General features: G+C 68.3%; 41 protein-coding genes and 1 pseudogene (1 of these 42 running past the window's edge). 18 read left to right on the forward strand and 24 right to left on the reverse strand.

Going from position 1 to position 41,980, the window contains the following annotated elements:
- Positions 1-147, reverse strand: the start of a protein-coding gene (locus tag MMG85_RS04785; protein WP_241044988.1) for a class I SAM-dependent methyltransferase. The gene continues 1,038 nt to the left of window position 1, outside the view; 147 of the gene's 1,185 nt are visible here — the first part of the coding sequence; the start codon lies at positions 145-147; the stop codon falls past the left edge of the window.
- Between the two features lie 119 nt (positions 148-266).
- Here MMG85_RS04785 and MMG85_RS04790 point away from each other — a divergent pair, with 119 nt between their 5' ends.
- Both MMG85_RS04790 and MMG85_RS04795 read left to right on the forward strand, forming a co-directional pair.
- Positions 267-1,100: a 20S proteasome subunit A/B gene (locus MMG85_RS04790; RefSeq protein WP_241045024.1), complete on the forward strand. Its 834-nt coding sequence runs from the start codon at positions 267-269 to the stop codon at positions 1,098-1,100.
- 23 nt (positions 1,101-1,123) lie between these two features.
- The gene (locus MMG85_RS04795) at positions 1,124-1,300 is read left to right on the forward strand and encodes a hypothetical protein (protein ID WP_241044989.1); all 177 of its coding nucleotides are present in this window, start codon (positions 1,124-1,126) and stop codon (positions 1,298-1,300) included.
- 6 nt (positions 1,301-1,306) lie between these two features.
- Here MMG85_RS04795 and MMG85_RS04800 read toward each other — a convergent pair whose 3' ends face one another.
- Together MMG85_RS04800 and MMG85_RS04805 are read right to left on the reverse strand one after the other, a co-directional pair.
- Positions 1,307-2,248, reverse strand: a complete 942-nt coding sequence (locus MMG85_RS04800; protein ID WP_241044990.1) for an alpha-E domain-containing protein — start codon at positions 2,246-2,248, stop codon at positions 1,307-1,309.
- Positions 2,248-3,705 (reverse strand): circularly permuted type 2 ATP-grasp protein, encoded by a 1,458-nt coding sequence (locus MMG85_RS04805; protein ID WP_241044991.1) that lies wholly within the window; start codon positions 3,703-3,705, stop codon positions 2,248-2,250. Before MMG85_RS04805 ends, MMG85_RS04800 begins: the two co-directional genes overlap by 1 nt.
- A gap of 182 nt (positions 3,706-3,887) precedes the next feature.
- Between MMG85_RS04805 and MMG85_RS04810 the strand changes: the two genes are divergently transcribed.
- The gene (locus MMG85_RS04810) at positions 3,888-4,628 is read left to right on the forward strand and encodes a pteridine reductase (RefSeq protein ID WP_241044992.1); all 741 of its coding nucleotides are present in this window, start codon (positions 3,888-3,890) and stop codon (positions 4,626-4,628) included.
- 127 nt (positions 4,629-4,755) lie between these two features.
- Here the strand turns inward: MMG85_RS04810 and MMG85_RS04815 are convergent, their stop codons facing one another.
- The 6 genes from MMG85_RS04815 to tsaD all read right to left on the reverse strand — a co-directional run bounded on the left by MMG85_RS04815 (position 4,756) and on the right by tsaD (position 8,552).
- Positions 4,756-4,929 (reverse strand): hypothetical protein, encoded by a 174-nt coding sequence (locus MMG85_RS04815; protein WP_241044993.1) that lies wholly within the window; start codon positions 4,927-4,929, stop codon positions 4,756-4,758.
- Positions 4,930-4,986: 57 nt separating this feature from the next.
- Positions 4,987-5,160 carry a hypothetical protein gene (locus MMG85_RS04820; protein WP_241045027.1) on the reverse strand — a complete coding sequence of 58 codons (174 nt, stop codon included), beginning with the start codon at positions 5,158-5,160 and terminating at the stop codon, positions 4,987-4,989.
- 57 nt (positions 5,161-5,217) lie between these two features.
- Complete coding sequence (gene folK / locus MMG85_RS04825) at positions 5,218-5,703, reverse strand: 2-amino-4-hydroxy-6-hydroxymethyldihydropteridine diphosphokinase (protein WP_241044994.1); 486 nt, start codon at positions 5,701-5,703, stop codon at positions 5,218-5,220.
- A gap of 4 nt (positions 5,704-5,707) precedes the next feature.
- On the reverse strand, positions 5,708-6,067 hold the full coding sequence (gene folB / locus MMG85_RS04830; RefSeq protein WP_055938113.1) for a dihydroneopterin aldolase: 360 nt from the start codon (positions 6,065-6,067) through the stop codon (positions 5,708-5,710).
- Positions 6,068-6,119: 52 nt separating this feature from the next.
- On the reverse strand, positions 6,120-7,385 hold the full coding sequence (locus tag MMG85_RS04835; RefSeq protein WP_241044995.1) for a mechanosensitive ion channel family protein: 1,266 nt from the start codon (positions 7,383-7,385) through the stop codon (positions 6,120-6,122).
- Positions 7,386-7,514: 129 nt separating this feature from the next.
- Positions 7,515-8,552: a tRNA (adenosine(37)-N6)-threonylcarbamoyltransferase complex transferase subunit TsaD gene (gene tsaD, locus MMG85_RS04840; RefSeq protein ID WP_241044996.1), complete on the reverse strand. Its 1,038-nt coding sequence runs from the start codon at positions 8,550-8,552 to the stop codon at positions 7,515-7,517.
- Positions 8,553-8,687: 135 nt separating this feature from the next.
- On the opposite strand from tsaD, the gene rpsU reads away from it, so the two are divergent.
- From rpsU to MMG85_RS04860, 4 genes are all read left to right on the forward strand, one after another.
- Positions 8,688-8,903, forward strand: a complete 216-nt coding sequence (rpsU, locus tag MMG85_RS04845; protein WP_002808376.1) for a 30S ribosomal protein S21 — start codon at positions 8,688-8,690, stop codon at positions 8,901-8,903.
- A 138-nt stretch (positions 8,904-9,041) separates the two neighbouring features.
- Positions 9,042-9,488, forward strand: coding sequence for a GatB/YqeY domain-containing protein (locus MMG85_RS04850; RefSeq protein WP_241044997.1), 447 nt, complete (start codon positions 9,042-9,044; stop codon positions 9,486-9,488).
- Between the two features lie 161 nt (positions 9,489-9,649).
- Positions 9,650-10,144, forward strand: coding sequence for a GNAT family N-acetyltransferase (locus tag MMG85_RS04855; protein WP_241044998.1), 495 nt, complete (start codon positions 9,650-9,652; stop codon positions 10,142-10,144).
- A gap of 58 nt (positions 10,145-10,202) precedes the next feature.
- Positions 10,203-11,084: a YihY/virulence factor BrkB family protein gene (locus MMG85_RS04860; protein ID WP_241044999.1), complete on the forward strand. Its 882-nt coding sequence runs from the start codon at positions 10,203-10,205 to the stop codon at positions 11,082-11,084.
- Between the two features lie 60 nt (positions 11,085-11,144).
- On the opposite strand, the gene dld is transcribed toward MMG85_RS04860, so the two are convergent.
- Complete coding sequence (dld, locus tag MMG85_RS04865; protein ID WP_241045000.1) at positions 11,145-12,833, reverse strand: D-lactate dehydrogenase; 1,689 nt, start codon at positions 12,831-12,833, stop codon at positions 11,145-11,147.
- A 178-nt stretch (positions 12,834-13,011) separates the two neighbouring features.
- Here dld and MMG85_RS04870 point away from each other — a divergent pair, with 178 nt between their 5' ends.
- The 3 genes from MMG85_RS04870 to MMG85_RS04880 all read left to right on the forward strand — a co-directional run bounded on the left by MMG85_RS04870 (position 13,012) and on the right by MMG85_RS04880 (position 16,685).
- Positions 13,012-14,286: an aspartyl protease family protein gene (locus MMG85_RS04870; protein WP_241045001.1), complete on the forward strand. Its 1,275-nt coding sequence runs from the start codon at positions 13,012-13,014 to the stop codon at positions 14,284-14,286.
- A 154-nt stretch (positions 14,287-14,440) separates the two neighbouring features.
- Positions 14,441-16,174 carry a DNA primase gene (gene dnaG, locus MMG85_RS04875; RefSeq protein WP_241045002.1) on the forward strand — a complete coding sequence of 578 codons (1,734 nt, stop codon included), beginning with the start codon at positions 14,441-14,443 and terminating at the stop codon, positions 16,172-16,174.
- A 10-nt stretch (positions 16,175-16,184) separates the two neighbouring features.
- Positions 16,185-16,685, forward strand: coding sequence for a sulfur transferase domain-containing protein (locus MMG85_RS04880; RefSeq protein WP_241045003.1), 501 nt, complete (start codon positions 16,185-16,187; stop codon positions 16,683-16,685).
- 147 nt (positions 16,686-16,832) lie between these two features.
- Here the strand turns inward: MMG85_RS04880 and cyoE are convergent, their stop codons facing one another.
- The 4 genes from cyoE to MMG85_RS04900 all read right to left on the reverse strand — a co-directional run bounded on the left by cyoE (position 16,833) and on the right by MMG85_RS04900 (position 20,461).
- Positions 16,833-17,771, reverse strand: a complete 939-nt coding sequence (gene cyoE / locus MMG85_RS04885; RefSeq protein WP_241045004.1) for a heme o synthase — start codon at positions 17,769-17,771, stop codon at positions 16,833-16,835.
- Positions 17,771-18,916, reverse strand: a complete 1,146-nt coding sequence (locus MMG85_RS04890; protein WP_241045025.1) for a COX15/CtaA family protein — start codon at positions 18,914-18,916, stop codon at positions 17,771-17,773. The genes cyoE and MMG85_RS04890 overlap by 1 nt, the downstream gene beginning before the upstream one ends.
- Positions 18,917-18,941: 25 nt before the next feature.
- Positions 18,942-19,514, reverse strand: coding sequence for a hypothetical protein (locus MMG85_RS04895; protein WP_241045005.1), 573 nt, complete (start codon positions 19,512-19,514; stop codon positions 18,942-18,944).
- Between the two features lie 224 nt (positions 19,515-19,738).
- Positions 19,739-20,461 (reverse strand): SURF1 family protein, encoded by a 723-nt coding sequence (locus MMG85_RS04900; RefSeq protein ID WP_241045006.1) that lies wholly within the window; start codon positions 20,459-20,461, stop codon positions 19,739-19,741.
- A 101-nt stretch (positions 20,462-20,562) separates the two neighbouring features.
- Here MMG85_RS04900 and MMG85_RS04905 point away from each other — a divergent pair, with 101 nt between their 5' ends.
- Complete coding sequence (locus tag MMG85_RS04905; RefSeq protein WP_241045007.1) at positions 20,563-20,784, forward strand: twin transmembrane helix small protein; 222 nt, start codon at positions 20,563-20,565, stop codon at positions 20,782-20,784.
- Positions 20,785-20,916: 132 nt separating this feature from the next.
- Here MMG85_RS04905 and MMG85_RS04910 read toward each other — a convergent pair whose 3' ends face one another.
- From MMG85_RS04910 to MMG85_RS04930, 6 genes are read right to left on the reverse strand one after another with little or no spacing between them, the layout of a single operon-like run.
- Positions 20,917-21,795 carry a cytochrome c oxidase subunit 3 gene (locus MMG85_RS04910; RefSeq protein ID WP_241045008.1) on the reverse strand — a complete coding sequence of 293 codons (879 nt, stop codon included), beginning with the start codon at positions 21,793-21,795 and terminating at the stop codon, positions 20,917-20,919.
- Positions 21,796-21,823: 28 nt separating this feature from the next.
- On the reverse strand, positions 21,824-22,402 hold the full coding sequence (locus tag MMG85_RS04915; protein WP_241045009.1) for a cytochrome c oxidase assembly protein: 579 nt from the start codon (positions 22,400-22,402) through the stop codon (positions 21,824-21,826).
- Positions 22,399-22,533: a hypothetical protein gene (locus tag MMG85_RS18430; RefSeq protein WP_268793362.1), complete on the reverse strand. Its 135-nt coding sequence runs from the start codon at positions 22,531-22,533 to the stop codon at positions 22,399-22,401. The genes MMG85_RS04915 and MMG85_RS18430 overlap by 4 nt, the downstream gene beginning before the upstream one ends.
- A 19-nt stretch (positions 22,534-22,552) precedes the next feature.
- Positions 22,553-24,184 carry a cytochrome c oxidase subunit I gene (ctaD, locus tag MMG85_RS04920; RefSeq protein ID WP_241045010.1) on the reverse strand — a complete coding sequence of 544 codons (1,632 nt, stop codon included), beginning with the start codon at positions 24,182-24,184 and terminating at the stop codon, positions 22,553-22,555.
- Between the two features lie 35 nt (positions 24,185-24,219).
- Complete coding sequence (coxB, locus tag MMG85_RS04925) at positions 24,220-25,164, reverse strand: cytochrome c oxidase subunit II (RefSeq protein ID WP_241045011.1); 945 nt, start codon at positions 25,162-25,164, stop codon at positions 24,220-24,222.
- 18 nt (positions 25,165-25,182) lie between these two features.
- Positions 25,183-25,659, reverse strand: coding sequence for a DUF2244 domain-containing protein (locus MMG85_RS04930; protein ID WP_055941066.1), 477 nt, complete (start codon positions 25,657-25,659; stop codon positions 25,183-25,185).
- Between the two features lie 263 nt (positions 25,660-25,922).
- Between MMG85_RS04930 and putA the strand changes: the two genes are divergently transcribed.
- The 3 genes from putA (at position 25,923) to MMG85_RS04945 (ending at position 31,611) form a co-directional block, all read left to right on the forward strand.
- Entirely contained in the window at positions 25,923-29,237 is a 3,315-nt protein-coding gene (gene putA / locus MMG85_RS04935) for a bifunctional proline dehydrogenase/L-glutamate gamma-semialdehyde dehydrogenase PutA (protein WP_241045012.1), read from the forward strand.
- A gap of 245 nt (positions 29,238-29,482) precedes the next feature.
- Positions 29,483-30,643: a GGDEF domain-containing protein gene (locus tag MMG85_RS04940; protein ID WP_241045013.1), complete on the forward strand. Its 1,161-nt coding sequence runs from the start codon at positions 29,483-29,485 to the stop codon at positions 30,641-30,643.
- A gap of 14 nt (positions 30,644-30,657) precedes the next feature.
- Positions 30,658-31,611 carry an SMP-30/gluconolactonase/LRE family protein gene (locus MMG85_RS04945; RefSeq protein ID WP_241045014.1) on the forward strand — a complete coding sequence of 318 codons (954 nt, stop codon included), beginning with the start codon at positions 30,658-30,660 and terminating at the stop codon, positions 31,609-31,611.
- Between the two features lie 364 nt (positions 31,612-31,975).
- On the opposite strand, the gene MMG85_RS04950 is transcribed toward MMG85_RS04945, so the two are convergent.
- Positions 31,976-33,343 (reverse strand): outer membrane protein transport protein, encoded by a 1,368-nt coding sequence (locus MMG85_RS04950; RefSeq protein WP_241045015.1) that lies wholly within the window; start codon positions 33,341-33,343, stop codon positions 31,976-31,978.
- Between the two features lie 223 nt (positions 33,344-33,566).
- On the opposite strand from MMG85_RS04950, the gene MMG85_RS04955 reads away from it, so the two are divergent.
- Both MMG85_RS04955 and MMG85_RS04960 read left to right on the forward strand, forming a co-directional pair.
- Positions 33,567-34,259 (forward strand): rhomboid family intramembrane serine protease, encoded by a 693-nt coding sequence (locus tag MMG85_RS04955; RefSeq protein ID WP_055938172.1) that lies wholly within the window; start codon positions 33,567-33,569, stop codon positions 34,257-34,259.
- A gap of 95 nt (positions 34,260-34,354) precedes the next feature.
- The gene (locus MMG85_RS04960; protein ID WP_055938175.1) at positions 34,355-34,675 is read left to right on the forward strand and encodes a DUF1820 family protein; all 321 of its coding nucleotides are present in this window, start codon (positions 34,355-34,357) and stop codon (positions 34,673-34,675) included.
- 93 nt (positions 34,676-34,768) lie between these two features.
- Here the strand turns inward: MMG85_RS04960 and MMG85_RS04965 are convergent.
- From MMG85_RS04965 to gpmI, 3 genes and pseudogenes are all read right to left on the reverse strand, one after another.
- Positions 34,769-36,112: pseudogene (locus MMG85_RS04965) on the reverse strand (S41 family peptidase); the annotation flags it as partial.
- Between the two features lie 119 nt (positions 36,113-36,231).
- On the reverse strand, positions 36,232-37,461 hold the full coding sequence (locus MMG85_RS04970; RefSeq protein WP_345778837.1) for a peptidoglycan DD-metalloendopeptidase family protein: 1,230 nt from the start codon (positions 37,459-37,461) through the stop codon (positions 36,232-36,234).
- Between the two features lie 29 nt (positions 37,462-37,490).
- Positions 37,491-39,026 (reverse strand): 2,3-bisphosphoglycerate-independent phosphoglycerate mutase, encoded by a 1,536-nt coding sequence (gene gpmI, locus MMG85_RS04975; protein ID WP_241045018.1) that lies wholly within the window; start codon positions 39,024-39,026, stop codon positions 37,491-37,493.
- 159 nt (positions 39,027-39,185) lie between these two features.
- Between gpmI and MMG85_RS04980 the strand changes: the two genes are divergently transcribed.
- Positions 39,186-39,842 (forward strand): hypothetical protein, encoded by a 657-nt coding sequence (locus tag MMG85_RS04980; RefSeq protein ID WP_241045026.1) that lies wholly within the window; start codon positions 39,186-39,188, stop codon positions 39,840-39,842.
- A gap of 116 nt (positions 39,843-39,958) precedes the next feature.
- Positions 39,959-41,662: a M28 family metallopeptidase gene (locus MMG85_RS04985; RefSeq protein WP_241045019.1), complete on the forward strand. Its 1,704-nt coding sequence runs from the start codon at positions 39,959-39,961 to the stop codon at positions 41,660-41,662.
- Positions 41,663-41,980 lie beyond the last annotated feature (318 nt).

Consider the following 41,980-nt stretch of genomic DNA (forward strand, 5'->3'; position numbering starts at 1 on the left):
CAACCCGGGCGCATACAGGCTGCGCTCCATGAACCGCGAGAACGGCAGGCTGCCGCCTTCGGCGGCGATCTCCGCGCGGATCGCGGCCGCGAGGTCGGCGCTGTGGGCGAGCGCGGCGGCGTCGGGAAGGGGGAGATCGGCCTGCATGGCGCACCAGAAGCGGGATAACGCGTCATTGTACGTGTCGTTTCACACTGCGACGCCGGCCCTAGCCAACCCCGGGGGCCACGCATAGAATCGTGATGCACAGCAGCAACGGACACGCCATGACCTATTGCGTCGGCATCGAAGTCAACGAAGGCCTGGTCTTCGCCGCGGATACCCGCACCAGCGCCTCGTTCGACGACGTGCGCGTGTACCGCAAGATGCACGTGTTCGAGTGGCCCGGCGAGCGCGTGTTCGTCATCATGTCGGCCGGCAACCTGGCCACCACCCAGCTCACGCTGGCCAAGCTGCAGCGCGACGTGGACGATCCGAATGCGTCGCGCAGCCTGCGCACGTTCTCGCACCTGTACGAAGTGGCCGAATACGTCGGCGAGATGCTCGTCGCCAGCCAGGCGCGCGTGGTCGACGACGCGCAGCAGAGCGGCGTCAACGTGCAGTCCACGCTGATCCTGGGCGGGCAGATCGCCGGCGAGCGTCCGGGCCTGTACATGGTCTATCCGCTCGGCAACTGCATCGCCACCTCGCCGGAAACGCCTTACCTGCAGATCGGCGAGTCCAAGTACGGCAAGCCGATCCTCGACCGCATCATCCGTCCGGAAACCTCGCTGGAAGACGCGGCGCGCTGCGCGCTGGTGTCGCTCGATTCCACCATCCGCTCCAACCTGTCCGTCGGCATGCCGGTGGACATGGCGCTGCTGCGCAATGGCGACCTGAAGATCAGCCAGAAGATGCGGATGGAGGCGGATACGCCGCTGTACGCCGAGATCCACGACACCTGGTCGCGCAAGCTGGAAGCCGCCGTGCACAGCCTGCCGCGTTTCCCGTGGGAACCGGCGCAGGAACCCGAAGCACGCCCTGCGGGTCTGCCGGCGATGCCGCCGCGGCGCGTGCCGACGCGACAGGACCCGGGCGATGCCCAGGGCCAGCAGCAGTAGCCGGCGATGACGTCGCCCGCCCGATGAAAGCGTGGGCCGTGGCGCTGCTGGTGTTCTGCCTCGGCGCCGGCGTCACCGGCCTCTGTGTGGCCCTGTGGGTCGCTCCGGCCTGGCGGATCCTGGCGGGTGCGGCCGGCATCCTGATCGCCAGCAAACTTGCCGCCGTCTCCGCGGCCGCCTGGCGCGAACGCGGGAGCTGAGCCCGCTCAGCCGTGGAAGTAGCCTTCCGCGATCGCCGTATGCAGCGAACCCAGGTGCGTCTGGATCTCGTCCATGAACTGCGCGGGATTGCGCGCCGCCAGCACCGCGGGGTCGGCGTTGCGGGTCATGCCGATCACGCGGTTGAGATGGCGGTCCACGCCCGGGCGCGGCGGCATCGTCGGCAGCACGCTCTGCGCGCGGGTCAGGCAGAAGTGCACGCTGCGCGGGAACTCGTTGTTCTGCAGCAGGAAGCGCAGCGCCAGTTCCGCGGTCACGCGCTGGCGCACGTGGCGGCGGAACATCTGGTAGCCGGCGACGGAGCGCAGCACGCTCATCCACTGCATGTTCTGGAACGCTTCGCGGTCGTCCTCGTTGCGCGGCGTGACCAGGCCGGACGCACCCGCATCCATGATGCGCGTGGTCATGTCCGCCTGTTCCAGCGCCGTGCCCAGGCGCAGGAACTGGTAGCCGATGTCGCGGCTGACGTTGGCGCTGAGCAGCCCGGACACCTTCAGGCAGCCGTCGATGATGCGGTGGAGGAACTCGATGCGGTAGCGGCGGCTGAGGCTGCGTTCGCCGTGCGCGCCGATATACAGGTGCAGGTCGTTGATCGCTTCCCACACGTCCTGCGGCAACGTGTCGCGGATGGCGCGCAGGATCTCGCGCGCCGAATCCACCGAGGTCCGCAGCGACGAGGGATTGCGCTCGTCCAGCAGCAGGAAGCGGATCATCTCGACGTCGCCCACGGTGTCGCCGGTGTCCGGATGGCACTGCTCGAAGCATTCGCCGGCACCCACCGTGTCGATCATCGGCCGCCAGGCGAAGCGCACCGAGCGCGGCATGTCGAGCTGCAGCTGGCTGCCCACGCCGACCAGGCGCGCGGTGTTCTCCGCGCGGCGCACGTAGCGGCTGAACCAGTACAGGTTGTCGGCGACACGCGACAGCATCAGGCGTCCTCCCCTTCATGGTCGGACAGGTCCACGACCCAGGTGTCCTTGGCGCCGCCGCCCTGCGAGGAATTCACCACCAGCGAGCCCTTCACCATCGCCACCCGGGTCAGGCCGCCGGTGGTGACGTAGGTGTCCTGGCGCGACAGCACGAACGGCCGCAGGTCGATGTGGCGCGGCGATGGTCCCTGCTTGGTGACGATGGGCGCGGTGGACAGCGCCAGCGTGGGTTGCGCCATGTAGTTGCGCGGGTTCGCCTCGATCAGCGCCTTGAACCTGTCGCGCTGGCGCTTGGTCGAGCGCGGGCCGATCAGCATGCCGTAGCCGCCGGACTCGTTGGCCGGCTTGACCACCAGCTTCTCGATATTGTCCAGCACGTACCGGCGCTCCTTCGCGTTGTGGCACAGGTAGCTCGGCACGTTGGGCAGGATCGGCTCCTCGTCCAGGTAGTACTTGATCATCTTCGGCACGTAGGCGAACACCACCTTGTCGTCGGCCACGCCCGCGCCGGGGGCATTGGCCAGCGCCACCTTGCCGGCGCGCCAGCTGCGGATCAGGCCCGGCGCGCCGAGCACCGAATCCGGCAGGAACACTTCGGGATCGATGAAGAGGTCGTCGACGCGGCGGTAGATCACGTCCACGCGCTTGGGTCCGTACACCGTGCGCATGTAGGTGCAGTCGTCGTCGGCGACGAACAGGTCGCTGCCTTCGACCAGTTCGATGCCCATCGCCTGCGCCAGATACGCATGCTCGAAGTAGGCGCTGTTGAACACGCCCGGCGTCAGCAGCGCGATCACCGGCGTGTCGCCCGGACGCGGCGACAGCGCGGCGAGCGTGTCGTAGAGCTGGCTGGGGTATTCGTCCACCGGCAGGATCGAGCTGGTCTCGAACAGCTCCGGGAACACGCGCTTGGCCACCATGCGGTTTTCCAGCATGTAGCTGACGCCGGAGGGGATGCGCAGGTTGTCCTCCAGCGCGTACAGCGTGCCGTCGCCGTCGCGCACCAGGTCCGAGCCGCAGATGTGCGCCCACACGCCCAGCGGCGGGGTGATGCCGACGCATTGCGCGCGGAAGTTCACCGAATCCTTCAGCAGCATCGCCGGGAACACCTTGTCCTTGACGATCTGCTGCTTGCCGTAGATGTCGCCGATGAACAGGTTGAGCGCACGCATGCGCTGCTTCAGGCCGGCTTCGGTGCGCTGCCATTCGCTGAGCGGGATGATGCGCGGGATCAGGTCGAACGGCAGCGTGCGGTCGACGTTGCGGCCGTCGGAATACACCGTGAAGGTGATGCCCTGCACGCGCGCCACCACGTCGGCGGCGAGCTGGCGTTCGGCGAGTTCGCGGCCGGACAGTCCGGCCAGGTATTCGACCAGCCGCCGTGCGGCCGGACGCGGCCGGCCATCGGCCTGGATCAGTTCGTCAAAGGTCGTGGTGCGGTACTTCGCCCAGTCCATTCGCCATCCTGCTGTCCCCGGCCGGCACATCCGGCGCGGGGTAATGCGTTGCAACATGCATGGTCGATGCGCACGCCGTCAAGCATCGGCGCGACACGACGTTCGCCTCACATTTTTACCGGCCGCATGCGCCATTTCGGTGCAAAGCGTGGACAATGCGGACTCGTATCCCGGAGCCCGCCATGTCCACGCCGCGTCGTGTCGTTCTGATCACCGGCGCCGCACGCCGCATCGGCGCGGCGATCGCGCGTCGCCTGCATGCAGACGGCTACGACCTCGCGCTGCACTACCGTGGTTCGTCCGCCGACATGCGTGTGCTGGCCGGCGAACTGGACGCGGTGCGTCGCGACAGCACGCTGATGCTGCAGGCCGACCTGGCGGTGTTCGACCGGCTGCCGGAACTGGTGGCGAAGACCGTCGGGCATTTCGGCCGCCTGGATGCGCTGGTCAACAATGCCTCCGCGTTCTATCCCACGCCTGCCGGCACCACCACGCCGGCGCAGTGGGAAGAACTGTTCGCGGTCAATGCGCGCGCCCCTTTCTTCCTGGCGCAGGCGGCGTCACCGCACCTGCGCGCCGCCCGTGGCGCCATCGTCAACATTGCCGACATCTATGCCGAGAAGCCGCGCGCGGACCTGGCGGTCTACGCCGCATCCAAGGACGCACTGCTCGCGGTCTCGCGCGGACTAGCGGTGTCGCTGGCACCGGACGTGCGGGTGAACGCGGTGTCGCCCGGCGCCATCCTGTGGCCGGATGGCGGGATCGATCCCGAGGTGCAGTCGCGCCTGCTGGCGCAGACCCCGCTGGGCCGCGTCGGCGAACCCGCCGACATCGCCGGTACCGTGGCCTGGCTGCTCGGCGACACCGCCGACTATGTCACCGGGCAAGTGATCCACGTGGACGGCGGCCGGCACATCACGTAAAGCCCCACGTAGCGTGCGCCATGCGCACGACCGCAAGATTGCCGACTCATGCGCACTGCCCGTCGCGCCGGATCGCGATCAAGCGGTCGCGCCGGCGATGATCATGAGGTCGTGCGCGCAGCGCACGCTACGGGAACGGCACCGCCTGCGGTGGGGTGGCGTGGTCCGGGTGCTCGCCCCACAGCGCCGCCAGCGTGCGTCCGCTGCGCGGCTCGATCGCGTCCGGCGCGATGTCCACCAGCAGGGTAGCCAGCTCTACGTAGCGTGCGCCATGCGCACGACCGCAGTACCGCCTGGCCATGCGATGGGTGGTACGGCGCGATGATTCGGGTCCCGGAGGTCGTGCGCGCAGCGCACGCTACGGGAACGGTATCGCCTGCGGTGGGGTGGCGTGGTCCGGGTGCTCGCGCCACAGCGCCGCCAGCGTGCGTCCACTGCGCGGCTCGATCGCGTCCGGCGCGATGTCCACCAGCAGGGTAGCCGGCTCCACGTAGCGTGCGCCATGCGCACGACCGCCATGCCGCCTGGCCATGCGGTGGGTGGTGCGGCGCGATGATTCGGGTCCCGGAGGTCGTGCGCGCAGCGCACGCTACGGGAACGGTATCGCCTGCGGTGGCGTGGCGTGGTCGGGATGCTCGCGCCACAGCGCCGCCAGCGTGCGTCCGCTGCGCGGTTCGATCGCGTCCGGCGCGATGTCCACCAGCGGCAGCAGCACGAAGGCGTGCTTCAGCTCGTCGCGCGGCAGGCGCAGATTGCCGGGCCCTTCCATCACAAGGTCGTCGTACAGCACGATGTCGATGTCGAGGGTGCGGTCGGAGAAGCGCGGCCCGCTGCGGTCGCGGCCATGCGCGTCTTCCAGCGCATGCAGCCAGTCGTTCAACGCGAACGGGTCCAGGTCGCTGTCGATCACCGCGGCCGCATTGAGGAAATCGGTGCCGTCGAAGCCGACCGAGCGCGTGCGGTAGACCGGCGACAGGCGCACGTCGTCGAAGCGTTCGCGCAGCGCCGCGACCGCGGCACGCAGGTGCCGTTCGGGCTCGACGTTGCTGCCCAGGCTGAGATAGGCCGTTCCCATGGCGTCAGGCCGGGCGCACGCCGCGTTCGATCAGCACGCCGACATTGCGCGCGCCGGTCACCGCGCCGGGCTTGCTCAGCTTCAGCCGCACCCAGGCCACGCCGAACTCCTCGCGGATGATCGCCGCGCACTGTTCGGCCAGCGTCTCGACCAGGCCGAAGTTCGACGCTTCGACGAACGAGATCAGCCGCTTCGATACCGCCTTGTAGTCCAGCGTCAGCGCGATGTCGTCGCTCGCTGCCGGCACGCGGTTGTCGAACGCCATCTCCACGTCCAGCGCCACGGTCTGGCGGATCCCGCGCTCCCAGTCGTAGATGCCGATGACGGTCTCGATGCGCAGGTCTTCGATGAAAACGATATCCATGGGGAGCTCTGAATCCGGGTGCGGGAATGGTACGCGCAATCGATGTACAGACTCAGCCCGTGGCGGCCGCGACCCTGGTTGCCGCCTGTCCCTGCAACTGGCGCACGTCGGCACCGCCCGGCTGCTGGAACACCTGCAGCCCGAACTCCGGCAGGATCGCCAGCAGGTGGTCGAAGATGTCGGACTGGATGGCTTCGTACGGCCCCCATTCCACGGTGCGGGTGAAGCAGTAGATCTCCAGCGGCAGCCCGGTCGGTCCCGGGGGCAACTGGCGCACCAGCAGCGTCATCCCGTCGTGGATGTCGGCGTGCGCGCGCAGGTAGGCCTCGACGTAGGCACGGAAGGTCCCGAGGTTGGTGGTGCGGCGCTGGTTGACCGGCTCGCGGCCGTGGTCGGCCAGGCGGGCGTTCCAGGCATCCAGTTCGCCGTCCTTGCGTTGCAGGTAGTCGCCGAGCAGGCGGAACCGGCGCAGCCGCGCCTGCTCGTCGCCGCCCAGGAAGCGCACGCTGTTCTGGTCCAGGTGCAGCGCGCGCTTGATGCGCCGGCCGCCGGATTCGCTCATGCCGCGCCAGTTCTTGAAGGAATCGCTGATCAGCTTCTTGGTGGGGATGGTGGTGATGGTCTTGTCCCAGTTCTGCACCTTCACCGTGTGCAGCGCGATGTCGATGACATCGCCGTCGGCGTTCTGGCTGGGCATCTCGATCCAGTCGCCCACCCGCACCATGTCGTTGGAGCTGATGGTCACGCTGGCCACCAGCGACAGCAGCGTGTCCTGGAACACCAGGATCAGCACCGCCATCATCGCGCCCAGGCCGGACAGCAGGATCACCGGCGACCGGTCGATCAGCGCGGCGACCATCAGCACCGCCGCGACGACGAACACGATGATCTTCAGCAGCTGCAGATAGCCCTTGATCGGCTTGTCGGCCGCATCGGGACGCCGCTGGTAGACCTCGTTGGCCAGGTCCAGCGCCGCAGCGATGGCCAGCGCCACCGTGAGGATGATGAAGGCGAAGCAGACGTTGCGGACCACCGTCACCAGCAGCGCCGGCAGCTCCGGCACCAGGGCGACGCCGGCGGCCAGCACCACCGCGGGCACCACGTTGGCCAGCCGCGGGATCACCCGCAGGCGGACCTGCTGGTCGCCCTGGCCGAGCGGCAGCGTCGCCAGCAGCCGGCGCAGGCCACGCAGCAGCACGCGCTGGGTGATCCAGTTCGCCAGCCACGCCAGCACGACCAGCGCGCAGGCGACGACGACGGTATAGGCCCACGGATACGGCGCGAGGCTCGCGCGCAGGGCGTCCAGGTGTTCGGTCATTCCGTTACCCCTTGAGGTGGTTCACGCGCGCCCTGGCCTCTGCATTGCACAGAAGGGCGCGTCGGTTGGCGGAGCGGAGAGCCTAGCCGCACCGCCTTGAACCTGAACGGAATTTGCCGGCCGCGGCTGTCAGTCGACCGTGGCGACGGCCGGCAGGGTGGCCATGTCCCAGCGCGGGGTGACCTTCACTTCGGCCGTCTCGTGCTGGCCGGCCTGCAGGCGCAGCGCGCCGGCGAAGGCGATCATGGCGCCGTTGTCGGTGCACAGCGACGGACGCGGGAAACAGGCGCGGCCACCGCGCTTGGCCGCCATCGCCTGCAGCCTGGCGCGCAGCCGCTTGTTGGCGCCCACGCCGCCGGCGATGACGATGACGTCGCTGCCGGCGGCGTCCAGCGCGCGTTCGCACTTGATGGCCAGCGTGTCGACCACCGCATCCTCGAAGCCGCGTGCGATGTCGGCGCGGGTCTGTCCGGACTGGTCGCTGTCGCGCCAGGCCAGCAGCACCTGCGTCTTCAGGCCGGAGAAACTGAAATCCAGCCCCGGGCGATCGGTCATCGGCCGGGCGAACCGGAACCGGCCGGGCGTGCCCTGTTCCGCCAGCGCGGCCAGCTGCGGACCGCCGGGATACGGCAGCCCCATCATCTTGGCGGTCTTGTCGAAGGCTTCGCCGGCGGCATCGTCCAGGGTCTCGCCAAGCAGTCGGTAGCGGCCGATCGCGTCCACGGCGACCAGTTGGGTGTGCCCGCCGGAGACCAGCAGGGCGACGAACGGCGCCTCGGGCGGATCGTCCTCCATCAGCGGCGCCAGCAGATGGCCTTCCATGTGGTGGACGGCCACGGCGGGCACGTCCAGCGCCCAGGCCAGCGAGCGCGCCACCCCGGCGCCCACCAGCAGCGCCCCCACCAGGCCCGGGCCGGCGGTGTAGGCCACGCCGTCCAGGTCATCGGTGGTCAGCTCCGCCTCGGCCAGGGTCTGGCGGATCAGCGGCAGCAGCTTGCGCACGTGGTCGCGGCTGGCCAGTTCGGGCACCACGCCACCGTACTCGGCGTGCAGGGCGATCTGGCTGTAGACCGCATGGGCGCGCAGTCCGGCCGCACCCGCGATACCGGTGTCGTAGACGGCCACGCCGGTTTCGTCGCAGCTGGTTTCGATGCCGAGGACTTTCATGACGGGGATCTGGGGTTCCTGGAGGGCGGGGACAAGCCGGGGACCCGCCGGGGGTGGGTTGCAGCGCCGGAGACTGCCGCTATAATACGCGGCTCACCCGGTCTGCCCGGGCCGTTTACTTCACCGAGATTACGTATGCCCAGCGTCAAAGTCCGCGAAAACGAGCCGTTTGAGTTTGCGCTGCGTCGCTTCAAGCGCACCTGCGAAAAGGCCGGCGTCCTGGCCGAAACCCGCAAGCGCGAGTTCTACGAGAAGCCGACCCAGGAGCGCAAGCGCAAGGCCGCTGCTGCGGTGAAGCGTCAGCTGCGTCGCAGCTCGCGCGACGTCACCAAGCGCCAGCGCCTGTACTGAGCCGCGTCGCTTCGCAAGAAGCCGGCACGCGCGAGCGTCGCCGGCTTTTTGTTTTGGCGCGGGATTCGGGATTCGCGACAGCGCCCGCCCTCCTGCGACCGAATCCCGAATCCCGAATCACCTGTCCCGAGAACCGCCATGTCCCTGAAACAGCAGCTCACCGATGACATGAAGGCCGCCATGAAGGCCGGCGAGAAGGACCGCCTGGCGGTCATCCGCCTGATCAACGCCGCCATCAAGCAGCGCGAAGTCGATGAGCGCATCGAGCTGGACGACGCGGCCGTGCTGGCCGTGCTGGAGAAGATGGTCAAGCAGCGCAAGGACTCGGTGACCCAGTTCGAGGCCGCCAACCGCGAGGACCTGGCCGCCATCGAGCGCGCCGAGCTGGCGGTGATCGACACCTACCTGCCGGCCAAGCTGGGCGAAGCCGAGATCCTGGCCGCCATCGACGCAGCGATTGCCGAAACCGGCGCCACCGGTCCGGCCGACATGGGCAAGCTGATGGGCGTGCTGAAGCCGCGCCTCGCCGGCCAGGCCGACATGGGCCAGGTGTCCGCGCTGATCAAGAAGAAGCTCGCGGGCTGAGTAGGACTCGCGTGTTCGTGCGCGGGGCGCACGCTACGCACCGGAGCGAGGCGTCCCCGTAGAGCCGGGCTTGCCCGGCTTTGCAGGTCACTCACTCCTCATGGCCGGTCGATAGCAGCGGAGCAAGCTCCGCTCCAAGTGCCCCGCCGTACAATCGCGGCATGAACCGTCCTGAGATCACCCTGCGAGCCGCGACGCCTGCGGATATCCCGCAGATCCTTGATTTCATCGCCGGGCTGGCCGAGTACGAAAAACTGGCCCACGAAGCCGTCGCCACGCCTGCCCTGCTGGAACAGCATCTGTTCGGTCCGCGCCCCGCCGCCGAGGTCGTCATTGCCGACGTCGATGGCACGCCCGCCGGCTTCGCACTGTTCTTCACCTCGTTCTCGACCTTCCTCGGCCAGCCGGGCCTGTACCTCGAAGACCTGTTCGTGCTGCCGCAGCATCGCGGCCTCGGTCTCGGCAAGCGGCTGATGGTGCATCTCGCGCAGCTGGCGGTGTCGCGTGGTCATGGCCGCTTCGAGTGGTCGGTGCTGGACTGGAACGAACCCGCGATCCGCTTCTATCGCCGTCTCGGCGCCGTCGGCCTGGACGAATGGACCGTGCAGCGCGTCACCGGCGATGCGTTGCAGGCGCTGGCCCGCGGCGACGCGTGAACATCACGACCACGTTGCCATAACGAACCGCTGACGCCGCACGCGGCAGGCTCGACGCATGCAACGTCCAAGCCGCTTCCAGCTCCTGCGCGCCCGCGCACGCATCGCCGGCGACCGCGTCAACCGCAGCCTGCCCGCTGCCCTGGTACGACGCTTCGTCGAAACCGACCTGATGACCCAGGCGGCATCGCTGTCGTTCTATGCGCTGCTGTCGCTGGCGCCACTGCTGATCCTGCTGCTGTGGCTGACCGCTTCGCTGTATCCGCCGGCGCAGCAGTCTTTGCTGGACCAGATCCAGCAACTCGCCGGCCCCAGTGCCGGCACCGTGGCCGAAACGGTGATCCGCAACGCCAGCGATCGGCCGGATGTAGGATCGCTGGCCGGATGGTGGAGCACCGCGCTGCTGTTCATCGGCGCCACCGTCGTGTTCGCCCAGTTGCAGGGCGCGCTCAACCTGATCTTCCGCACCGATGCACAGCGACTCAACGGCCTGGCCGCATGGTTGAAGAAGCGCGTGTTCTCGCTCGGCGTGGTGCTGGCCATCGGCTTCCTGCTGGTGGTCTCGATGGTCGCCACCACCGCGCTGCAGGTGGTGTTCGCGCGACTGCCCTCGCTGCTGCCGGCGCTGGGCTATGCCACCACGCTGCTGCTGTACGCCCTGGCGTTCGCGTTCTTCTACCACTACCTGCCGGACCGGCGGGTGGCGTGGAAGCAGGCGTTCCTGGGCGGCGCGATCACCGCACTGCTGTTCGCCGCCGGCCGCTACCTGATCGGCCTTTACTTGTCCGAAGCCGCACCCGGCAGTGCGTATGGCTCGATGGGCGCACTGGTCCTGCTGCTGGTGTGGATCTATTACGCCAGCGTGGTGTTCTTCGTCGGTGCGCTGATCACCGCGGTGATCGATGAGCGCGGGGTTCGAGGAGTGAGCGGAGAGGAGTGAGGAGTGAGGAGTGAGGAGTGAGGAAAAGCGGGCCTTCGCTCACTCCTCACTCCTCTCCCCTCACTCCTTCCAATCCGCCCGCTTGCTGGTCTGGCCGATCCCCGGATTGAACGTATTGGTCGGATCCAGTGCACGATAGAACGCGGCCAGCGCCGGCTTGGCACGATACAGATGGCCGACGTTGTGCTCGGCCGGATACTCGGCGCCACGGGCATCGAGCAGGTCCCACAGGCGATGCTCCACCGCCAGCGGATCTTCGCCCTTCTTCACGATGTAGTCCTGGTGGAACACATGGCAGAAGAAGTGGCCGTAGTAGAGCCGCGCGACCATCGTGGCGGCCACGTCGGCCGGCAGCTGTTCCACCCAGGCACGATCATCGCGCCGCAGCGCCACGTCCAGCGCGACGATGTCCTCCACCTCGCCGGCGTGCACGGCGCGGTAGCGGACCGCCGCCCCGGCCACGGCGAATCGCAGCAGGAAGGCCTTGCGGCCTTCGTCGTCATCGCAGGCGAAGAAGTCGCCCTCGCGGCCGCCGAAATAGGTGTCGAGGAAGGCGCGCGTGGCCTCCGCATCGACGGCCGACATCTTCAACAGCAGATGGTGCTCGTAGCGGTCGCGATACGCGCGCAGCCGCGGCGGCAGGTGGTCCGGCAGCATCGCGGTCAGCGATTGCAGCATGCGGTCGGCCAGTCCGGGCAGGCCGAACCGTTCGCACCAGCCGTCCAGGCGGCTCTTCAACGCGAACGCCGCGGGCACCCTGCCGGTGCCGAAGCGGTCGATCAGCAGGAAGGTATCCTTGCCGTAGCGGTCGCCGATGTCGAAGGCGTCGCGATGCAGGTACTCGCCCGCGATCGGCAGGCGCTCGAACGCGGTCAGCAGATGGCGGCGCACGGCAGTGAGATCGTCCGGATCGTTGCTGCCGATATAGAAGACCGACGACGCCTCCTTCTCGAACGTATCCAGGCGCACTGCGAACACCGCCAACCGGCCCGCGCAGCCCGAGGCTTCGTGCAGGCGCGAGGGATCGGCGTTGTAGCGGGCCGGCGTGGGCGCATCGACGTGACGCACGTGTTCGGCGTAGTAGGGATCCGATGCCGCCTGCGCCGGATCGTGAACGATGGCGTCCGCGCCGTAGTCGCCGACCTGCAGCCGCGACAGGATTTCTTCCGGGGTATCGCCCAGCGCGATGTCGAGATGGTTCACCAGCCGCAGCACGCCGTCTTCGTCCAGCTGCGCGTACAGCGACAACTCGGTATACGCAGGCCCGCGCCGCACCAGCGCACCGCCGGAGTTGTTGCACACGCCCCCCAGCACGGACGCGCCGATACACGATGAGCCGATGACCGAATGCGGCTCGCGGCCCAGCGGCGCCAATCGCTGTTCCAGCACGTCCAAGGTCGCCCCCGGCAAGCAGACGACCTGGCGCCCGCCGTCGAGCACGTGCACGCCGGTCAGCCGCCGCGTGCTGATTAGCACGATGCCGCGGTCGTAGCCGTCGCCGTCCGGCGTGGAACCGCCGGTCAGGCCGGTGTTGGCCGCCTGCATCAGCACGATCCGCCCCGCCGCCACCGTGGCCTGCAGCACCCGCCACAGCTCCAGCAACGTGCCCGGGCACACGACCGCAAACACCGGTCCGTCGCCGAACCGGTAGCCCTTGCGATAGCGGCGCGTGGCGCGGTCGCCGGTCAGCACATGCGCGCGGCCCACGGCGTCGCGCAGCTGCGCCAGCAGCTTGGCATCAGGCGTCATGTCGGTTTCAGGATTCTGGTCTCGCACGTGGCTCATCATCGACCAGCCCCTTGCGCGGTACAACATGTCGGGTCACGCTCTTGTGCGGGCAATGCCCACGCGGTCGGTGGCCGACACCGGGACGGAGCCGACCCATCATCTTGCTTTGGGACGCGGTAATCACAGGGAGGTCGGGACCATGATCAAGCAAGTGCTCGTAGCCGCATGGCTGTCCACGTCTTTTCCCTCGTTCGCGCAGGGCCCGCACGAAGGTGCCCGAGACGTCACCGGGCCGTTGAACATTGGTAATGATCGTGCGATCGCGGAGATGCGGCAGCAGGGGCGCCTTGGCACCGAGGTCGTGAAGTTCGTCGACGCGTCCTCGCGACCGGACCGCGCGGCAATGGAGGACGCGTTGGTCGCGTGCCGCGCATCCGGCGAAACGGCCCGTGATGCGAACGACGCCATTGCATGCGCACTCCAGCTCGCGGGACTCAACGCCGCCAAGGGCGACGCGCCGTCATGGGCGAACGCCTGGCATTGGCTCCGCACGTCCGGCGTTCACCTGCTGACCAACGGTACCGGCAAGGGATCTTTGGGCAAGGGGTTCGACGAGATCGATTTCGCGTCCATCAAAGCCAGCGCGCCGACGTCCCGATTCCGGTTCGCGTCACCTGCTGGCCGATTGGATCTGCTGCCCGCCGAGCTGCATGACGCCACGCCGCAGGTCATGGTCACGATCGGCGGAAAGCAGGTGCGTGCCCTCGTCGATACTGGCGCCAGCGCTACGCTGATTGTGCCTCGTACGATGGTGTCGGACTTTTCCATGAAGCAGATCGCCAAGGGCCTCACCGTCCTTCAGCACGCCCTACCCTCGATTGATCGCAGCAACGAGACGAAGGGCTGGGATGGTTACGCACTGGCCGATTTCACGATCGGCAACCTGATCGGCAAGGATGTGCTTGTGCTCGTCACCGATCGTCCGCTCGCACGCGTGGTGATCGGCAACGAGCTGCTGTCCTTGTTCGGTGAAGTGACCTTTGGTGACGGATTCCTTGAGCTGAAGCAGCCGGGACATGCACCGCTCCGTTGCACTGCCGACGTACCCCTCCGGTTCCTGCCGGGCAACCAGTTCCACGGGAAATTCACGATACCGGCAACCATCAACGGACAGAGCGCACGACTCGCCCTGGATACGGGCGCCGGTCCAACGCTGACAGTCGTTGGCCATGCGGCGCGTCAGTTCGCTGACAATCCGCGCCGTGCTTTCAGCGCAACGGTCGGTGGCATGCCCGCACGCGTCGAGGTCGGCAGTGCGTCGGTCTCGCTCACGAGCGGCTCGTTCTCGGCCCGGTCCATACAGGCCAGCGTTGTCCAGGGGGAACGCACCAATGTGGACGCCATCTTGGGAGCGCCGCTCCTGATCCAGCGCCGCGCGTCCATCAACTTCGAAAGCGGATACGCCTGCCTGTAATCCACTGTTGCGGTCGCAGTACCCGGGCACCCCGCCGGCGGGACTGCAGCAACCGACAGCACTGGACCGGGCTGCCATCGCAGCGGACCACTCCTGCAGGCAAAGCCTGGCACCAACGGCGCGCATGGCGTCCGCATGGCATCCTATGCGTTCCATGGCCCGCATCCCCGACGCCTTCATCGACGAACTGCTCGCCCGGACGGACATCGTCGAGGTGGTGGGCGGGCGCGTGCCGCTGAAGCGGCAGGGCAAGGAATATTCGGCCTGCTGTCCGTTCCACGACGAGCGCTCGCCGTCGTTCACGGTGTCGCCGACCAAACAGTTCTACCACTGCTTCGGCTGCGGCGCGCACGGCACGGCGCTGTCGTTCCTGATGAACTACGACCGCCTCGAGTTCCTCGACGCGGTGGAAGAGCTGGCGCGGCGCACCGGCATGGAGGTGCCGCGCGAGACACAGCAGCGCAACGAGAACAACGATACCCGCGACCTGTTCAACGCACTGGAAGCGGCGGCCCGTTTCTTCCAGCGCAACCTGGACGGCAGCGACAAGGCGAAGGCCTATCTGGATGGGCGCGGCGTGGACGCGGCGATCCGCACGCAGTTCATGATCGGCTACGCGCCGGACGGCTATTCCGCGCTGAAGGATGCCTTGGGCACCGACGAGCGGCGGATGAAGCTGCTGGACCGCGCCGGCCTGTTCTCGAAGAACGATCGCGGCCACGTCTACGACAAGTTCCGCGACCGGGTGATGTTCCCCATCCACGACCGTCGCGGCCGGGTGATCGCCTTCGGCGGCCGCGTGCTGCAGAAGGACGACGGCCCGAAGTACCTCAACTCGCCCGAGACCGCGCTGTTCCACAAGGGCCGCGAGCTGTACGGCCTGTGGCAGGTGAAGCAGGCCAACCAGAAGATCGCGCGGCTGGTGGTGGTGGAGGGCTACATGGACGTGGTCTCGCTGTTCCAGTTCGGCGTGAAGGAAGCCGTCGCCACGCTGGGCACGGCGACCACGCCGGAACACGCCGAACTGCTGTTCCGCAATGCGCCGGATGTGTACTTCTGTTTCGATGGCGATGCCGCCGGCCAGCGCGCGGCGTGGCGTGCGCTGGAGTCGGTGCTGCCGCGCATGAAGGACGGGCGGCAGGCGTTCTTCCTGTTCCTGCCCGATGGCGAGGACCCTGACACCATCGTGCGACAGGAGGGCGCGGAAGGATTCGATGCGCGCCTGCAACAGGCGACGCCGCTGTCGCAGTTCTTCTTCGACGAACTGGCCAAGGACATCAAGCTGTCCACACTCGACGGCAAGGCGCGACTGGCCGAGCGCGCGCGCCCACTGCTGGCGCAGATCCCGGATGGTGCGTTCGGCGACCTGATGCGCCAGCGCCTGACCGAGATCACCGGCGTTGGCGCCAGCAATGCCAACGCCACGCCGACTGCGCCAACGCCGGCGCGGCGTGCGGCGCCGTCGCAGGCAGGGCAGAAGCCCAGCCTCGTCCGCAGCCTCATCGTGCGGCTGCTGCACAAACCGGCATTGGCCTTGTCCATCGAGTCCACGCACGGCTTTTCCGCATTGCGGCTGGCCGGCATGGACCTGCTGCTGGAACTGATCACGCTGGTGCATGCGCGCCCCGACATCACCACTGGCGTGCTGCTGGAGCACTTCGCCGAGCGCGAGGAAGCCACCGCGCTGCAGAAGCTGGCGATGCAGGCCCTTCCCGGCGATGAGGACAGCTGGCGCATGGAGGTGCTGGACGCCGCCGTGCAGCTGGAGAAGCAGATGTTGCAACAACGTCTCGACGAACTGCAGGCCAAGCAGCGCAGCATGGGCCTGGACGAAACCGACAAGTACGAACTGCGCACCCTGCTGCAGGCCCGTATCGGCCGCCACTGAGGAGTCCGTGATGACACGTTTCGCGCTTCTGTTTTCCACGTTGCTGGCCGGCGGCCTTTCGCTCGCGGCGCACGCCACCGACTTCATCCGACCCAAGGCCGGCCTGCACACCGGCGGCCAGCCGTCGCAGGAAGACCTCGCGCGACTGGAATCAGAAGGCGTTCGTACCGTGATTGATTTGCGCGGCGCGCAGGAAGACCGGGGCTACGACGCAGCCGCCGAAGCACGCCGCCTCGGCATGGCCTACGTGGCGCTGCCGATCACCGGCAAGGACGACATCACCCCGGCCAACGCCAGGGCGCTGCAGGATCTGCTGAAAGCGCAGCAGGGCGACGTGCTGCTGCACTGCGCCTCGGGCAATCGCGTCGGCGCGCTGCTCGCGCTGGGCGCGGCGCTGGACGGCACCTCGCAGGAAGATGCGCTGACGCTGGGTCGCGCGGCGGGACTGACGTCGCTGGAGCCGGTGGTGGTGGAGCGGTTGGCCGAATCCGGCGCGGCACAGCCACTGTAGGAGCGACGTCAGTCGCGACCGCACGAACGACGCCACGTTTGAATGTCGTACGCGCTGGGGCGCGCAGCGACTGGTGTCGCGCGAGCCGAATACGGAGAACGCTGAGGGGATGCGGTCGCGACTGACGTCGCTCCTACAACAGCAGCGTCATCCTGCCGGCACGAACTCGATGCCAGCCGCAGCAGCCGCCGGTCGCAGCAGCGGCATCACCCAGTGGTCGACCAGCAGGAACGCGAACAGCGCCATCAGGTAGACGATGGAGTAGTTGAACACGCGCATCGGGAAGAACTCGTCCGGCGGATCCAGCAGGCGCCATGCGTACCAGAGGAACACCGCGCCGAGCACCAGCGCGCCGCCCAGGTAGAAGAAGCCGCTCATGCCGAACACCACCGGCAGCACGGTCACTTCGACCAGCAGCACGGTGTAGAACAGGATCTGCCAGCGCGTGTAGGTCACGCCATGCGTCACCGGCAGCATCGGCACCAGCGCGCGGGCGTAGTCTTCGCGGCGGAAGATCGCCAGCGCCCAGAAGTGCGGCGGCGTCCACACGAAGATGATCAGCACCAGCAGCAGCGCGTGCGGCCAGTCCCACTCGCCGGTCATGCCGGTCATCGTGGCCCAGCCCAGCAGCGGCGGCGCCGCGCCGGCGATGCCGCCGATGACGATGTTCTGCGGCGTGGCGCGCTTGAGGAATACGGTGTAGATCACCGCATAGCCGATCAGCGAGGCGAAGGTCAGGATGGCGGTGATCGTGTTGACCCACATCACCAGCACCGTCATCGACAGCGCCGCCAGTACCAGCGCGAACGCCAGCGCCTGCCAGGGCTTGAGCTGGCCCTGCACCAGCGGACGCCACGACGTGCGCGCCATCTTGGCGTCGATGCGTGCGTCGAGCAGCTGGTTGATCGCGGCGGCACTGGACGCCGCCAGCCAGATGCCGAGGAAGCCGAGCGCACCGCGCAGCAACTCGGCGCCATCGGGCAGGCCGTCGATGGCGAGGAACATGCCGACGATCGCGGTGAACACGATCAGCGCCACCACCCGCGGCTTGGTCAGGTCCCAGTACTGGCGGAACGTCGAGGCCATCAATCGGGCCTGCGCAGGCGCGCGGTCAGCGACACCAGCGTGAACAGCAGCAGCACGGCGCCGCCGTTGTGCGCCACCGCCACCGGCAGCGGCAGGTTGAGCTTGACGTTGAGGATGCCCAGCGTGACCTGCGCGACGATCAGCATGACCAGCGTCAGCGACCAGCTGCGCATGCCCGGCGTGCGGAACAGGCGCAGCGCCAGCGCCAGCACGTACAGCGCCACCACCACCGCCATGATGCGATGGCTCAGCTGGATCGCGATGCGGGCCGCGCCATCGAGCACGCCACCTTCGTAGTCCACGCCGATCCCGCGCCACAGCACGAAGCCCTCGCGGAAGTCCGCCGGCGGCGCCCACTGGCCCACGCACTTCGGGAAATCCAGGCCGCATGCCAGCGCCGCGTAGTTCGCGCTGACCCAGCCGCCCAGCGCGATCTGGATGCCGAGCAGCACCAGCCCGCTCACCAGCCAGCGCCGCAGCACGGTGGCGTCAGCCAGCGTGATGGGCCGGTCGGTCGCGCGCCACGCCATCCACACCAGCAGCGAGAACGTGGTCAGACCGCCGAGCAGGTGGCCCATCACCACGATCGGCTTCAGCAACCAGGTCACCGTCCACATGCCCAGCAGCGCCTGGAAGATGATCACCGCCAGCGTCAGCGCGCCCGCGCGCGCCAGGTCGATGTTCGTCCAGCGCAGCGCGGCGAACAGCAGGATCGCTTCGCCGATGATCGCCAGCACCGACGCCTGCACGTGCTCGCCGTGCATGTACAGCGGAATCGCCGCGCCAACCAGACCGGCGGCGACGAGGATCTGCGCGATGCCCCAGCGGCGGCGACGCGCGGCCAGTAGTGCCAGCACCAGCACCAGCACGCCGAGCGCGGCGGCGATGTGGCGGTGCACCTGTTCGCGCCACGCCTTGTGCGTCTCGAACGGACGGATCTCACTGGCGACGTGGGACGCGGCCTCATCCATCGCCTTCGGCCACGCGGCGCGACCGTAGCAGGTCGGCCAGTCGGGGCAGCTGAGGCCGGCGTCGGACAGGCGCACGAACGCGCCGAACACCACGACGCACAGCGTCAGTGCGACCGCCAGCCAGGCGATGCGGTGGAAATGCCGGTAAATGACAGGACGCGCTACGGAGTTCATCATCGTCTGCAGGTCGGGCAAGGGCTCAGATGAGCTTGATAAGCTTGGACACATCGGTGCGCAGGCCACCGGGGTCGAAGCCCGGGGCGTAGCGGAGGATGATGAAGCCGTGGGGATCGATCACGTAGACCGGTGTGCCCGCCGCGTCGTCCACCTGCGGCAGGCGTGCGCGCAGCGGATCGTCGGCACGCACCTGGCGCAGCGCCGCGTGGCGTGGCGCGTCGGCCGGGTAGTCGCCGATCCAGAGGATGTCGACTTCGTCGGCGTTGTGGCCGAACAGCTGCCAGACCTTGTCCAAGTCCTGCGCGAGTGCGGTGCAGGCCTGCGCGCATCCCGGCGACGGCGCGGCGACGATGCGCCAGCGGCGATCGGCCGGCGTCCAGTCGTAACGGCCGCCCTCGGCGAGCGACAGCGAGAGGTCGCGTGCGTCCACCGGCGGTTGCAGCATCACGCCATGGTTCTTGTGCGTGGCCGGCTGCCAGCCCGAGAAACGCAGGATGCCGGCGCCGAACACGGTGCCGAAGAACAGCGCGAACAGGCCGACGAGCATCCACCGCCCGCGACGCCGCTGGGCGGGATCGAATGGTTTGGGGTCCATTCGCGCATTTTCTCACGCCCGGACGATCATTGCCGCTATGGCGACCCGACCGGACTCCCACCGGCGGGCATGACGGTGGGGTTTCGTTCGTGGTGAGCCTGTCGAACCACGCATTTCGATGGCAAGGCAAGGTCATCGTGACAGGTCGATCCAGCGCAAAGCGCGTGGTTCGACAGGCTCACCACGAACGGAGTTACGGGACTTAGTGCCTGTCCCGTGGCCGCTCAGCGCCCCTTCCGCGTACCCCGCCGACTGCGCCAGGTCAGCAGCAGCGCGGTGACCAGCACCGCCGCGGCCAGTCCGAACCACTGCACGGCGTAGCCGATGTGGCGCTCCGGCGGCAGCGTGTTGGGCAGGATGTCCAGGTCGCGGGCATGGCCCAGCGGCAGGTCGGGGTCGAGCTTCAGCACGCGCGGGGCCAGGGCCGGCACGCCGAGCGCCTGTGCGATCGCCTCACGCTGCAGCGCGATCACCAGCAGGCTGCCATCCGCCTGCGCGGCCGGCGGCGCCTGCGCGATGCCCTCGGACGGCGGCGGCACCAGCAGCCCCGCCACGTGCTGCCGGCCCGGCAGCGGCGCCATCGCCGGCATCGTGCGGTCGCCCGGCAGCGGCAGCCACCCCAGTTCCACCAGCAGCGGGGCGCCGCCCCCCGCAGGCTGGAACGCGCGGTAGACGCGCACGCCCGGCTGGCGGTCGCGCGTCTGGTTGTCCAGCAGGATCGCCGGTCCGGGCAAGAATTCGCCGTCGCCCGTGGCCCAGTCGTAGGTCAGCGCGCGTGCCGCATCGGCGGCCAGCGCCAGCGGCTGCGGCCGGCGTTCGGCCAGCACGCGCGTGGTTTCGGCCAGCATCGCTTCTTTCTGTTCCGCCCGGCCCCACTGCCACGCGCCCAGGCTGCCGAACAGCGACATGGCCAGCACGGCCAGGGTCCAACCGATCGGCAGCGGCATGCGCCGGCTCACGGGCTGCGTCCGAATGTCGCACCCGGCATCGGCTCACGCCGATGGCGCGATAATGCCCGCCTCACCGCCCCGGCCCCGTCGAGGACACCATGAACGATTCGCTGAAAACCCTGCTGATCATCGCCTTCCTCATCCTCATCCTCTGGAACCTGGGCGCGGGCCTGTACTACATGCTGGTGGACAAGGGCGAGAGCAAGCGTACGGTCAATGCCCTGACCCGCCGCATCGCGCTGTCGGTGGGCCTGATCCTGCTGGTGGTGCTGGCCATCAAGATGGGCTGGATCCAGCCGCATGGGGTCAATCCCGGCTGACGCCGGGCGGGATTGGCAATTCGGGATTCGGCATTCGTAAAAAGCAAAGAGCGACGGGCGACCGTCGCTCTTTCTTTCTGCAGCCGGGATTCGCACTTGCGAATCACCAATCCCGAATCCCCACTCCCGGCCTTACACCACGTAGACGAACAGGAACAGGCCCAGCCACACCACGTCGACGAAGTGCCAGTACCACGCCACGGCCTCGAAGCCGAAGTGGTCGTTCTTGGTGAAGTGGCCCTTGGCGCAGCGGAACCAGATGATCGCCAGCATGATCGTACCCAGCGTCACGTGCAGGCCGTGGAAGCCGGTCAGCATGAAGAACGTGGAGCCGTAGATGCCGGAGCCGAGGGTCAGGTTCAGTTCCTTGTAGGCGTGGATGTATTCCTCGACCTGGAAGAACAGGAACACGCAACCCAGCAGCACGGTGGCGCCCAGCCAGATCAGCAGCTGGCTGCGGTTGCCGGCCTTCAGCGCGTGGTGCGCGATAGTGATGGTCACGCCCGAGGTCAGCAGGATCAGCGTGTTGAGCAGCGGCAGGCCCCACGCCGGGATGGTCTGGAACTGGCCGCCCACCTGGCCCGGACCGGCACTCGGCCATGCCGCCGAGAAGCCTTCCCACAGCAGGCTGTTGGTCATCACGCCATCGCCTTCGCCACCCAGCCACGGCAACGCCAGCGTGCGGGCGTAGAACAGCGCACCGAAGAACGCGGCGAAGAACATCACTTCCGAGAAGATGAACCACACCATGCCCATGCGGAACGACACGTCCACCTGGCGGTTGTACTGGCCGCTCACCGACTCGCGGATCACGTCGCCGAACCACATGAACAGCGTGGCGCACAGGGCGGCGACGCCGGCGTAGAAGGTCCACATGCCCCACGAGATGTCGTTGAGCCAGCTGGCCACGCCGATCATCGTGATGAACATGGCGATGGAGCCCACGAACGGCCACTTGGAACTGTGCGGCACGAAGTAGACGTTGGCGTCTGGCGATGGGGCGTTTGCCATGGCGATGCTTCCGGTTGCTAAGGCGAAGTCAGGGTGCCGCGAGCGGCGAAGGCGACGTCGTGCCGGTGCCGATCCGCGCGGTCAGGGCGTCGTTCTTGAAGAAGGTATACGACAGGGTGATGGTCTTCACTTCCGCCGGCAGGTCCTGGTCCACGATGAAACGGACCGGCATGTCGCGGCTTTCGCCGGGCTGCAGGGTCTGGGCGGTGAAGCAGAAACACTCGGTCTTGGTGAAGTAGCCCGACGCGCGCGCCGGCGCGACCGACGGCACCGCGCTGCCGACGACGGCCTTGTCGCTGTCGTTGCGGGCGAAATACTTGGCTTCGTACAGCTCGCCGGGCACCACCTGCATGGTCAGCTGCTCCGGCTTGAACGCCCACGGCAGCTTGGAGTTCACGCCGCCGTCGAACTGCACGGTGACCGTGCGCTCGGCCTTGGCGGCGGCTATGGCGGCGGCCTGGCCGGGACCCTGCTCCAGGCGGATGCCGAACACCTTCTCGCAGGCGATGCGGTACAGCGGCACCAGCGAGAACGTCAGCACGAACACCGCCATCGCCACGCCGACCAGCTTGAACAGACCCGCCGAGTTGGACTTGGCAGCCGTCATGCGCTCAGCACCGCACGGCCGATGAAGGCCGCGAAGATCGCGAAGGCGATGCCGCCGATCACCCACGCCGTCCGCAACACCGCCCTGCGGCGGCGCGCGAGTTCTTCCGGGGTGAAGGCGGGCACGTTCATGCGAAGGCGCTCAGGCGTCTCAGTGCGTCACGTCGCCGTGCGCCAGGTCGCCGTCCTTGATGACCGGCGGCGTGGTGAACGTGTGGTGCGGCGCCGGCGACGGCACGGTCCACTCCAGGCCGCGGGCGTTTTCCCAGGCGCGCGCTTCGGCCTTCTTGCCGTTGCGCAGCGAGGCCCACAGGATCGCCGCCATCATGAAGGGCGTGACGAACATGCCGAACGCGCCGATCGAGCTGATCAGGTTCCAGTCCGCGAACACCGGGTTGTAGTCCGGGATGCGGCGCGGCATGCCGGCCAGGCCCAGGAAGTGCTGCGGGAAGAACAGCAGGTTGACGAACACGATGGTCCACCAGAAGTGGAACTTGCCCCAGAACTCGTTGTACATGCGGCCGGTCCACTTCGGCCACCAGTAGTAGGTGGCGGCGATGATGGAGAACAGCGCGCCGGTCACCAGCACGTAGTGGAAGTGCGCCACCACGAAGTAGGTGTCGTGGTACTGGAAGTCCGCCGGCACGATGGCCAGCATCAGGCCGGAGAAACCGCCGATGGTGAACAGGATGACGAAGCCCACCGCCCACAGCATCGGCGTCTCGAAGGACAGCGAGCCGCGCCACATGGTGCTGACCCAGTTGAACACCTTCACGCCGGTCGGGATGGCGATCAGCATGGTGGCGAACATGAAGTAGATCTCGCCACCCAGCGGCATGCCCACCGTGAACATGTGGTGCGCCCACACGATGAACGACAGGAAGGCGATCGAGGCGGTCGCGTACACCATGGCCTGGTAGCCGAACAGCGGCTTGCGACTGAAGGTCGGGATGATTTCCGACACCACGCCGAACGCCGGCAGGATCATGATGTAGACCTCGGGGTGACCGAAGAACCAGAAGATGTGCTGGTACATCACCGGGTCGCCGCCGCCGGCCGCGTTGAAGAAGCTGGTGCCGAAGAACTTGTCGGTCAGCAGCATGGTCACCGCGCCCGCCAGCACCGGCATCACCGCGATCAGCAGGAACGCGGTGATCAGCCAGGTCCAGCAGAAGATCGGCATCTTCAGCAGGTCGATGCCCGGCGCGCGCATGTTCAGCACGGTGGCGATGATGTTGATGGCGCCCATGATCGAGCTGATGCCCATCATGTGGATCGCGAAGATGGTGAACGCGACGTTGTAGCCGCCCTGCAGCGACAGCGGCGGGTACAGCGTCCAGCCACCGGCGGGCGCGCCGCCCGGCAGGAACAGCGACATCAGCAGCAGGGTGAACGCGAACGGCATGATCCAGAAGGACCAGTTGTTCATGCGCGGCAGCGCCATGTCCGGCGCGCCGACCTGCAGCGGGATCATCCAGTTGGCCAGGCCGACGAACGCCGGCATCACGCCGCCGAAGATCATGACCAGCGCGTGCACCGTGGTCATCTGGTTGAAGAACTCGGGGCTGACCAGCTGCAGGCCCGGCACCATCAGCTCGGCACGGATGATCACCGACATGCCCGCGCCGATGATGAACATGATGAAGCTGAAGATCAGGTAGAGGGTACCGATGTCCTTGTGGTTCGTGGAGAAGAACCACCGGTCGATGAAGCCCTGCTGGTGACCGTGATGATCGTCGTGCCCGTCATGATGGGAATCGTGGGCGACGGTGGAGTTGGCCATGTGCTTGCTCTCTTGCAGCTAAAGCGGACGATCGATCAGCCCTGCGCCGACGGCGCGGGGGTCTCGGCGGTGGGGGCGGCGTCGACCGCCGGCGTCGCGGCGGCGTCGGCCGGAGCGGCTTCCGCAGCGGGCGCGGCCGGCGCGGGTTCGGCGGCCGGGGCGGGCTTCTTCGAGGCCAGCCACTGGTCGAACTCGGCCTTCGGCACCGCCTTCACCACGATCGGCATGAAGCCGTGGTCCTTGCCGCACAGCTCGGCGCACTGGCCGCGGTAGATGCCCGGCTCCTTGATGTCGGTCCAGGCCTCGTTGACGATGCCCGGGATGGCGTCCTGCTTCCAGCCCAGCGCCGGCACCCACCACGCATGGATGACGTCGTCGGCGGTGATCACGAAGCGGATCTTGGTGTCGGTCGGCAGCACCAGCTGGTTGTCGACGTCCAGCAGGTAGTGCGGGTGCGCCTTGATCTCTTCCTGCGTGGCCTTCTTGTTCTGGCGCAGGCGGTCGGACTCGCGGTCCAGGCGGCTGGTGAAGGACACGTCCTCACCCAGGTACTCGTACTTCCACATCCACTGGTAGCCGGTGACCTTGACGGTCATCTCGGCATCGCGGGTGTCGTACATGGCGATCAGCTTGGCGGTCGCCGGCCAGGCCATGACCACCAGGATCAGCACCGGGATGACGGTCCAGATGATCTCGGCGGTGGTGTTGTGGCTGAACTGCGCGGCCACCGCACCCTTGGAGTGGCGGAACTTGAACATCGCGTAGCCCATCGCGCCGAACACGATCAGGCCGATCACGATGCAGACCCACAGCGCGATCATGTGCGCGTCGTAGGCATGCTGCGAGGACGCGGTGACGCCCTTGCCCATGTTCAGCTGCCACGGCTTCGGATCCGCCGACTGCGCCCAGGCCAGCGCCGGCATCGCCAGCAGCGTGCACGCCGTCACCAACCGCTTCCACATCCCATTCACTTGCGTCATTGCCTAGACCCCAATGCGTCATCGGTTGCGGCCACTCGCGGCCGCCAGTAAATCCTGCAACGTGTCCGCCAGCTCCCGGCGCTCGGCCGGTCCAAGGAAGTCGCCCACCCGGACCTGCCTGCCGCTGGATGCCAGCGAAATCCTTTCGCCTCCCCGCTCGATGCCCAGGCGGACCCAGTACGGGTGCGCCCGGAACACGACCCCGGCGCCGGAGGTGGTCACCTCCACCGCGTCGGGACCGATGCGGATCTCCTCGCCCCGCTCGCCGCTGCGCCACAGCACGCGCAGCGCCGTGGCCACGATGGCCGAATGGAGCAATGCAAAAGCCGGCGCGAAGGCATTGCCTCCCCACCAGCCCAGCATGGCGACGATCCACATCGCACCCGACAGCGCCCCGAACAACATCACGAACTGGCGGCGCGTCAGCGCCCGCGGCGGCCGCAGCCTGAGCTGCGCGCCGTGTCCGTCCCACGATGACGGCACCACTTCGATCATGTCGCCCGCCACGCGCTCCGGGCTGCGGAAAACCGTTAAATGGTAGCCCCCGGGCACATGGCGCGGCAAGTTGCATTGATCCGGCACAAGGCGCGCATGCCGCTGGCGCGGGCCGGAGATCGCCTTCACGCGGGGATTCCGCGACTGCCGTCACCGCCCGGTGGATGCGGGCTCCGCAGGCCCGTCGAGACGGCACGGCGGGCATATCCGGGCTGCCCGCGCGGCCCTAAACTAATGGACTGCCTTTGGACTGCCCCGCCGTCATGTCGACCCCTTCGCCCGCCCCGTCGCCCGCCGCACCCGTGGCCGGCGCCATCGTCTCCCCCGAGCTTCCCGCGCCGCCGTCCGCCCTGCGGGCCGCCATCACGGCCGCCTGGCTGCGCGACGAGACCGCGCATGTCCGCGAGCTGCTGGAACAGGCCCGCCTGCCCGCCGAGGAGCAGATCCAGGCCCAGCGGCTGGCCGTGGACCTGGTCAAGCGCGTGCGCGCCCGCGCCCAGGACCAGGGCGCCATCGAGGCCTTCATGCGCCAGTACGACCTGGGCAGCGAGGAAGGCGTGCTGCTGATGTGCGTGGCCGAAGCGCTGCTGCGCATCCCGGACCAGGAAACCGCCGACAAGCTGATCCGCGACAAGCTGGGCGACGCCGACTGGCAGAAGCACCTGGGCCAGAGCGACTCGGTGCTGGTCAACGCCTCCACCTGGGGGCTGATGTTGACCGGCAAGCTGGTCAACCTGAACGACCTGACCCGCGCCGACGTGCCCGGCGCCTTCAAGCGTCTGGTCGGCCGCGTGGGCGAACCCGTCATCCGCCTGGCCGTGCGCCAGGCCATGCGCATCATGGGCCACCAGTTCGTCATGGGCCGCACCATCGACGAGGCGCTGGCGCGCAGCCGCAAGGGCGAGAACGCCGACTACCGCTATTCGTTCGACATGCTGGGCGAAGGCGCACTGACCACGAAGGATGCCGCGCGCTATCTGGAAGCCTATCGCCAGGCCATCCATGCGATCGGCCGCACCGGTCCGTTCGCGGATGTGTTCGCCGCGCCCAGCATCTCGATCAAGCTGTCGGCGCTGCACCCGCGCTACGAGCACGCCAAGCGCGCCCGCGTGATGAAGGACCTGGCCCCGGCCATCCTGGAACTGGCGCAGTTGGCCAAGTCGTACGGCATCGGCTTCACCATCGACGCCGAAGAAGCCGACCGCCTGGAGCTGTCGCTGGACCTGATCGAGGCGACCTTCTCCGACCCCTCGCTCGACGGCTGGGAAGGCTACGGCCTGGCCGTGCAGGCCTACCAGAAGCGCACGCCGTACGTGATCGACTTCCTCGCCGACCTGGCCCGCCGCGTCGGCCGGCGCATGCCGGTGCGCCTGGTGAAGGGCGCGTACTGGGACGCCGAGATCAAGCGCGCGCAGATCGACGGCCACCCGGGCTATCCGGTGTTCACCCGCAAGCCGAACACCGACGTGTCGTACCTCGCCAACGCACGCCGCATGTTCGACCACGGCGACGCGCTGTATCCGATGTTCGCCACCCACAACGCGCAGACGATTGCCGCGATCCACACGCTTTCCCTTCTCCCTCCGGGAGAAGGTGCCCGGGGGGCGGATGAGGGTGCGGGGCATCCGGGTGCCGGCGCTCGCGCCGTACCCTCTCCCCAACCCCTCTCCCAAGGGGAGAGGGGCTTTGAATTCCAGAAACTGCACGGCATGGGCGACGACCTGTACGCCGAAGTGGTGCCCAAGCACCGTCTCGACACGCCATGCCGCGTGTACGCGCCGGTCGGCTCGCATGAGGACCTGCTGCCGTACCTGGTGCGCCGCCTGCTCGAGAACGGCGCCAACAGCAGCTTCGTCAACCGCATCACCGACGAGAACGTGGCCATCGAGGACCTGGTGCGCGACCCGGTGCAGACGGTCTCGGAATTCGACAGCATCCCGCACCCGCGCATCCCGCTGCCGGTCGACCTTTTCCGGAGCCAGCCGGCTCCCATCCAGCATTCAGACAGGGACAACTCCATGGGCGCCAACCTCGCCAACGACAACGACCTGCGCGCACTGGCCGAGCGCATCAATGCCTCCGTCAAACCGTGGCGCGCCGCACCGCTGGTGCCGGGCGCCGTCGTGTCGAGCGCGGCGTTGCCGGTGACCAACCCGGCCGACCGCCGCCAGACCGTGGGCGAATGGCAGCCGGCCGACAGCGGTACCGTGGAGAAGGCGCTGGCGAACGCGGTGGCCGCGCAACCGGCCTGGGACCGCACGCCGGCCGCCAGCCGCGCCGCGATCCTCGAACACGCCGCGAACCTGCTGGAGCAGCGTCTGCCCGACTACATCGCGCTGTGCGTGAAGGAAGCCGGCAAGACCATCCCGGACAGCGTCGCCGAGGTGCGTGAAGCCGTGGACTTCCTGCGCTACTACGCCGCGCAGGCACGCGCGCAGTTCGGCGCGCCCGAGCACCTGCCCGGCCCCACCGGCGAATCCAACCAGCTGCAGCTGCAGGGTCGCGGCGTGTTCGTCTGCATCAGCCCGTGGAACTTCCCGCTGGCGATCTTCCTGGGCCAGGTCAGCGCCGCCCTCGCCGCCGGCAACAGCGTGATCGCCAAGCCGGCCGAGCAGACCAACCTGATCGGCCATGCGGCGGTGAAGCTGCTGCACGAAGCCGGCATTCCCGATGCCGTGCTGCAGTTCCTGCCCGGCGACGGCGCCACCGTCGGCGCCGCGCTGACCAAGGACCCGCGCGTGGCCGGCGTGGCGTTCACCGGCTCCACCGAGACCGCGCGTGCGATCAACCGCGCGCTCGCCAGCCGCGACGCCGGTCCGATCGCCACCCTGATCGCCGAAACGGGTGGCCAGAACGCCTTCATCGCGGATTCCTCGGCGCTGCCCGAGCAGCTGGTGAAGGATGCGATGGGTTCCGCATTCACCTCCGCCGGCCAGCGCTGCTCGGCCGCGCGCGTGCTGTTCGTGCAGGACGACATCGCCGACAAGGTGATGACGATGCTCGCCGGCGCGATGGACGAACTGAAGGTCGGCGACCCCGGCCTGCTGTCGACCGATGTCGGCCCGGTGATCGATGCCGACGCGCTGAAGATCCTCGACGACCACGCGGTGCGCATGGCCAAGGAAGCGCGTCTGATCAAGCAGGCCAGCGCCGGCGAGGACACCGCCCACGGCACGTTCTTCGCGCCGCGCGCGTGGGAACTGACGTCGCTGGACCAGTTGCACAAGGAAATCTTCGGACCGGCGCTGCATGTGGTGCGCTGGAAGGCCGACGATCTGGACAAGGTGATCGATGCGATCAACGCCACCGGCTACGGCCTGACGCTCGGCGTGCATTCGCGCATCGACGAGACTATCGACCGCATCGCCGCGCGGGTGAAGGTCGGCAACGTCTACGTCAACCGCAACCAGATCGGCGCCGTGGTCGGCGTGCAGCCGTTCGGCGGCCAGGGCCTGTCGGGCACCGGCCCCAAGGCCGGCGGCCCGCACTACCTGCCGCGCTTCGCCACCGAGAAGACCGTCACCGTCAACACCACCGCGGCCGGCGGCAACGCGTCGCTGCTGACGCTGGGCGAGTAACGCGTCGCACGGCGTTCGCGCGACGCTGCTTCACCAGGCCCCGCTCCGGCGGGGCTTTTTTTGTCCGTGACCCACGGCACTGACGCGGCCGGCGACACGCGGCGATGCTGCGGACAGCGCGGCCGCCGTCGCGGGAGATCCGCAACGCGTGCGCACGCAGCGTCCGCACGTCACTGCCGGATTGCGCCGTATCCTGCGTTCTGGCATCGACTGGCCGTTCCACGTCCAGCAGGGCTCCACCACGCATGACGACCGATTTCTACAACCTGCTGCTCAGCGATTGCGCCCTCGCGGCCATCTTGCTGGCGCTGTTCTTCTACGTGGGCAGGATCTCGCGCGGCGTGCGCGGCATTGCGACCTGGGGCGTGGCCCACTTCCTCTACTCGCTGGGCGCGGCGATGCTGGACGGCACCGCGCAGACGCTGGAACGCGCGGGCAATGAATCGCTCGCGGACGGCATCGCCGGTGTCGGCGGCCTGCTGGCGTGCGCGGGCCTGGTGGGACTGGCGTGGTCGATCATCCAGTTCGTGCAGCAGCGCGCGCTGCTGCGGTGGGAACGCGCACTGCTGCCGCTGTGCCTGGGCTTTTCGCTGATCGGCATGCTCATGGGCGGCGGCGTGGATGCGCAGGGCGCCGCGATGAGCGCCACCGAAGTGATCGTGCTGCTGGTGATGCTGCGGCACCTGTTCGCGCTGCGCAGCGCGCCGGACCACGTGCCGGCGCGGTTGATGATGGTCGGCTGCCTGGTGCTGCTGTGGCTGTACGGCGGCGACCTGCTGGCCGCGCTGACAGGGCGCTACGGCCCCAACCCCATGTGGGTGAACCTGGACCTGTCGATCTGGTTCATGCTCAATTTCTGCATGCTGATGCTGGCCAGCTTCCGTGCGGCGGAACCGTTGCGGCGCAGCGCACTGTTCGATCCGCTGACCGGCGCATTGAACCGTCGCGGCCTGGATAACGAACTGGAGTCGCACAGCGCGCGGCCCGCGACAGAGCACGGGCTGGCCGTGATCGTGCTGGACCTGGACCACTTCAAGGCCGTCAACGACGACCATGGCCACGAGACCGGCGACCGCGTGCTGCAGCGGTTCTCCGACGTGGTGCGCGGCTGCATCCGCAGCGAGGACGTGTTCGCCCGCCTGGGCGGCGAGGAGTTCATGCTGGTGCTGCGCGACACCCAGGCCGATACCGCGCAGGCGCTGGCCGAGCGCATCCGCCAGCAGGTGATGGCGCTGGAATTCGCACCCGCCGGCCGCGCCATCCGCGTCACCGTCAGTCTGGGCATTTCCTTCACCGCCGATCGCCATGCGCCCTACGACGTCCTGATCCGGCTGGCCGACGAGGCGCTGTACGCGGCCAAGCACAAGGGTCGCAACCGGATCGAGGTACGCTGGCACCCCGCCTGACCCCGAGACCCCCCATGCCGCGTTGCCATCGCCTTGCCCTCGCCCTGTTCCTGTGTGGTGCCGCACCGCTCGCGCACGCCTCGGCCTATCGCTCGGTCTGCCCCGCCGATCCAGGCCACGCGCCCACCGGGGAACTGACCGCCACCCGCGTCGCGGCGGCCAAGGTCGACGACGACCAGGACCGGCTGTACGAGGGTCCGGTGTGGAAGGACGGCGCGCTGTACCTGTCGGACTTCGTGCACAGCGGACGCTTTCCTTCTCGCATCCGCCGCTTCACGCCGCCAGACCGCTGGGAAACCGTGCTCGAGGACAGCGGCAGCAACGGCCTGGCGCTGGACACTGACGGCCGCCTGCTTGCCGCCACGCACGACCGCAAGCAGGTGGCGCGCGTGGACCTGGCCGACGGTTCGCGCACGGCGCTGGTGTCGAGCTTCGACGACGCGCCGTTCAATTCGCCGAACGACCTGGTGATGGCGGCCGACGGCACGCTCTACTTCACCGACCCGGATTACCAGCGCAAGGCCGCGCCCGGCGGACAACCGCTCACGCGCGTGTACCGTCATCACGACGGCAAGACGACGGTGGTGGACGACACGCTGCGCAATCCCAACGGCATCGCATTGTCGCCGGATGGCGGCACGTTGTACGTCGCGGGCGGCACCGACGATGGCGACGTGCTGCGCGCGTACGCGCTGCGCGAAGGCGTACCTGGACCCGGCCGCGACCTCGCCCGCATCAACGGCGGCGACGGCCTGGCCGTGGATTGCCTGGGCAACGTGTACGTCACCGAACATGGCGAGCGGCGGGTGCGCGTGTTCTCGTCCGCCGGCGAGGTGCTGGCGACTATCCGCGTGGACGCCAACATCACCAACGCCGCGTTCGGCGGCCAGGACCGCAGCACCCTGTTCCTCACCGGCGCGGCCAGCCTGTGGTCGATCGACCTGGACGTGGCGGGGCTGCCGTACTGAGCTCGTAGGGTGCGCTATGCGCACGACGCATGGACGTGTCACCACCGCGCGTGCGCTGAATCCTTCTCCCCCCGGGAGAAGAGCCTGCCCCGTACGCGATACGGGGTGGCGCGCAGCGCCGGATGAGGGTGTGCGTGCCGCTGAACCCACCCCACTTCGCCGACCCTCACCCCAACCCCTCTCCCGGTGGGAGAGGGGCTTCAAGCGCGACGCGGACGTAGCGTGCGCCATGCGCACGACGCATGAACCCGTCACCGCGCGTCGTGCGCGCGGCGCACGCTACGTGGATCGCGCCCACGCTTGCACATGCAACAAAAAAACCCCGCCGAAGCGGGGTTTTTCGTGGTCCGGATCCGTGCCGCGATCAGAACTTGTACTGCATCGCCACGCCGAACAGGTCGGCGCCGCCTTCGAAGTCGCCGACCAGGCGCGCGCGCGTGCTGGTGGTCAGGTCCACTTCGGGGGTGTCGACGATGTCAATCTTCACGTAGCTGGCGCTCAGCTCGAAGTGCTCGGACACGTTCCAGGTCATGCCCAGCGAGTACCACATGCGGTCCTGGTCGGGCAGGCGCGGGGTGCGGTACGGACGGCTGACCGGGGAGTCGTCGCGGGCCACGCCGGCGCGGAAGGTGAACTTGTCGCTGAACTTGTACTCGCCACCGATCGAATAGAACCAGTTCTCGTCCCAGCTGTAGTCCTCGACCGAGTCGGGCTGCGCGGGGTTGTCGAACTCGATGCGGATTTCCTGCAGCGACGACCATTCGGTGCGGGTGGCTTCGGCCATCACGGTGAAGCGGTCGGTGGCGTAGTAGGTGGCGCTGAACGCATCGACGGCCGGCGTGGTCAGGTCGGCACCGCCGCCGCCATTGATGAAGACGCTGTTGCCCAGCGCGGCGCGGACGTTGGCCGGCACTTCGAACACCGAGTCGCCTTCCAGCTCATGGTCGATCTCGGAGCGGTGCGAATAACCCAGCGACAGCTTGTCGGTCGGGCGCCAGTTGACGCCGACGATCCAGCCCAGGCCGTTGTGGGTGCCGTTGATGCTGGCGAAGCCGTCGTTGCGCTGCGGACCGAACTGCGCGGTCGGGCCCACGCACGCGGCCGGACTGCGGCCGCAGATGATGGTGCCGAAGTCGACCGCGTTGGACAGGGTGACGTCGGCGTGTTCGTAGATCAGACCGGCGCCGACCGAGAAGCTGTCGCTCAGCTCGAGCGAGGCGGCCAGGGTCAGGTCGACGATCTTCACGTCCGATTCCAGCGCGTGGTAACGGCCCTTCCAGCCGTCGTCGTATTCGGTCTTCAGGCCGAACGGCGCGCTGATCATCATGCCCAGCGTCAGGTACTCGAAATCGCCGCTCAGCGGCAGGATGAAGGAGGCGGCCGGCACGGCGGCCACGTCACCGGCGTCGCCGCCGTTGCCGCCGGTCAGCGGCTGCTGGAACGGGGTGCCGGTGGCGGCGGTGCCGCTGCCGGTGAATTCGTAGGACAGGTCGATCGCGGTGACGTCGGCCTGCAGGGTGCGCTCGGTGAAGGTGGACATGACGGCGGGGTTGTTGACCACCACCGAGGCGTCGCCCTTGGCGGAGGCCGAACCGGCCATCGCGCGGCCCTGGGCCTTGACGCTGTTTTCCTTCAGCTGGAAGGCGGCGGCGTGGACGTCGCCGTAGGCGAGGACGCCGGCGATGCCGAGAGCCAGCGCCGAGACGCGGGTGAGGTGCTTAGCAAATTCCATGGAGTGTCTCCGGAGACGTGGGTAATGAGTACCTGCGCCGATCCGGTCGCGGGTGTTGTATTCCACCCGTTCGACCTGCCGGAAGCCCCTCCCGACATACGACGCCGTATGCAGTATACCCGCTAACTAAACTCTAACAATCCGCTGTAAGTCATTGCCCCTATTCAGTTTCGTTGCGTCGCACCATGGGCAGTGCGGCAGGGACCGGCTACAGTGCGCGCGCATGTTCGTCTCGCTGCCTTCCCGCCGGAAACCCCCCGTCCGCTGGGCCACGCCCGCCCTGCTGGTCCTGTTGTCCGCCACCTTCTGCTGGGCGCTCACGCTCGGCGACGCGGCGCAGGGCCACCTGCTGACCCGGTGGGGTGCGTTGACCGGGGGCATGGTGGCGCCGGAGGTGTGGCTGGCCTCGCTGCAGAGCGGCACGGTGCTGCGGCTGTTCACGGCGCTGTTCCTGCACGCGGACTGGGCGCACCTGCTGGGCAACCTGGTGTTCCTGCTGATCTTCGGCCTGCCGTCCGAGCGGGCGATGGGGCCGTGGCGGTTCCTGCTGCTGTTCCTGGTGGGTGGCGCCGTGGCCAACGTGGCCGCCGTGCTGAGCATCGGCACACCGGACCGCGTCATCATCGGCGCCAGCGGCGCGATCTCGGCGGTCATCGGCGCCTACCTGGCGCTGTTCCCCACCGCCAAGCTCGGCGTGGTGCTGCCGCTGGGCCTGTTCCTGGAATTCGTCAAGGCGCCCGCCTCGCTGCTGATCGGCATCTGGGCGCTGCTGCAGGTCGTGTTCGCCTACACCGGCCCGGCCTTCGGCGCCGTGGCGTGGTGGGCGCACATCGCCGGCTTCCTGTTCGGCGTGGTGTTCGCGCTGTTCGTGCGCGCCGCCATCGCGCGGCGGATGCGCCAGCGGCAAGGGTATTGAAGGCAGGAGTGAGGGGAGAGAAGTGAGGAGTGAGAAAAGGCGGCCGTGCTTTCGCTCACTCCTCACTCCTCTCCCCTCACTCCTATAATCGCCGCATGAAGAAGACGCTCTACAAGATCACCTTCCACAACCACACCAAGGTCTACGAGCTGTACGCACACAAGGTAGCGGCCAGTGGACTGTGGGGCTTCACCGAAGTCGCCGACCTGGTCTTCGACGTGCACGAGGGACTGGTGGTGGATCCCACCGAAGAGCGGCTGCGCGACGAGTTCGGCAACACCCGGGTGCTGCACCTGCCGATGCAGAGCATCATCCGGGTCGAAGAGGTCGAGCGGAAAGGCCAGTCGGCGATCCGCGATGCGGCCACCGGCGAGAAAGTGGTCACGCCGTTCCCGATGCCGGCCAAGCCGCGGTAGGCGGGAAAGTCGATCATCCTGAGGGAGCGACGTCAGTCGCGAATTGCCGACACCGGGTTCGCGACTGACGTCGCTCCCACACCGTCGTGCTCAGCGCCGCTGCCGATCCGACGTTGTCCGCGCCGTCGCGGCGACCTTCTTCAGTTCCGCCAATGCGGCGGTGATCGGCGCCTCGCCATCCAGCACGTCGCCGGGCACGTAGCCGGCAGCGCCTTCCTCGTCGCCGCGCAGATGGCCGGGCAGCGTGGCCTCGGTGATGAAGAGCTGGCCGTCCTGCTCCACCACGGAACCCGGCTTGCCGCCCGTCTCCGGCTTCACCACCACGTCCGGCACGATGCCGCTGGCCTGGATCGACTTGCCGCTGGGCGTGTAATAACGCGCGGTGGTCAGCTTGACCGAGTCACCGTTGTCCAGCGGCAGTACGGTCTGCACCGAGCCCTTGCCGAACGTGCGACTGCCGACCACGCGCGCACGCTGGTTGTCGCGCAGCGCGCCGGCCAGCACTTCCGATGCGCTGGCCGAACCGGCATCGACCAGCACCACCACCGGCGCGCCGTCCAGGCGGTCGCCGGGCGTGGCGTCGAACTTGGAATCGCTGATCGACAGGCGTCCGCGCGTGCTGACGATGTTGCCCGAGTCCAGCAGGTCGTCGGCGATCTGCACGGCCGCCAGCAGCAGGCCACCGGGGTTGCTGCGCAGGTCCAGCACCAGGCCGCGCAGCTTGCCGTTCTCCTGCAGTTTGTCGACCTGCTTCTGGAAGTCGGCAGCGGTGTCGGTCTGGAAGGCGCTGATGCGCACGTAGCCGTAGCCCGGTTCGAGCACGCGGCTGCGCACGCTGGCCACGCGGATGGTGTCGCGCACCAGGCTAACGTCGAACGGCTTGGGCGTGCCCTCGCGCACGATGGTCAGCACGATCCTGCTACCGGGCGCGCCACGCAGCGGCTCCATGCCGTCTTCGGCACTGATCGGCTTGCCGTCGATGGCGGTGATCAGGTCGCCGGACTTGATGCCGGCCTTGGCCGCGGGCGTATCGTCGATGGGCGAGACCACCAGCAACGTGCGGTCGGGTTGCTGCATCAGTTCCACGCCGATGCCTTCGTAGGCACCGTTGGCCTGCTCGTCGAAGGCTTCGGAATCGGCCTTGTCGAAATAGGTGCTGTGCGGATCCAGGTCGAGCAGCAGGCCGCGGATGGCGGACTGCATCAGCTTCTTGTCTTCGACCGGCTCGACGTAGGCCTCCTTCACCGCGTTGAACACCGCCACGTAGCGGCGGATTTCCTCCAGCGGCACCTTCGGCGCGTTCTCCGCGGCGTCGGGATCGTCGCTGGGCGCGACCACCGGAGGCGCTTCCGGCAGCGGGGCCTGCTGCTGCGCCCAGGCCGGCAACGCGGCCAACAGGGCGACGGTCAGGAGAGCCAGGGGAAGACGCTGCAGCATGCGCGGAGCTCCGTAAAGGGCGGACGATGGACACCGCGAACGCCCGCGGAGTTCATCCGGATTATGCGTGAAGCCGTGCGGACCGGATGTTCAAGCCGGGTTATGGCCGGCGGCGCCGTTCATCGCCGCTGCAGCCACGAGGACGGATCGACCGGCTGGCCGTTGCGGCGAAGTTCGAAGTACAGCGCGGCCTGGCCCTGCCCGCCCGAGGTGCCGACGCGCGCGACCGCCTCGCCACGCTTCACCCGGTCGCCACTGTCCTTCAGCAGACTGTCGTTGTGCGCATACAGGCTCATATAGCCGTTGCCGTGGTCGAGGATCAGGATCAGGCCGTAGCCGGTCATCCATTCCGAGAACACCACGGTGCCGTCGGCCACCGCCGTGACCGGGGTGCCGGACGGCGCACCGATCAGCACGCCGGTGCTGGCGCGGCCATCCGGCAGGCGACCGCCATAGCGCGCCAGCAGGTTGCCCGAGACCGGCCAGCCCAGTCCGCCCACTTTCAGCGGCGGCGCCGACGCCACGGCCGGACGCGGCGGTGCGCTGTCGCGCGCGGGCCGCTGGCTGGTGCCGGCGGTGTCGCGCTTCTTCGCGGCGGCCGCCTCGGCGGCGGCACGACGGGCAGCAGCGCGTCGCTCCGCTTCGGCGCGGGCGGCGGCGGCGCGCAGGTTCGCCAGCAGGCGCTCCAGCGAACGCGCATCCTGTCCCAGCGCCTTTTCCTTGCTCGCACGATCCTGGTAACGCTCGTCCAGATCGGCCACCAGGCTGGCGCGCGACCTGCGATCCTTTTCCAGCTGCGCGACCTGGTCGCGTTGCCGCGCCCGCGCCGCGTCCAGTTCGACGCGGCGGGCGGCGATGTCCTGCTCCACCTGGTCCAGCGCCGCCAGTTCGGTGTTGAGGGAAGCGATGCGGCGCGCCTGGTCGCGCTGCACATAGCGGTGGTAGGCGAGCAGGCGGTTGGCGTCGGCCACACGCTCCTGCGACAGCAGCACCTTCAGTGGCGCATCGTCGCCGCGTTGGTACGCCGCGCGCACCAATCCCGCCAGTTGCGCGCGCTGGGCCGCCTGCTGTGCGCGCATCGCATCGCGCTGGCGCTGCAGGTCTTGCAGTGCGGCGGCTTCGCGGCGCAGCGCCGCTTCGGTCTCGGCCAGCGAGCGTGTGGTGCGCCCGACCTGTTCGTCCGCGTCACGCAGCTGGCGCGACGCGGCACCGCGCTCGCCTTCCAGCTTGCGGCGTTCCTGCGCGATCGACTTCAGCTCGCTGCGCACGCGCTGCAGCTTCTGCTCGGCCTCGCGCGAGGACTGCGCCGGGGCGGGCGCCACCAGCGACAACCCCGCGAGCAGGAGCACGCCGCATGCGAGCCGGACGCGATGCGGCATCAGGCGTCGATCAGGCTGCGGCCGCTCATGTCGGCCGGTTGCGGCAGGCCCAACAGCTTCAGCAGCGTCGGCGCGACATCGCGCAGCGCGCCGCCGCTGCGCAGCGTGGCGACCGGTGCGCCTGCCGGCTGCACCAGCACCAGCGGCACCGGGCCGACCGTATGCGCGGTATGCGGCTGGCCGGTGGCGGGGTCGCGCATCATTTCCAGATTGCCGTGGTCGGCGGTGATGATCATCGCGCCGCCCGCCTGACGCACGGCGGCATCGATCGCGCCGACCGCCTTGTCCACCGCCTGCGCGGCCAGGATCGCCGCCTGCAGGTCGCCGCTGTGGCCGACCATGTCGGGATTGGCGATGTTGCAGACGATCGCGTCGAAGCGGCCCGAGCCGATCGCATCGACCAGCTTCTCGGTCAGCTCCGGGCAGCTCATCTCCGGCTGCAAGTCGTAGGTGGCGACCTTGGGGCTGGGGATCAGGATCCGCTCCTCCCCGGCGAACACGTCCTCGCGGCCGCCACTGAAGAAGAACGTCACGTGCGCGTACTTCTCCGTCTCGGCGATGCGCAGCTGGGTCAGGCCGTGCTCGGCCAGCAGCTCGCCGAAGGTTTCGCGCAGATCATCCGGTCCGAACGCCACCGGCGCCGGCAGCTTGGCGTCGTATTCGGTCAGGCAAACATAGCGGGCGAGCGTGGGCACGCGGGCCTCGAATCCGTCGAACGCCGGCGACACGAACGCCGCGCTCAACTGGCGCGCGCGGTCGGCGCGGAAGTTCATGAACACCACCGCATCGCCATCGGCCATCGGCCGCGCGCCGTCGATGACGGTGGGCAGCACGAATTCGTCGTTCTCGCCGCGCGCATACGCGGCCTCGAGCGCAGCGATGCCACTGGCGGCATGGTGGTCGCTACTGGCTTCGACCATCGCATCCCACGCCAGCCGCACGCGGTCCCAGCGCTTGTCGCGGTCCATCGCGTAGTAGCGGCCGCTGACCGAGGCGATGTGCGCGTTGCCGAGTTTCGCGCACAGGTCCTGCAGCGCGCGCAGGCTGGGTTCGGCCGACTTCGGCGGCGTGTCGCGGCCGTCGAGGAAGGCATGCACCGCCACCCGCGGCACGCCCTGGCGCTTGGCCAGTTCGAGCATCGCGAAGATGTGCAGTTCGTGGCTGTGCACGCCGCCCGGCGACAGCAGGCCGAACACGTGCAGCGTCTTGCCGTCGGCCTTGGCGGCGTCGCAGGCGGCGACGAGCTCGGCGTTGGTGTAGAAGCTGCCGTCTTCGATGGCGGCGTCGATGCGGGTCAGGTCCTGGTAGACGATGCGGCCCGCGCCGAGGTTCATGTGGCCGACTTCGGAGTTGCCCATCTGCCCGTCGGGCAGGCCCACGTGGCGCCCCTCGGTGTGTATCAGCGTGTGCGGCGCGGTGGCCAGCAGGCGGCGCCAGTTCGGCAGGTCGGCCTGCGCCAGCGCATTGTCGGTGGGGTCTTCACGATGGCCCCAGCCATCCAGGATCAGCAACACGACGGGCTTGGGACGCTTCACGGACGCAGGGGATGCGGACACGGCAGGATTCCAGTGACTTCAGGCAGGTGACGATTGTAGCCAAGCATGGTGCCATCCTTGTCCGCACGCCAGCGTTTAAACCCTCGTCCACGCTGGCGCATCAGACCGATACGAGACCACCCGAGAGGCAATCCCATGATCCGTCCCCGTACCGCGCTGCTGCTGACCCTGGCCCTGGCCACCACGCCTGCCCTGGCCCAGCAGGAAATCTCCAAGGTCAACGGCAGCATCACCGCCGACGCCGGCCAGGCCTATGGCGACCTGGACACCGTCAACGGCAGCATCCGCATCGCCGAGGGCGCCACCGCCGAAGACGCCAGCACCGTCAACGGCAGCATCAACGTCGGCGACAAGGCACGCGTCGATTCGCTGGAAACCGTCAACGGTTCGATCCGCGTCGGCAAGGACGTGCAGGTCCGCAAGGACGTGGAGACCGTCAACGGCAGCATCTTCACCGACCGCGGTACCACCGTCGGCGGCGGCATCGAGACCGTCAACGGCGCCATCGGCCTGGTCGCCACCCAGCTGGCCGGCGGCATCGAAACGGTCAACGGCGACATCACCGTCGGCATCGGCTCTCAGGTGAAGGGCGGCATCAAGGTCGAGAAGCCGCAGGGCTGGAGCATCAAGCCCAAGCGCGACCCGCGCATCATCATCGGGCCGAACGCCGTGGTCGAAGGCCCGCTGGTGTTCGAGCGTGCGGTCACCCTGTACGTGCACACCAGCGCCAAGGTCGGCACGATCACCGGTGCCACCGCCAAGCCGTTCAGCACCGACACCGCACCGGCCGAGTAAGCCTCGCTGCCCCCTCCCCCGCTCGCGGGGGAGGGTTGCGGTGGGGGCGCTGTTCGCGCAAAGCCGGACCCGCCCGTTACCGCTAGAATCGGGGTTCCGTTCGCTGAGGAATCCCGATGTCCCGCAAGTTGATGCTGGTGCTTGCCACCGCCGCCGCCCTGGCCGCGTGCAAGCGCGAACCCGAGGCGCCCGCCGCCGCGCCGGAAGCCGCCACCCCACCCGCCGCGGCGCACACCTTCACCGCCGACATCACCGAGGGCGACTTCGCCGACATGGTGAACACGCTGGCCTCGGACGAGTTTGAAGGCCGCGCGCCTGGCTCGGTCGGCGAAGAGAAGACCGCCGCCTATCTCGAAGCGCAGATGAAGCGCATCGGCCTGCAGCCGGGCAACAACGGCAGCTACTTCCAGGACGTGCCGATGGTGGAAACCACCGCCGACGAGGCCGCGACCACGCTGTCGCTGACCACCTCCACCGGCAAGCGCGACCTGAAGTTCGGCACCGACTACGTCATCGGCACCCGCACCGGCCAGACCGAGGTCAAGCTTGACGCCAGCGACCTGGTGTTCGTCGGCTACGGCGTCGATGCGCCGGAGCAGCAGTGGAACGACTACGCCGGTCAGGACTGGACCGGCAAGACCGTGGTGATGTTCGTCAACGACCCGGGCTTCCACAACAAGGACGAGGCGCTGTTCGGCGGCAACCGCATGACCTACTACGGCCGCTGGACGTACAAGTTCGAGGAAGCCGCGCGCAAGGGCGCCGCCGCTGCGCTGATCGTGCACGACACCGCTGGCGCCAGCTACGGCTGGGACGTGGTGAAGAATTCCTGGTCCGGCGCGCAGTACGACCTGCCCGCCAAGGACGACCCGGAGAAGCGCATCCCGCTGCAGGGCTGGTTGAGCGCCGAGGCTGCCAAGCAGCTGTTCGCCGATGCGGGCCTGGACCTGGACGCCGCCTACGCCAACGCCGGCAAGCGCGGCTTCAAGCCGGTGCCGCTGAAGGCGCAGCTGTCCGCCGCGGTGAAGAGCACCATCACCGAGAAGACCTCGCGCAATGTCATCGGCGTGCTGCCGGGCGCCAGCAAGCCCGACGAAGCCGTGCTGTACATGGCGCACTGGGACCACCTGGGCAAGCATGAGGGCGAAGAGGGCGACAACATCTACAACGGCGCCGTCGATAACGCGACCGGCGTGGCTGGCATCCTCGAGATCGCCGAAGCCTTCGTCCACCAGGATCCCAAGCCCGCGCGCTCGGTGGTGTTCGTGGCGGTGACGCTGGAGGAGTCCGGCCTGCTGGGTTCCAAGTACTACGTCGCGCACCCGACCTTCCCGCTGGACAAGATCGCCGGCGTGATCAACCTCGACGCGATGAGCGTGGGCGGCAAGTCGCGCGACTTCGTGGTCACTGGCAAGGGCAACTCGCAGCTGGAAGACATGCTGAAGGTCTACGCCGACCAGCAGGGCCGCGTGCTCGCCGAGGAAGGCAACCCGGCCGGCGGCTACTACTTCCGCAGCGACCACTTCAACTTCGCCAAGGCCGGCGTGCCGGCGCTGTACGCCAAGGGCGGCAACGACCTGCTGGACGGCGGCGTGGACGCCGGCAAGGCAGCGAGCGAGGAGTACGCCAAGCGCTACCACCAGGCCAGCGACGAAGTGCACGACGGCTGGAAGCTGGACGGCGTGGTGCAGGACCTGCAGGCACTGTACGGCGTGGGCAAGGACCTGGCCGTCGAAGGCGCGTGGCCGAACTGGTACGACGGCAACCCGTTCAAGGCTGCGCGCGACCAGATGATGAAGGCGGAACCGGCGAAGAAGTAAGCCTCACGTTCCGATGCGACATGAAAACGGCGCCGAGAGGCGCCGTTTTTTGTTCCTTCTCCCCGCCTGCGGGGAGAAGGTGCCCGGAAGGGCGGATGAGGGGCGAGCGCGATGATGTTCCGCACGATGTCTCTCCGCCATCATCGAACTCGGCAATCCAAGTGCGCAGATCCCGGATCATGCCTCCGTTCGCCCCTCACCCGCCTTCGGCACCCTTATCTCTTGGCGATCTGCCAGATTAGATGCCGAGAGCCGGCGTGGTCGAGCGTCACACCTTGGGTGCTACGACCGCGGGAGAGCAAGCTCGCCACGCCGGAA

The sequence above is a fragment of the Pseudoxanthomonas sp. LH2527 genome (assembly GCF_022539275.1).
GTDB lineage: Bacteria > Pseudomonadota > Gammaproteobacteria > Xanthomonadales > Xanthomonadaceae > Pseudoxanthomonas_A.

Coding starts and splice junctions, on each gene's coding strand:
- MMG85_RS04790 (WP_241045024.1), top strand. CDS start 267: ATGACCTATTGCGTCGGCATCGAAGTCAACGAAGGCCTGGTCTTCGCC.
- MMG85_RS04795 (WP_241044989.1), top strand. CDS start 1,124: ATGAAAGCGTGGGCCGTGGCGCTGCTGGTGTTCTGCCTCGGCGCCGGC.
- MMG85_RS04800 (WP_241044990.1), bottom strand. CDS start 2,248: ATGCTGTCGCGTGTCGCCGACAACCTGTACTGGTTCAGCCGCTACGTG.
- MMG85_RS04805 (WP_241044991.1), bottom strand. CDS start 3,705: ATGGACTGGGCGAAGTACCGCACCACGACCTTTGACGAACTGATCCAG.
- MMG85_RS04810 (WP_241044992.1), top strand. CDS start 3,888: ATGTCCACGCCGCGTCGTGTCGTTCTGATCACCGGCGCCGCACGCCGC.
- MMG85_RS04815 (WP_241044993.1), bottom strand. CDS start 4,929: ATGGCCAGGCGGTACTGCGGTCGTGCGCATGGCGCACGCTACGTAGAG.
- MMG85_RS04820 (WP_241045027.1), bottom strand. CDS start 5,160: ATGGCCAGGCGGCATGGCGGTCGTGCGCATGGCGCACGCTACGTGGAG.
- folK (WP_241044994.1), bottom strand. CDS start 5,703: ATGGGAACGGCCTATCTCAGCCTGGGCAGCAACGTCGAGCCCGAACGG.
- folB (WP_055938113.1), bottom strand. CDS start 6,067: ATGGATATCGTTTTCATCGAAGACCTGCGCATCGAGACCGTCATCGGC.
- MMG85_RS04835 (WP_241044995.1), bottom strand. CDS start 7,385: ATGACCGAACACCTGGACGCCCTGCGCGCGAGCCTCGCGCCGTATCCG.
- tsaD (WP_241044996.1), bottom strand. CDS start 8,552: ATGAAAGTCCTCGGCATCGAAACCAGCTGCGACGAAACCGGCGTGGCC.
- rpsU (WP_002808376.1), top strand. CDS start 8,688: ATGCCCAGCGTCAAAGTCCGCGAAAACGAGCCGTTTGAGTTTGCGCTG.
- MMG85_RS04850 (WP_241044997.1), top strand. CDS start 9,042: ATGTCCCTGAAACAGCAGCTCACCGATGACATGAAGGCCGCCATGAAG.
- MMG85_RS04855 (WP_241044998.1), top strand. CDS start 9,650: ATGAACCGTCCTGAGATCACCCTGCGAGCCGCGACGCCTGCGGATATC.
- MMG85_RS04860 (WP_241044999.1), top strand. CDS start 10,203: ATGCAACGTCCAAGCCGCTTCCAGCTCCTGCGCGCCCGCGCACGCATC.
- dld (WP_241045000.1), bottom strand. CDS start 12,833: ATGACGCCTGATGCCAAGCTGCTGGCGCAGCTGCGCGACGCCGTGGGC.
- MMG85_RS04870 (WP_241045001.1), top strand. CDS start 13,012: ATGATCAAGCAAGTGCTCGTAGCCGCATGGCTGTCCACGTCTTTTCCC.
- dnaG (WP_241045002.1), top strand. CDS start 14,441: ATGGCCCGCATCCCCGACGCCTTCATCGACGAACTGCTCGCCCGGACG.
- MMG85_RS04880 (WP_241045003.1), top strand. CDS start 16,185: ATGACACGTTTCGCGCTTCTGTTTTCCACGTTGCTGGCCGGCGGCCTT.
- cyoE (WP_241045004.1), bottom strand. CDS start 17,771: ATGGCCTCGACGTTCCGCCAGTACTGGGACCTGACCAAGCCGCGGGTG.
- MMG85_RS04890 (WP_241045025.1), bottom strand. CDS start 18,916: ATGAACTCCGTAGCGCGTCCTGTCATTTACCGGCATTTCCACCGCATC.
- MMG85_RS04895 (WP_241045005.1), bottom strand. CDS start 19,514: ATGGACCCCAAACCATTCGATCCCGCCCAGCGGCGTCGCGGGCGGTGG.
- MMG85_RS04900 (WP_241045006.1), bottom strand. CDS start 20,461: ATGCCGCTGCCGATCGGTTGGACCCTGGCCGTGCTGGCCATGTCGCTG.
- MMG85_RS04905 (WP_241045007.1), top strand. CDS start 20,563: ATGAACGATTCGCTGAAAACCCTGCTGATCATCGCCTTCCTCATCCTC.
- MMG85_RS04910 (WP_241045008.1), bottom strand. CDS start 21,795: ATGGCAAACGCCCCATCGCCAGACGCCAACGTCTACTTCGTGCCGCAC.
- MMG85_RS04915 (WP_241045009.1), bottom strand. CDS start 22,402: ATGACGGCTGCCAAGTCCAACTCGGCGGGTCTGTTCAAGCTGGTCGGC.
- MMG85_RS18430 (WP_268793362.1), bottom strand. CDS start 22,533: ATGAACGTGCCCGCCTTCACCCCGGAAGAACTCGCGCGCCGCCGCAGG.
- ctaD (WP_241045010.1), bottom strand. CDS start 24,184: ATGGCCAACTCCACCGTCGCCCACGATTCCCATCATGACGGGCACGAC.
- coxB (WP_241045011.1), bottom strand. CDS start 25,164: ATGACGCAAGTGAATGGGATGTGGAAGCGGTTGGTGACGGCGTGCACG.
- MMG85_RS04930 (WP_055941066.1), bottom strand. CDS start 25,659: ATGATCGAAGTGGTGCCGTCATCGTGGGACGGACACGGCGCGCAGCTC.
- putA (WP_241045012.1), top strand. CDS start 25,923: ATGTCGACCCCTTCGCCCGCCCCGTCGCCCGCCGCACCCGTGGCCGGC.
- MMG85_RS04940 (WP_241045013.1), top strand. CDS start 29,483: ATGACGACCGATTTCTACAACCTGCTGCTCAGCGATTGCGCCCTCGCG.
- MMG85_RS04945 (WP_241045014.1), top strand. CDS start 30,658: ATGCCGCGTTGCCATCGCCTTGCCCTCGCCCTGTTCCTGTGTGGTGCC.
- MMG85_RS04950 (WP_241045015.1), bottom strand. CDS start 33,343: ATGGAATTTGCTAAGCACCTCACCCGCGTCTCGGCGCTGGCTCTCGGC.
- MMG85_RS04955 (WP_055938172.1), top strand. CDS start 33,567: ATGTTCGTCTCGCTGCCTTCCCGCCGGAAACCCCCCGTCCGCTGGGCC.
- MMG85_RS04960 (WP_055938175.1), top strand. CDS start 34,355: ATGAAGAAGACGCTCTACAAGATCACCTTCCACAACCACACCAAGGTC.
- MMG85_RS04985 (WP_241045019.1), top strand. CDS start 39,959: ATGTCCCGCAAGTTGATGCTGGTGCTTGCCACCGCCGCCGCCCTGGCC.